The 57,671-nt window shown below is 53.3% G+C and carries 52 protein-coding genes and 3 pseudogenes (1 of these 55 running past the window's edge); 25 read left to right on the top strand and 30 right to left on the bottom strand.

The window, feature by feature from the left end:
* Positions 1-318 carry the 3' portion of a KpsF/GutQ family sugar-phosphate isomerase gene (locus tag OGY19_RS03185; protein ID WP_115601658.1) on the top strand. The gene continues 282 nt to the left of window position 1, outside the view, so only the last 318 of its 600 coding nucleotides appear in the window; the start codon falls outside the window, past its left edge; the stop codon is at positions 316-318.
* A 322-nt stretch (positions 319-640) separates the two neighbouring features.
* Complete coding sequence (gene csiE / locus OGY19_RS03180) at positions 641-1,918, top strand: stationary phase inducible protein CsiE (RefSeq protein ID WP_115601657.1); 1,278 nt, start codon at positions 641-643, stop codon at positions 1,916-1,918.
* On the opposite strand, the gene OGY19_RS03175 is transcribed toward csiE, so the two are convergent.
* Together OGY19_RS03175 and OGY19_RS03170 are read right to left on the bottom strand one after the other, a co-directional pair.
* Complete coding sequence (locus OGY19_RS03175) at positions 1,913-3,061, bottom strand: 3-phenylpropionate MFS transporter (RefSeq protein WP_048210912.1); 1,149 nt, start codon at positions 3,059-3,061, stop codon at positions 1,913-1,915. The genes csiE and OGY19_RS03175 overlap by 6 nt on opposite strands.
* A gap of 88 nt (positions 3,062-3,149) precedes the next feature.
* Positions 3,150-3,467, bottom strand: a pseudogene (locus OGY19_RS03170) (aldose epimerase family protein); the annotation flags it as partial.
* A gap of 447 nt (positions 3,468-3,914) precedes the next feature.
* On the opposite strand from OGY19_RS03170, the gene OGY19_RS03165 reads away from it, so the two are divergent.
* The 4 genes and pseudogenes from OGY19_RS03165 (at position 3,915) to OGY19_RS03150 (ending at position 8,888) form a co-directional block, all read left to right on the top strand.
* A complete protein-coding gene (locus OGY19_RS03165) occupies positions 3,915-4,487 on the top strand; it encodes a fimbrial protein (RefSeq protein WP_115601656.1) in 573 nt (190 codons plus the stop codon).
* 80 nt (positions 4,488-4,567) lie between these two features.
* Positions 4,568-5,260, top strand: coding sequence for a fimbrial biogenesis chaperone (locus OGY19_RS03160; protein ID WP_115601655.1), 693 nt, complete (start codon positions 4,568-4,570; stop codon positions 5,258-5,260).
* A gap of 53 nt (positions 5,261-5,313) precedes the next feature.
* Positions 5,314-7,809: pseudogene (locus OGY19_RS03155) on the top strand (fimbria/pilus outer membrane usher protein).
* Positions 7,810-7,820: 11 nt separating this feature from the next.
* The gene (locus tag OGY19_RS03150; protein WP_071887373.1) at positions 7,821-8,888 is read left to right on the top strand and encodes a fimbrial protein; all 1,068 of its coding nucleotides are present in this window, start codon (positions 7,821-7,823) and stop codon (positions 8,886-8,888) included.
* On the opposite strand, the gene hcaR is transcribed toward OGY19_RS03150, so the two are convergent.
* On the bottom strand, positions 8,875-9,768 hold the full coding sequence (gene hcaR, locus OGY19_RS03145) for a DNA-binding transcriptional regulator HcaR (protein WP_115601654.1): 894 nt from the start codon (positions 9,766-9,768) through the stop codon (positions 8,875-8,877). The genes OGY19_RS03150 and hcaR overlap by 14 nt on opposite strands.
* Before the next feature lie 135 nt (positions 9,769-9,903).
* Between hcaR and hcaE the strand changes: the two genes are divergently transcribed.
* From hcaE to hcaD, 5 genes are read left to right on the top strand one after another with little or no spacing between them, the layout of a single operon-like run.
* Positions 9,904-11,265: a 3-phenylpropionate/cinnamic acid dioxygenase subunit alpha gene (gene hcaE / locus OGY19_RS03140; protein ID WP_115601653.1), complete on the top strand. Its 1,362-nt coding sequence runs from the start codon at positions 9,904-9,906 to the stop codon at positions 11,263-11,265.
* On the top strand, positions 11,262-11,780 hold the full coding sequence (gene hcaF / locus OGY19_RS03135) for a 3-phenylpropionate/cinnamic acid dioxygenase subunit beta (protein WP_115601652.1): 519 nt from the start codon (positions 11,262-11,264) through the stop codon (positions 11,778-11,780). Before hcaE ends, hcaF begins: the two co-directional genes overlap by 4 nt.
* Complete coding sequence (hcaC, locus tag OGY19_RS03130) at positions 11,780-12,100, top strand: 3-phenylpropionate/cinnamic acid dioxygenase ferredoxin subunit (RefSeq protein WP_061068352.1); 321 nt, start codon at positions 11,780-11,782, stop codon at positions 12,098-12,100. Before hcaF ends, hcaC begins: the two co-directional genes overlap by 1 nt.
* Entirely contained in the window at positions 12,097-12,909 is an 813-nt protein-coding gene (gene hcaB / locus OGY19_RS03125) for a 3-phenylpropionate-dihydrodiol/cinnamic acid-dihydrodiol dehydrogenase (RefSeq protein WP_115601651.1), read from the top strand. The genes hcaC and hcaB overlap by 4 nt, the downstream gene beginning before the upstream one ends.
* Before the next feature lie 9 nt (positions 12,910-12,918).
* Positions 12,919-14,121, top strand: coding sequence for a phenylpropionate dioxygenase ferredoxin reductase subunit (hcaD, locus tag OGY19_RS03120; protein ID WP_115601650.1), 1,203 nt, complete (start codon positions 12,919-12,921; stop codon positions 14,119-14,121).
* Between the two features lie 81 nt (positions 14,122-14,202).
* On the opposite strand, the gene glyA is transcribed toward hcaD, so the two are convergent.
* Complete coding sequence (glyA, locus tag OGY19_RS03115) at positions 14,203-15,456, bottom strand: serine hydroxymethyltransferase (RefSeq protein ID WP_003037627.1); 1,254 nt, start codon at positions 15,454-15,456, stop codon at positions 14,203-14,205.
* A gap of 325 nt (positions 15,457-15,781) precedes the next feature.
* On the opposite strand from glyA, the gene hmpA reads away from it, so the two are divergent.
* Both hmpA and OGY19_RS24550 read left to right on the top strand, forming a co-directional pair.
* Positions 15,782-16,972, top strand: coding sequence for an NO-inducible flavohemoprotein (hmpA, locus tag OGY19_RS03110; protein ID WP_003037624.1), 1,191 nt, complete (start codon positions 15,782-15,784; stop codon positions 16,970-16,972).
* 4 nt (positions 16,973-16,976) lie between these two features.
* Positions 16,977-17,072 (top strand): annotated as a pseudogene (locus OGY19_RS24550) (hypothetical protein); the annotation flags it as partial.
* Here OGY19_RS24550 and glnB read toward each other — a convergent pair.
* The 5 genes from glnB to purL all read right to left on the bottom strand — a co-directional run bounded on the left by glnB (position 17,069) and on the right by purL (position 25,452).
* On the bottom strand, positions 17,069-17,407 hold the full coding sequence (gene glnB, locus OGY19_RS03105; protein WP_002914032.1) for a nitrogen regulatory protein P-II: 339 nt from the start codon (positions 17,405-17,407) through the stop codon (positions 17,069-17,071). The pseudogene OGY19_RS24550 and the gene glnB overlap by 4 nt on opposite strands.
* Before the next feature lie 60 nt (positions 17,408-17,467).
* Positions 17,468-18,802 carry a two-component system response regulator GlrR gene (gene glrR / locus OGY19_RS03100; protein WP_305764056.1) on the bottom strand — a complete coding sequence of 445 codons (1,335 nt, stop codon included), beginning with the start codon at positions 18,800-18,802 and terminating at the stop codon, positions 17,468-17,470.
* The gene (gene qseG / locus OGY19_RS03095; protein ID WP_061068356.1) at positions 18,802-19,521 is read right to left on the bottom strand and encodes a two-component system QseEF-associated lipoprotein QseG; all 720 of its coding nucleotides are present in this window, start codon (positions 19,519-19,521) and stop codon (positions 18,802-18,804) included. Before qseG ends, glrR begins: the two co-directional genes overlap by 1 nt.
* A 22-nt stretch (positions 19,522-19,543) precedes the next feature.
* Entirely contained in the window at positions 19,544-20,974 is a 1,431-nt protein-coding gene (qseE, locus tag OGY19_RS03090) for a two component system sensor histidine kinase QseE/GlrK (protein ID WP_115602391.1), read from the bottom strand.
* A 590-nt stretch (positions 20,975-21,564) separates the two neighbouring features.
* Complete coding sequence (purL, locus tag OGY19_RS03085) at positions 21,565-25,452, bottom strand: phosphoribosylformylglycinamidine synthase (RefSeq protein WP_115601649.1); 3,888 nt, start codon at positions 25,450-25,452, stop codon at positions 21,565-21,567.
* 257 nt (positions 25,453-25,709) lie between these two features.
* Between purL and mltF the strand changes: the two genes are divergently transcribed.
* Entirely contained in the window at positions 25,710-27,260 is a 1,551-nt protein-coding gene (mltF, locus tag OGY19_RS03080; RefSeq protein WP_115601648.1) for a membrane-bound lytic murein transglycosylase MltF, read from the top strand.
* Positions 27,261-27,272: 12 nt separating this feature from the next.
* Here the strand turns inward: mltF and tadA are convergent, their stop codons facing one another.
* Genes tadA through murQ form a run of 4 tightly spaced genes read right to left on the bottom strand, consistent with a single transcriptional unit; the run spans position 27,273 to position 30,733 of the window.
* Positions 27,273-27,809 carry a tRNA adenosine(34) deaminase TadA gene (tadA, locus tag OGY19_RS03075; protein WP_071845284.1) on the bottom strand — a complete coding sequence of 179 codons (537 nt, stop codon included), beginning with the start codon at positions 27,807-27,809 and terminating at the stop codon, positions 27,273-27,275.
* A 17-nt stretch (positions 27,810-27,826) separates the two neighbouring features.
* Positions 27,827-28,462 carry a phosphatidylglycerophosphatase C gene (gene yfhb, locus OGY19_RS03070; protein ID WP_115601647.1) on the bottom strand — a complete coding sequence of 212 codons (636 nt, stop codon included), beginning with the start codon at positions 28,460-28,462 and terminating at the stop codon, positions 27,827-27,829.
* 3 nt (positions 28,463-28,465) lie between these two features.
* Positions 28,466-29,830, bottom strand: a complete 1,365-nt coding sequence (locus OGY19_RS03065) for a PTS transporter subunit EIIC (protein WP_115601646.1) — start codon at positions 29,828-29,830, stop codon at positions 28,466-28,468.
* Between the two features lie 9 nt (positions 29,831-29,839).
* Positions 29,840-30,733 carry an N-acetylmuramic acid 6-phosphate etherase gene (gene murQ, locus OGY19_RS03060; protein ID WP_061068362.1) on the bottom strand — a complete coding sequence of 298 codons (894 nt, stop codon included), beginning with the start codon at positions 30,731-30,733 and terminating at the stop codon, positions 29,840-29,842.
* Positions 30,734-30,850: 117 nt separating this feature from the next.
* Here murQ and OGY19_RS03055 point away from each other — a divergent pair, with 117 nt between their 5' ends.
* Positions 30,851-31,699, top strand: a complete 849-nt coding sequence (locus OGY19_RS03055; protein WP_048210891.1) for a MurR/RpiR family transcriptional regulator — start codon at positions 30,851-30,853, stop codon at positions 31,697-31,699.
* A 55-nt stretch (positions 31,700-31,754) separates the two neighbouring features.
* Positions 31,755-32,015 (top strand): YfhL family 4Fe-4S dicluster ferredoxin, encoded by a 261-nt coding sequence (locus OGY19_RS03050; RefSeq protein ID WP_003037590.1) that lies wholly within the window; start codon positions 31,755-31,757, stop codon positions 32,013-32,015.
* A 29-nt stretch (positions 32,016-32,044) separates the two neighbouring features.
* Here OGY19_RS03050 and acpS read toward each other — a convergent pair whose 3' ends face one another.
* The 12 genes from acpS to rseD form a co-directional block, all read right to left on the bottom strand.
* Positions 32,045-32,425, bottom strand: coding sequence for a holo-ACP synthase (gene acpS, locus OGY19_RS03045; RefSeq protein ID WP_003037588.1), 381 nt, complete (start codon positions 32,423-32,425; stop codon positions 32,045-32,047).
* The gene (pdxJ, locus tag OGY19_RS03040; protein WP_003838383.1) at positions 32,425-33,156 is read right to left on the bottom strand and encodes a pyridoxine 5'-phosphate synthase; all 732 of its coding nucleotides are present in this window, start codon (positions 33,154-33,156) and stop codon (positions 32,425-32,427) included. The genes acpS and pdxJ overlap by 1 nt, the downstream gene beginning before the upstream one ends.
* 11 nt (positions 33,157-33,167) lie before the next feature.
* On the bottom strand, positions 33,168-33,896 hold the full coding sequence (gene recO, locus OGY19_RS03035; protein WP_061068364.1) for a DNA repair protein RecO: 729 nt from the start codon (positions 33,894-33,896) through the stop codon (positions 33,168-33,170).
* 27 nt (positions 33,897-33,923) lie between these two features.
* Positions 33,924-34,829 (bottom strand): GTPase Era, encoded by a 906-nt coding sequence (gene era, locus OGY19_RS03030; RefSeq protein ID WP_048210889.1) that lies wholly within the window; start codon positions 34,827-34,829, stop codon positions 33,924-33,926.
* On the bottom strand, positions 34,826-35,506 hold the full coding sequence (rnc, locus tag OGY19_RS03025) for a ribonuclease III (protein ID WP_003037579.1): 681 nt from the start codon (positions 35,504-35,506) through the stop codon (positions 34,826-34,828). Before rnc ends, era begins: the two co-directional genes overlap by 4 nt.
* Positions 35,507-35,744: 238 nt before the next feature.
* The gene (lepB, locus tag OGY19_RS03020; RefSeq protein WP_048210888.1) at positions 35,745-36,719 is read right to left on the bottom strand and encodes a signal peptidase I; all 975 of its coding nucleotides are present in this window, start codon (positions 36,717-36,719) and stop codon (positions 35,745-35,747) included.
* A 15-nt stretch (positions 36,720-36,734) separates the two neighbouring features.
* The gene (gene lepA / locus OGY19_RS03015; protein WP_115601645.1) at positions 36,735-38,534 is read right to left on the bottom strand and encodes a translation elongation factor 4; all 1,800 of its coding nucleotides are present in this window, start codon (positions 38,532-38,534) and stop codon (positions 36,735-36,737) included.
* A 270-nt stretch (positions 38,535-38,804) separates the two neighbouring features.
* Positions 38,805-39,269: a SoxR-reducing system protein RseC gene (rseC, locus tag OGY19_RS03010; RefSeq protein ID WP_286596224.1), complete on the bottom strand. Its 465-nt coding sequence runs from the start codon at positions 39,267-39,269 to the stop codon at positions 38,805-38,807.
* Positions 39,266-40,222: a sigma-E factor regulatory protein RseB gene (rseB, locus tag OGY19_RS03005; protein WP_048210886.1), complete on the bottom strand. Its 957-nt coding sequence runs from the start codon at positions 40,220-40,222 to the stop codon at positions 39,266-39,268. Before rseB ends, rseC begins: the two co-directional genes overlap by 4 nt.
* Positions 40,222-40,872: an anti-sigma-E factor RseA gene (gene rseA, locus OGY19_RS03000; RefSeq protein ID WP_005130332.1), complete on the bottom strand. Its 651-nt coding sequence runs from the start codon at positions 40,870-40,872 to the stop codon at positions 40,222-40,224. Before rseA ends, rseB begins: the two co-directional genes overlap by 1 nt.
* 31 nt (positions 40,873-40,903) lie before the next feature.
* On the bottom strand, positions 40,904-41,479 hold the full coding sequence (gene rpoE / locus OGY19_RS02995; RefSeq protein ID WP_003037573.1) for an RNA polymerase sigma factor RpoE: 576 nt from the start codon (positions 41,477-41,479) through the stop codon (positions 40,904-40,906).
* Positions 41,476-41,640 carry a rpoE leader peptide RseD gene (gene rseD / locus OGY19_RS02990; protein WP_124022090.1) on the bottom strand — a complete coding sequence of 55 codons (165 nt, stop codon included), beginning with the start codon at positions 41,638-41,640 and terminating at the stop codon, positions 41,476-41,478. Before rseD ends, rpoE begins: the two co-directional genes overlap by 4 nt.
* A 263-nt stretch (positions 41,641-41,903) precedes the next feature.
* Between rseD and nadB the strand changes: the two genes are divergently transcribed.
* The gene (gene nadB / locus OGY19_RS02985) at positions 41,904-43,526 is read left to right on the top strand and encodes an L-aspartate oxidase (protein ID WP_061068365.1); all 1,623 of its coding nucleotides are present in this window, start codon (positions 41,904-41,906) and stop codon (positions 43,524-43,526) included.
* On the opposite strand, the gene trmN is transcribed toward nadB, so the two are convergent.
* Positions 43,511-44,248 carry a tRNA(1)(Val) (adenine(37)-N(6))-methyltransferase TrmN gene (trmN, locus tag OGY19_RS02980; protein WP_048215761.1) on the bottom strand — a complete coding sequence of 246 codons (738 nt, stop codon included), beginning with the start codon at positions 44,246-44,248 and terminating at the stop codon, positions 43,511-43,513. The two genes, nadB and trmN, sit on opposite strands and share 16 nt — an antisense overlap.
* A gap of 130 nt (positions 44,249-44,378) precedes the next feature.
* On the opposite strand from trmN, the gene srmB reads away from it, so the two are divergent.
* Positions 44,379-45,707 (top strand): ATP-dependent RNA helicase SrmB, encoded by a 1,329-nt coding sequence (gene srmB / locus OGY19_RS02975; protein WP_061068367.1) that lies wholly within the window; start codon positions 44,379-44,381, stop codon positions 45,705-45,707.
* Positions 45,708-45,724: 17 nt separating this feature from the next.
* Here srmB and OGY19_RS02970 read toward each other — a convergent pair whose 3' ends face one another.
* Positions 45,725-46,621 (bottom strand): LysR family transcriptional regulator, encoded by an 897-nt coding sequence (locus tag OGY19_RS02970; RefSeq protein WP_115601644.1) that lies wholly within the window; start codon positions 46,619-46,621, stop codon positions 45,725-45,727.
* A 102-nt stretch (positions 46,622-46,723) separates the two neighbouring features.
* Between OGY19_RS02970 and eamB the strand changes: the two genes are divergently transcribed.
* On the top strand, positions 46,724-47,311 hold the full coding sequence (gene eamB, locus OGY19_RS02965) for a cysteine/O-acetylserine transporter (RefSeq protein ID WP_115601643.1): 588 nt from the start codon (positions 46,724-46,726) through the stop codon (positions 47,309-47,311).
* Between the two features lie 79 nt (positions 47,312-47,390).
* On the opposite strand, the gene grcA is transcribed toward eamB, so the two are convergent.
* Positions 47,391-47,774, bottom strand: coding sequence for an autonomous glycyl radical cofactor GrcA (gene grcA / locus OGY19_RS02960; RefSeq protein ID WP_003037563.1), 384 nt, complete (start codon positions 47,772-47,774; stop codon positions 47,391-47,393).
* A gap of 317 nt (positions 47,775-48,091) precedes the next feature.
* Here grcA and ung point away from each other — a divergent pair, with 317 nt between their 5' ends.
* On the top strand, positions 48,092-48,781 hold the full coding sequence (gene ung / locus OGY19_RS02955) for a uracil-DNA glycosylase (protein WP_003037561.1): 690 nt from the start codon (positions 48,092-48,094) through the stop codon (positions 48,779-48,781).
* Positions 48,782-48,814: 33 nt separating this feature from the next.
* Here ung and OGY19_RS02950 read toward each other — a convergent pair whose 3' ends face one another.
* Positions 48,815-49,894, bottom strand: a complete 1,080-nt coding sequence (locus tag OGY19_RS02950; RefSeq protein WP_048210880.1) for a tRNA/rRNA methyltransferase — start codon at positions 49,892-49,894, stop codon at positions 48,815-48,817.
* Positions 49,895-50,101: 207 nt separating this feature from the next.
* Here OGY19_RS02950 and trxC point away from each other — a divergent pair, with 207 nt between their 5' ends.
* The 5 genes from trxC (at position 50,102) to OGY19_RS02920 (ending at position 55,824) form a co-directional block, all read left to right on the top strand.
* Positions 50,102-50,521, top strand: coding sequence for a thioredoxin TrxC (gene trxC, locus OGY19_RS02945; RefSeq protein WP_003037559.1), 420 nt, complete (start codon positions 50,102-50,104; stop codon positions 50,519-50,521).
* A 69-nt stretch (positions 50,522-50,590) separates the two neighbouring features.
* Positions 50,591-51,289, top strand: a complete 699-nt coding sequence (gene tapT / locus OGY19_RS02940; protein ID WP_048210879.1) for a tRNA-uridine aminocarboxypropyltransferase — start codon at positions 50,591-50,593, stop codon at positions 51,287-51,289.
* A 36-nt stretch (positions 51,290-51,325) separates the two neighbouring features.
* Entirely contained in the window at positions 51,326-53,986 is a 2,661-nt protein-coding gene (locus OGY19_RS02935; protein WP_115601642.1) for a bifunctional acetate--CoA ligase family protein/GNAT family N-acetyltransferase, read from the top strand.
* 114 nt (positions 53,987-54,100) lie between these two features.
* On the top strand, positions 54,101-55,456 hold the full coding sequence (gene pssA, locus OGY19_RS02925) for a CDP-diacylglycerol--serine O-phosphatidyltransferase (protein WP_048210877.1): 1,356 nt from the start codon (positions 54,101-54,103) through the stop codon (positions 55,454-55,456).
* Between the two features lie 32 nt (positions 55,457-55,488).
* Positions 55,489-55,824, top strand: a complete 336-nt coding sequence (locus OGY19_RS02920) for a YfiM family lipoprotein (protein WP_233605542.1) — start codon at positions 55,489-55,491, stop codon at positions 55,822-55,824.
* Here the strand turns inward: OGY19_RS02920 and OGY19_RS02915 are convergent.
* The gene (locus OGY19_RS02915) at positions 55,821-57,119 is read right to left on the bottom strand and encodes an MFS transporter (RefSeq protein WP_115601641.1); all 1,299 of its coding nucleotides are present in this window, start codon (positions 57,117-57,119) and stop codon (positions 55,821-55,823) included. The genes OGY19_RS02920 and OGY19_RS02915 overlap by 4 nt on opposite strands.
* Positions 57,120-57,671 lie beyond the last annotated feature (552 nt).

Below are 57,671 nucleotides of genomic sequence, written 5' to 3'. Positions count from 1 at the left end.
ATGCTGTCACGCGGGGGTAATTCGGACGAGCTCACCCGGCTGCTGCCCGGACTGGCTGCGAGAAATGTGCCCATCCTGAGCATGACTGAAAACGCGGATTCAGCCATCGCTAAAGCGTCGAGGCTGGTGATTTCCACCGGCGTTCAGCGAGAGGCCGACCCGCTGAACATGTTGGCTACCACCTCGATTTTACTGGTGCTGGCTATCTTTGACGCCGCCTGCGCCTGTCTGATGAGCGAGAGCGGCTACTCAAAAGAAACGCTGCTGGCGGTACATCCGGGCGGCGATGTGGGATTAACGCTGAGTCGTGAGCAGTAACGCCAGACAACTGTTACGGAGGTAATGAACCTGTTGCCTCCGTCGTATTGCTACGTTCACTTTAGGTTTTTCACTTCTCTGCGATAGCATGTTCATACCTCCCTCCGCCAGCATTCCCCCCTCTGGCATTTTTTATATCTCAACAAAAGATAAAACAGTGAAAAAGCGGATTAACGCGCTGCGTTCCACTCCCGCTATCTGATCCGCACGTGAAAAATTCTGTGACGCTCTCCAGCATTCCTGGTGGAAAGCATTCCATTCTCCAAATCTATGAGCAAACTTTAGCTATTCTTATCAAACATACTTACGGGAGACCCTACAGATGATGTCAACGCTTGCTCCGCCATCTGTACTTTCCGCTCCCCAGCGCCGTTGCCAGGTACTGCTGACGCTTTTCCTGCCGGGGCAAATTGCCACGACTCAAACCTTTACCAGCCTCAATGGCGTTGATGATGCCACGGTTCAGGAAGATATTATTGGCGCAGGGCTCGAAATCCAGCGCTATCACCGGCTCACGATAGCCACCGCGCAGAATGGTGCCTATGCGATCGAAGGGACTCCGCTCAATCAGCGCCTGTGTCTGTTGCAGTGGCTACGCCGTGGTTTGCGAATTTGCCCGACTTTTATCGCCCAGCATTTCACGCCCGCATTAAAAATGGAGCTGAAACAACAAGGTATTGCACGTACGCTGTATGACGACACCAATCTGCATGCGCTCATCAATCTGTGCTCTCGGCGCTTACAGAAGCCGTTTGAGTGTCGTGACATCCAGTTCCTGCGCCTGTATTTACAATATTGCCTGCTACAGCACCACGCGGGGATCACCCCGGAATTTAACCCACTCCAGCAACGGTGGGCGCAATCCTGCGCTGAGTATCCGCTCGCCGAGGAAATTGGCCGCCACTGGCAGCGCCACGTCATGCAACGTGCGCCGCTGGGCGAATCGCTGTTTATGGCGTTGTTATTCTCAATGATTCGCATCCCCGATCCTATCCGCGATAATCACCAGCAGGATCGCCGCTTGCGCCTTGCTATTGCGCGGCTGGTGCTGCGTTTTCGCGAGTATGGCAACGTGCGCTTCAGCGACGAGCAAGGGCTGCACGACCAGCTTTATATTCACCTTGCCCAGGCGCTTAACCGTAGCTTGTTTGCCATTGGCATTGATAACACGCTACCGGAGGAGTTCAGCCGACTTTACCCCCGGCTGGTACGTACCACCCGTGAGGCAATACACGGCTTCGAAGCGGAATACGATGTCCAGTTTTCAGAAGAAGAGATCGGCCTGGTTGCGGTTATTTTCGGTGCCTGGCTGATGCAGGAAAAGGATTTGCACGAGAAGCAGATTATCCTGCTGACCGGTAGTAACGAACAACTTGAAGCGCATATAGAGCAACAACTGCGCGAACTGACGCTGCTGCCGCTCAACGTAAAGCATATGCCGATGCAGGATTTTCAAAAAGGAGGTGCGCCGCGCGGGGTAACGCTGATTATTACGCCATACACCACGCCGCTACCGCTGTTTTCTCCCCCGCTGATTCATGCGGATCTGGCGCTTACGCCGCATCAACAGCAGCAGATCCGCAAAATCCTCGAATCATAACATCGCAGGCTGCGCTGCCACCTTCGGGCGCAGAAAGATTGCCGGGAGCGCCACCAGCGCCATCACCCAGAATACGCCGCTGCCCAGATTCTGGTACAGGTATCCTGCGAATACGGTCATGATGGCAATGCTGCCGCCCATCGCCACCGCCGAGTACACCGCCTGGAGACGAATCACTTCGCTGCCCTGTCGCGCAGCAATGTAGCGCATCGCCGCCAGGTGGCAGACGGTAAACGTGCCGCAATGCAGGATTTGCACTACAATCAGCCACGGCAGCTCTGTGCTCCAGCCCATCAGCCCCCAACGCGCAACGCCGCAAACGGCGGAAAGCAGCAGAAGATCGCGAGCGCTAAAGCGGCGGAACAGCTTGTGGCTGAGCGCAAAAATAATCACTTCCGCCACCACGCCTAATGACCATAAATAGCCCACCGCCGAAGCGGAATAACCGGCAGACTGCCAGTAAATGGCGCTGAAACCGTAATAAGCGGCATGTGCGCCCTGCAGCAGACTCACGCAGGCCAGAAAACGCCAGCTTTGGGTTATTAGCGCGCGCCAGGCGGGCCATCCCGCGCTCTCCTGCTGACGGTTCTCCCCCGCTGGCTGTACGCTTGGGCGGATCATCATCCCCAGCAGCATTGATGCAACGCCAAGCGACAGCAGGACCAGGATAATCCGATAGTCAAACAGGCTCACCAGCTTGCCGGTCAACGCAGAGCCGATCACAAAGGCCACGGATCCCCACAGCCGTACCCGACCGTAATCCATGGTTATCTGTTTTTGCCAGGTGTTGGCCAGTGCGTCGGTCAGCGGCACCAGCGGCGAGAAAAACAGGTTAAAGCCGACCATCACCACCATCAGCCACGCCACGTTGGTCCCCGCCCAGAAGGCCAGTGCAAACACCAACGTCAACAAGGCCAGAATACGTAACGCTGAGATCAGCCGAGAGGGATCGCTCACACGCGGTGCGATCAGCAAGCTACCGAGAAAACGGGCAATCAGCCCCGCGCCCAGCAGTAAACCGATGGTTTCCGGCGTCAGCCCCAGCCCTTCGAGCCAAACGCTCCAGAAAGGCAGAAAAATACCGTAGCTAAAGAAGTAGGTGAAATAACCGAGCGCCAGCCAGCGCGTGGAATGCAAAGCCATGAATCCCTCCCGTTTGGTGGCGATAGTCTGGCGACAAACGCAGGCTGGCGCAAGTGAGCATTAACACGCAGATAACATGATTTTTGCCCTATTCGACGCAAATTTGCATCGCAAAATGGCAGCGTTCACCCTGCGCTAAAACCTGTAACCCCGGCTGCCCCTGCATGTGGTGGGCATTCACCGGATGCGTCTGCGGATCCAGACACAGAAACGGCTCACCCGACATTCTGAACAGCATCAACCATGGAGTTTGCGCTAAAATCGTGACTCTCATCACATCTCGCTGAATAACAGCCCGTCCGCTCCAGCCGGAATAGCCGACGTTCAGCCAGCTATCCTCACCGTATTGCGCGCGCATGAAATCCGCCGCTGGTGGAATGACACGTTGCCATTCCAGCGGCAGATGCTGCAATCGTGTCAGAAACGCCCCCCCACTAAATCGCCACCCGTCTCTGTAAGCGATCATCTGCTGGTTCACGTCGCGCTGCCAGACCACTCTTTGCAGCATCGCCCACCAACCAGCCGTGGAGTGCAAACCTTGGTTCCTCCCGTTGTCGAGGGCACTCGAAGAATTGCACCTATACGAGCTAATACGTTTCTGAAATAGATAGTATATATATAGAAAAGCAAAAATAATTCACAAACAAAACACATCTGCACAATCAATAATAAATTAGCAGAACAAGTAATAATATATTAATTATCCATAAACAAATTCTGAAAATCACCTTAAGCAATACCAGAACTGGAATACATTCAATATCATTCAAGGTAACTAAAGTTATTAAAATAGTTAAACAATTTTAATTGTCATCATTCATTAATATAACGCATGGAAGAAAGAGGTACTTTAATGAAAAAAGTAGTGAAATCAATCGCCGTCGGTTTACTTGCGCTTTCTGCGGGAAGCGCATGGGCGACGGACGGCACCATTGAATTTACAGGCGAGATTTTAACCAGCACCTGTGAATTTGCCAACGGTGATACGATCAACGTCGAATTAGGCCACTACGCCGCCAAACAATTTAAAAGCGTTGGCGATCGTTCTCCGGCTATTCCAGTCGATATTCCACTGAAAAACTGCCCAACAACGCCGTGGAAACACCTTGATGGCAATACGGACAACTCATTCCAGATGTGGTTAGAAACGCGTAGCGGCGGTACCGTTGCGGGCAACGAAAACCTGATTGCCGTCAACAGTCTCGATGTTCCTGCAACGGGTGTAGGTATTCGAATCGACAGAGCCATCGACGGGAAACAAATGTCGCTGAATAAGCTTACCGATCCGAAAATCAGCTTTACACCTGAAGCCGACGGCACAACTACGGTAGGACTGCAGGCCTACTACGTTTCCACCGTCGATTCTTCTGCCATCACCCCAGGGGAAGCAAACGCCACTGTTGATGTCACCATCGACTATCGCTGATTGCCATCTACCATCTCTTTCCCTTCTTTCCATAGACGGGGAAAGAAGTGGTTTCTGACGCCAGGTTAAGGATAACCGAGATGAAAAAAATCACAGCATTAGCGCTGACATTACTGCTGAGCGGCTGGTCCTGCCAAAATTTCGCTGGCGGAATTGTACTGGAAAGAACCCGCGTCATTTATGACGCAGGGAAGAAAGAAGCCGCGCTACCCGTGACTAATCGCAGTGAAAGTCTGCCCTATTTACTGCAATCCTGGGTCGACAATGAACAAGGGACAGCCCGTGGTCCCTTTATTATGACGCCACCGCTATTTCGCCTGAATGCAGGCAATAATTCATCATTGAGAATAATAAAGACGTCTGATGATATAGCTAAAGATAAAGAATCCCTGTTTTTTATTAACGTACGCGCCATTCCGGCAACACAACAATCCGATAGCGTCGAAAATAATATGCTGACGCTGGTATTTAAAACCCGAATTAAGCTCTTCTACCGTCCGAGCAGCCTGGTAGGGAAGCCCTATGACGCCTATAAATTACTCGAATATAAATATAGCAATAATAAGTTAGACATCTATAACCCATCTGCTTATTACGTGGTCTTCGCGGGATTGACGCTGGATAAAACCGATCTGACCAACAACATAGAGCGGATCGCACCTGGCGAGCATAAACAGTTGGCAGTACCGGGTCTGACAGGAAAGACGGTGCAGTGGGCTGCAATAAACGACTACGGCGGAACTAGCCAGACGGAAACCAGGACGCTGCAATAAATCGCGACTTACAGCCAACTTACGACGTTAGCTCTCAGGGAATGAAAAGCGATATGGTGCAATCAACGCCACATTTTTCAGATATTAAACCACTCGCCTTGTGGCTGCATTGCGCAATCGTCAGCGGATGTCTGGCATCTGTCCATGCCAGAGCCGATGTCTTCTACTTTGACCCAACGCTTCTGGAAACAGAAAAAAGTGGTCAGTCGTCGGTCGATCTTTCCGTTTTCTCTCAGGAGAATTCACAGCTCCCAGAAGAATATATCGTTGATATTTATGTTAATAAAAAGAAAATCGTACAGCGAAAAATCCCATTTATTGCAGATAAAAATCACCAGTTAATTCCCCAGCTAACCCTTGAACAACTGCGCGAGTTGGGCGTGAAAATTGAAAATTATCCACAGCTCGAAAAGCTGGATGACCTTACGACGATCGGCAACCTGGCGCAGGCCATTCCTGGCACCGTCTCGGAGTTTGATATCAACCACGGCAGACTGAACCTAAGCGTGCCCCAGATAGCGCTGTACCGCGATGCTCGCGGCTACGTTGCACCTTCTCGCTGGGACGATGGCATACCGGTTCTGTTCACCCACTACACGTTTAGCGGTTCGCAAAATCAGTATGACGGTGATAGCAATCAGCACCAGTATCTGAATATGCAAAACGGTGTCAACCTTGGTCCCTGGAGGCTACGTAACTACTCGACCTAGACACACAACGACAGTGATGCGCATTGGGATAGCATTAATAGCTGGCTACAACGAGATATTAAAAGCCTGAAATCACAGCTGATAGTAGGAGAAAGCGCAACTGAAGGCACCGTGTTCTCAAGCTATCAGTTCACGGGAGCACGTCTCTTTTCCGACGAAACCATGTTACCAAACAGCCAACGTGGCTTTGCGCCAACGATTCGTGGCATCGCACACTCAAGCGCTATCGTCACAATACAGCAAAACGGCTACACCCTTTATCAAAGCAACGTGCCGGCTGGGGCCTTTGAAATCAACGACCTCTATCCTTCCTCCTTTAGTGGCGATCTCGATGTCACGATTGAAGAAGCTGACGGTACGGTAAGGCACTTCGTCCAACCCTTCTCTGCGCTGCCGCAAATGCAAAGACCCGGATACCTTAAATACAGCGTCACTGCCGGGCGTTTTCGCGCCCCAACGTCGCAGGACAGCAATGAACCCGAGTTTCTTGAAAGTACCGCCAGCTATGGCCTGAGCAACGCCATTACGCTGTATGGTGGTCTGAATGCCTCGCAGGATTACCAGGCTTTAGCGCTGGGTCTTGGCTCAACGCTTGGCGTACTCGGGGCGGTGTCGACAGATGTGAGCCGTGCAGATACCCAGTTGAATACGGATGGTCGTTATCATGGCTATAGCTGGCGTACACAGTACATTAAAGATATCCCCGAAAGCGGCACCAGCGTGTCGCTAAGCTATTATCGCTATACCAGCAGTGGCTATTTCAACTTTTCCGACGCCAATCAGAAGGATATCCGTGCCGACGATCGCCTGCGCAGCGAGGCTCAATTTACGTTCAACCAGTCACTGCTAACAGGCATCAGCTTTTATGCTTCAGGCTCACAGCAAGAATACTGGGACCGCGGGCAGCAGGATAAAAACCTGTCTATTGGCCTGAACGGTAACCTATGGGGAGTCAGCTATAACCTGAGCGGCCAGTTCACCGACTCTCAGGACCACGAAAACGATCGCACGCTATCGCTCAGCCTGAGTATACCGCTAGACCGCTGGCTATCCCATACACAGGCCACGTGGAGGACCACCGATCAGCGCGATCGTCCTACTGAGCACGAAGTGGGCATTAACGGCTCTCTGCTGGACGATGGCCGCCTGAGCTATAACCTGAAACAACGACAAAGCGAAGGAGGCGGCAACAAAAGCAGCAGCCTTTACGGCAGCTATCGTTCTGCTTTTGGCACCGCCAACGCTGGCTATGATTACAGCGCCGATAGCCAGCAATTGAGCTATGGTCTTTCCGGAGGTATTGTTGTCCACCGCCACGGCGTGACCCTTTCACAGCCTTTGGGCAATGCCTTTGCGCTGGTAGATGCCAACGGCGCTGCCGGTATCCGGGTGAAAAACTACCCCGGCATTGCCACCGACCATTTCGGCTATGCCGTGATTCCCTTCCTGACCGCTTACCAGGAAAATGCGATATCGATCGATACTACGCAGATGCCGGATAACGTTGACGTAACCGAAACAGTGCGCACCGTTGTGCCTAATCGAGGCGCCGCCGTCGCCGCCCAGTTCCTTGCTCGTACGGGTTACCGCGTACTGCTAAAACTCACCGATGGTCAGGGTAACGCACTCCCTTTTGGCGCCATCGCCAGCAGCCAGACCCAGCAAAGTATTGTTGATGACGGCGGTGTGTTGTATATCAGCGGTGTGAACAATCAGCCGCAAATCTGGTCTGTGCGTTGGGGCAACCAACCCGATCAGCAGTGTCAGTTCACCTTTAGCCTGCCGGAAAGTGTCAGCCGTGGCACTTCAATACAAAATGGCAACGCACAATGTCGATAAGGAAGATGTGGATGAGAAATGGAATTTCTACCGCTGCAAGCGTCGTGCTGCTCGCGCTTTTTTCCCCCGCAGGCTATGCGATCACTGGCGCCTGCTCGGCGAAAGGCAGTTTTAGCGCCAATGTGTCCAGCGACTGGACGCAAGATCAGAATGTCACTGGCCGCACCCTGGAACTGCCGACACCGCTCACGGGCAACGCCTACCAGATAGAGTGTACCTGCGAGGCAAATACCAAGGTGGGCCTGTTTTATACGGTAACCAGCGGCCTCTCACAAACTGGCAAAGTAGGTGGTTATTACCGCCTGAACAACAATCTGGATATTCAAACTGAAGTCGACGATATTCCTGGCGTTACCGGTGTCACCCCACTGAATACGCAAGCCATCAGAGAGAGTGGTGCCTACCAAAGCGGTGGTAGCAACGGCAGCGTCTGCGCGGCCGATCCGGCGGATACCCGAGCCGCGCCTGTGACAATTGGTGCCAATACCCGTTTGACGTTTTACGTCACCAAACCCTTCCTGGGCGAGCTCGTGATCCCGGACACACTCGTCGCTTCAGTACGTGCCGGATGGAGCACCAACACCACCCCACCATCCTTGAGTACGCTACAAGATATTGCCGAACTGCGCATTCAAGGGAGCATTACCGTGCCGCAAAATTGTAAAATCAACCAGGGAGACATCATTCGAGTCGATCTCGGCTTTATCAACGTCAGCCGTTTTACGACAAAGGACAGGATGCCAGACGGCTACACGCCGGTTAAATTTGAAATTCGTTACGATTGCGGCGACACATCAGAAATGGGTAATGATATGGAAATGCAGATTGATAGCAACGATGTCGTTAACCAGTACACGTTGGTCGCCCGTCGCCGTGAAACGGACAACGTCCCGGATGTCGGTATACAAATGTCACGTGATGGCTCCCAGATGATCCCCTTTACTAATGGGTTGCTCAGCCTCGATTCTTCAGGTCAGGGTGCCATCAGCCTGGAAGCGTGGCCGATAAACATGGTGGGCGGCACGCTGTCACCGGGAAAATATAGCGGCACAGCAACCATTACCGTTATTGTAAAGTAGCGCACTCGGCTGGCCGCTGCGCCAGCTCGATAAAATCGCGCAGGGCGGGTTTCAGGTCACCTTTTTTCCACGCCATCAGCAGCGAAATGGTTGGGATATCGCCGATAATTGGCCGGAAAACCACCTGTCCGGTATTAAAATTATTCATATAACCGGGTATCAAAGTGACCCCCAGCCCCATACCGACCAGGTTCATCGTCACCAGAATATTGGTCGCCACCTGCACAATATTGGGCTGGCTTTTCTGCTGCTGAAACCAGTTTTTGACAATCTTCGCTAATACGCCGGAATAAGCGGGATCGGTGCTGACAAAATTGACACCGTTCAGTTGCTGTGCCGATATCGCCTGTTCACTGGCTAACGGATGGTTAACCGGTAGCACTACCACCAGCGGCTCATGAATGAGCTCCAGATACTCCAGTTCCGGGCTGTAAACCGGATGGCGCATTAAACCAACATCCAGCTCCCCACTCAGGATCTTCTCTTCCTGCTCGGTGGTTATCAGACTCACCAGTTCAATGTGTGTATCCGGTTGTTTTAAACGAAACAAAGGCAGCACCTTAGGCAGCAGATTCACCTCTGCTGAAGGAACAAAACCAATCGTAAAATGATTATCTTCCTGCACCGTTTTACGGGCGCGAATTTTCGCGTTCTCTGCCTGTTCGAGGATAGCCAGCGCATCCTGTAAAAAGCACTCTCCTGCCGCCGTCAGCGCAACTTTTCGCTTATCGCGCACCAGTAACGGAACGCCCACGCAGGTTTCCAGATCGCGGATCTGACTGCTTAACGACGGCTGGGAGGTATGCAACTTTTCTGCCGCTCGGGTGAAATTCAGCGCCTGCGCCACCGCGACAAAATAGCGTAAGTGCCTCAGTTCCATGCCCTGCTCCTTGTTATCGAAAAAATGTCTCAACTGGTAGAAATTTACTATTTCACAGATTGATAACTAACCAGCAACATCCTTAGGGCACATAAAAAGAAGGTCAATACATCTTAGCTTTCAGGATTAAAAAATATGACCACACCCTCAAATTTAGACATCTACCAACTGATCGACACGCAAAACGGTCGCGTAACCCCACGAATTTATACCGACCCTGAAATTTACCAACTGGAGCTGGAACGCATCTTCGGACGCTGCTGGCTGTTTCTCGCCCACGAAAGCCAAATCCCCAAACCCGGTGATTTTTTTAACACCTACATGGGCGAGGATGCGGTGGTGGTGGTTCGCCAGAAAGACGGCAGCATTAAAGCGTTTCTCAACCAGTGCCGCCACCGCGCGATGCGCGTCAGCTACGCCGACTGCGGCAATACCCGCGCCTTCACCTGCCCGTATCACGGCTGGTCGTACGGCATTAACGGCGAGCTGATCGACGTCCCGCTGGAGCCGCGCGCTTATCCGCAAGGTTTATGCAAATCGCACTGGGGGCTGAACGAAGTGCCTGGCGTAGAGAGCTACAAGGGACTGATTTTCGGTAACTGGGATACCTCCGCGCCTGCGCTTGGCGATTATCTCGGCGACATCGCCTGGTATCTCGACGGTGTACTCGACCGCCGTGAAGGTGGCACCGAAATCGTCGGAGGCGTCCAGAAGTGGACCATCGACTGCAACTGGAAATTCCCCGCCGAACAGTTTGCCAGCGACCAGTATCACGCGCTGTTCAGCCATGCCTCTGCGGTGCAGGTGCTGGGGGCGAAAGACGACGGCAGCGATAAGCGCCTCGGCGACGGTCAGACCGCCCGCCCGGTGTGGGAAACCGCCAAAGATGCACTACAGTTCGGCCAGGACGGCCACGGCAGCGGCTTCTTCTTTACCGAGAAACCGGACGCCAACGTGTGGGTCGACGGTGAAGTCTCCAGCTACTACCGCGACACCTACGCGGAAGCCGAAGAGCGCCTGGGTAAGGTTCGCGCCCTGCGACTGGCCGGTCACAACAACATTTTCCCTACGCTTTCCTGGCTGAACGGTACAGCCACGCTGCGCGTCTGGCACCCGCGCGGGCCGGACAAAGTGGAAGTGTGGGCGTTCTGTATTACCGATAAAGCTGCCTCAGACGAGGTGAAAGCCGCGTTTGAAAACAGCGCCACGCGGGCTTTTGGCCCCGCCGGGTTCCTGGAGCAGGACGACTCGGAAAACTGGTGTGAAATTCAAAAACTGCTGAAAGGTCATCGCGCACGCAACACGAAATTGTGTCTGGAAATGGGGCTTGGCCAGGAGAAACGTCGTGAAGACGGCATTCCGGGGATCACCAACTACATCTTTTCGGAAACCGCCGCGCGTGGTATGTACCAACGCTGGGCCGATTTGCTCAGCAGCGAAAGCTGGCAGGACGTGCACGAGAAAACCGCCGCGTACCAGCAGGAGGTGATGAAATGAGCACTTTAGTTTCTCTCGAACTGCATCATCGCATCAGCCAGTTTCTGTATGAAGAAGCGCGTCTGCTGGACGACTGGCAGTTTCGCGACTGGCTGGCGCAGCTGGATGACGACATTCGCTACACCATGCGTACCACGGTCAATGCTCAGACGCGCGACCGTCGCAAAGGCGTGCAGCCGCCGACGACGTGGATTTTCAACGACAACAAAGACCAGCTCGAACGCCGCATCGCACGGCTGGAAACCGGCATGGCCTGGGCGGAGGAACCCCCTTCCCGCACCCGTCATCTGATTAGCAACCTACAAATCAGCGAGACTGACCAACCGGACGTGTTCGCCGTGCGCCTCAACTATCTGCTGTATCGCGCGCAAAAAGAGCGGGACGAGACGTTTTACGTCGGCATGCGCGTGGATAAAGTCCGTCGTTTGCCGGGCAACGAGTGGCGCTTACTGGCGCGCGAGATCGTGCTGGATCAGGCGGTTATTACCTCCCATAACCTGAGTGTACTGTTCTGATGAGTCGTATTTATGCCTGCCCCGTAGGGGATTTGCCGGAGGGTGAAGCCCTCCGGCTCGACACCTCGCCCGTCATCGCGCTGTTCAATGTTGGCGGCGAGTTTTATGCCATTAACGATCGCTGTAGCCACGGCAACGCCTCGATGTCGGAAGGTTATCTGGAAGACGATGCCACCGTGGAATGCCCGCTGCATGCGGCCAGTTTTTGTCTGAAAACCGGCAAAGCGCTGTGCTTACCTGCCACCGATCCGCTAACCACCTACGCAGTATATGTGGACGGTAGCGATGTATTTGTTGATATTCCAGAGGACGCCCGATGAGCGATTTACGCGATAACGTGGTTTTTATTACCGGCGGCGGTTCCGGCCTCGGCCTGGCGCTGGTCGAGCGCTTTATTGAAGAAGGCGCGAAGGTCGCTACGCTCGAACTGTCGCCAGCCAAAGTCGCCAGCCTGCGCCAGCGTTTTGGCGAACATGTATTGGCGGTAGAGGGCAACGTCACCTGCTACGCCGACTATCAGCGTGCGGTCGATCAGATCCTCACCGTGTTTGGCAAGCTGGACTGTTTTATTGGCAATGCGGGCATCTGGGATCACAACGCAACGCTGGTGAACACCTCTGCTGAAGCGCTGGAGAGCGGCTTTCACGAGTTATTTAACGTCAATGTACTGGGTTATCTGCTGGGGGCGAAAGCCTGTGCCCCGGCGCTGATCGCCAGCGAAGGCAGCATCATCTTTACCCTGTCAAACGCTGCCTGGTATCCCGGCGGCGGCGGGCCGCTGTACACCGCCAGTAAGCACGCTGCTACCGGGCTGATTCGCCAGTTGGCCTACGAGCTGGCGCCTAAAGTGCGGGTGAACGGCGTCGGTCCGTGCGGTATGGCCACCGATCTGCGCGGCCCACAGGCGCTGGGGCAAAGCGATACCTCAATTATGCAGTCACTGACGCCGGAAAAAATCGCCGCTATTTTGCCGCTACAGTTCTTCCCCGACCCAGCCGACTTTACCGGGCCATACGTGATGCTGGCGTCGCGTCGCAACAACCGCACCTTAAGCGGCGTGATGATCAATGCCGATGCCGGGCTGGGTATTCGCGGTATTCGCCACGTCGCCGCTGGTCTGGATCTCTGAGGAGGCGTTATGCACAACAAAATTATTGCTATCGTCGGCGGTGGACAGGCCGCAGCGATGGCGGCGGTAGCACTGCGCCAGCAAGGGTTTGACGGCGAGATACATCTGTTCTCCAATGAGCCGTATCTGCCGTACGAACGCCCGCCATTGTCCAAAGCTATGCTGCTGGACGACGCCCCGCAGCTACAGCCGGTGCTAAACACGGCCTGGTGGCAGGGAAAAAATGTTCATCTGCATCTGAACGTGACTATCCAGACGCTCGGCCGCCAAACGCATCAGTTGGTGCTGGCTGACGGCCAGGTTTATCCGTGGGATCAGCTACTGATTGCCACCGGTGCCGCGGCCCGTCCTCTTCCGCTGCTGGATAAACTGGGCGATCGCTGCTTTACCCTGCGCCACGTTGACGACGCGACTCGTCTGCGAGACGCTTTACTCCCCGGTAAATCGATTGTGATAGTCGGGGCGGGCACCATTGGTCTGGAACTGGCGGCCAGCGCGACCCAGCGCGGCTGCCGGGTAACCGTAGTGGAGCAGGCGCCAACGGTGATGGGCCGCAATGCGCCTGCTCCGGTTCGCGACTACCTGCTTGCCCGCCACCAGCAGGCGGGTGTGCAGGTACGGCTCAACAGCACCATCGAGCACGTCGAAAGCGGAGAGTTACTTACCCTGACGCTGCAAAACGGCGAGACGCTGCTGGCCGATGCGATGGTTTACGGCATCGGTATCGTGGCGAACGATATGCTGGCCCGCGAAGCGGGGCTGGAGACGGCGAACGGCATTATCGTTGATAGCGCCTGCACCACCGCCGACCCGGACATTTTCGCCGCCGGTGACGTTGCGCTCACTCGCCAACCGGACGGTTCACTGCGCCGGGTAGAAAGCTGGGAAAATGCTAACTTCCAGGCGCAGATTGCTGCCGCGGCGATGCTCGGTTTGCCGCTGCCCACTGCCACGCCAGGTTGGTTCTGGACCGATCAGTACAGCGATAACTTACAGTTTGTCGGTGAGATGCAGGGAGAAAGCTGGCTGTGTCGTGGAAACCCGGAGGACGGCAAGGCTATCTGGTTCCAGCTGCGCGATGGAGCGATAATTGGCGCAGCCGCGCTCAACAATGGGCGCGAAGTGCGTGTACTACGTAAGCTGATTCAGTCAGGGCGAGCCATGAGCGAGGAAGCGTTGTGTGATGAAGGCGTGGCACTAAAATCGTTATGATCGTTGTCTGATAAGGCAAAGCCGCCATCGGACATAAAAAAGGCCGCATTCGCGGCCTTTTTCACAGCTAACAATTGACGCTTACGCGTAAACCGGGAAGCGTGCGCAGATATCCAGAACTTTACCTTTGACGCGCTCGATTACGGCTTCGTCATTGATGTTGTCCAGCACATCACACATCCAGCCAGCCAGCTCTTTCGCTTCCGCTTCTTTGAAGCCGCGGCGAGTGATTGCCGGAGAACCGATACGGATACCGGAAGTCACAAACGGGCTCTTCGGATCGTTCGGCACGCTGTTTTTGTTGACGGTGATGTTGGCGCGGCCCAGCGCAGCGTCAGCTTCTTTACCGGTCAGGTTTTTATCAACCAGATCCAGCAGGAACAGGTGGTTTTCAGTACCGCCAGAAACCACTTTGTAGCCACGGTTCAGGAACACTTCCACCATCGCTTTGGCGTTTTTAGCAACCTGCTGCTGGTAAACCTTGAACTCAGGCTCCATAGCTTCTTTCAGCGCTACAGCTTTCGCCGCGATCACGTGCATCAGCGGGCCGCCCTGCGCGCTTGGGAACACCGCAGAGTTCAGTTTTTTGTACAGCTCTTCGTCACCGCCTTTCGCCAGGATCAGGCCGCCGCGCGGACCCGCCAGAGTTTTGTGGGTGGTGGTGGTCACAACGTGTGCGTGTGGAACCGGGTTCGGGTAAACGCCTGCGGCAATCAGTCCCGCAACGTGCGCCATATCGACGAACAGGTATGCACCGATGCTGTCAGCGATTTCACGCATTTTTGCCCAGTCAACAACGCCGGAGTAAGCAGAGAAGCCACCGATGATCATCTTCGGTTTGTGCTCTTTGGCCTGCTTCGCCATGTCTTCGTAGTCAATTTTGCCGGACTCATCAATACCGTAAGGGATGATGTTGTACAGTTTGCCGGAGAAGTTAACCGGGGAGCCGTGAGTCAGGTGGCCGCCTTGTGCCAGGTTCATACCCAGAACGGTATCGCCCGGTTGCAGCAGAGCGGTGTAAACAGCGAAGTTAGCCTGAGAACCAGAGTGCGGCTGTACGTTAGCGTAGTCAGCGCCAAACAGTTCTTTGGCACGATCAATAGCCAGTTGCTCAACGATATCAACGTACTCGCAACCGCCGTAGTAGCGTTTGCCCGGATAACCTTCAGCATATTTGTTGGTCAGCTGAGAACCCTGCGCCTGCATAACACGCGGGCTGGTGTAGTTTTCGGAGGCGATCAGTTCGATGTGCTCTTCCTGACGTACTTTTTCCTGCTCCATAGCCTGCCACAGTTCGGCATCATAATCGGCAATGTTCATTTCACGCTTTAACATCCGCATCTCCTGACTCAGCTAACAATAGAATTTCGGCCTAAAAAGGCAGTCCCTAGGACTTCGGCCAACAGTATAACCGAATCATTCTTCGATAACAGGTCTTGACAAAGGATTTTACGCAAACGATTACCTTCACGGCACGCAAGGCTTTGGAGAACAAAGGTCTGCTGAATTTCAACGGATTTCTTTTCAGGTTTGTGATGCAGATTTTTCACGATGTAACCTTTACAACGCAAAGTTACAAAGAACCATTTACAATGCAGGGGTATTTTTTATAAGATGCATTTGACATACATCATTAAAGTCTCAGATAAAGGAAGACCGTATGCTTGACGCACAAACCATCGCTACAGTGAAAGCCACCATTCCCCTGCTGGTTGAAACAGGTCCGAAGCTGACCGCCCATTTCTACGATCGCATGTTTACGCATAACCCAGAGCTGAAAGAAATTTTCAACATGAGTAACCAGCGTAATGGCGATCAGCGCGAGGCGCTGTTTAACGCGATTGCCGCGTATGCCAGCAATATCGAAAACCTGGCGGCGCTGTTGCCAGCGGTTGAGAAAATCGCGCAAAAGCATACCAGCTTCCAGATTAAACCAGAGCAGTACAACATCGTGGGTGGTCATTTGCTGGCAACGCTGGACGAAATGTTCAGCCCAGGCCAGGAAGTCCTGGATGCGTGGGGTAAAGCGTATGGCGTACTGGCGAACGTTTTCATCAACCGTGAAGCACAAATCTATAGCGAAAATGCCAATAAAAATGGCGGCTGGGAAGGTACCCGTCCTTTCCGCATCGTGGCAAAAACCCCACGCAGTGCACTGATCACCAGCTTTGAGTTTGAACCTGTCGACGGTGGCGCAGTAGCTGAATATCATCCGGGGCAATACCTGGGCGTCTGGCTGAAGCCGGAAGGTTTCCCGCATCAGGAAATTCGTCAGTACTCACTGACCCGTAAACCTGATGGCAAAGGCTATCGGATTGCCGTTAAGCGTGAAGACGGTGGTCAGGTTTCCACCTGGCTGCACAACCATGCAAATGTTGGCGACGTTGTTCACTTAGCCGCACCTGCGGGCGATTTCTTTATGGACGTCGCGACCGATACCCCTGTGTCTCTGATTTCCGCAGGCGTAGGTCAGACCCCAATGCTGGCGATGCTGGACACGTTGGCGAAAGCGAAGCATACGGCGCAGGTTAACTGGTTCCATGCGGCTGAAAACGGTGATGTCCATGCCTTCGCTGATGAAGTAAATGAACTCGGCAAAACGCTGCCACGCTTTAGTGCGCACACCTGGTATCGTGAGCCAACCGAAGCCGATCGCGCGAAAGGTGCGTTTGATAGTGTAGGTCTGATGGATTTGAACAAACTGGAAAGCGCAATCAGCGATCCGGCGATGCAGTTTTATCTGTGCGGTCCGGTTGGCTTTATGCAGTTTGCCGCAAAGCAGCTGGTCGGCCTGGGCGTGAAAAACGAGAACATTCATTACGAATGCTTTGGCCCGCATAAAGTTCTGTAATTACGTTATGCCTGATGGCGCTGCGCTTATCAGGCCTACGAGATATTGTAGGCCGGATAAGGTGTTTACACCGCCATCCGGCAAGCAAGGCGCGGCTTAGATTGCCGCGTCGTCTTCTTCACCGGTACGAATACGAATAACGCGCGCGACATCAAAGACAAAAATCTTACCGTCGCCGATTTTGCCGGTCTGGGCAGTACGAATAATGGTGTCGACGCAGGTATCGACGATGTCGTCGGTAACCACAATTTCAATTTTTACCTTCGGCAGAAAATCCACCATATATTCCGCGCCACGGTACAGCTCGGTATGGCCTTTCTGACGGCCAAAGCCTTTCACTTCCGTTACCGTCATCCCGGTGATACCGACTTCCGCCAGCGCTTCGCGGACGTCGTCCAGCTTGAAGGGTTTAATAATCGCATCAATCTTTTTCATGCTATTCCTTGAAAAGGTCGCCTGTCTTTTGATCGAATAAAGCTAACATAATCCGCAGATTTATTCTTTGAAATCGTTTGCATCCAGCTCGTGTCGAGAAAGCAACTTATAGAATTCGGTGCGGTTTCGCCCCGCCATTCTTGCTGCGTGAGTCACATTGCCCTTGGTGATTTGCAGCAGCTTACGCAGATAGTTGAGCTCAAACTGGTTACGCGCCTCAACAAATGTCGGCAGCGCGGTGTTTTCCCCTTCCAGCGCCTGCTCCACCAGCGCGTCGCTGATCACTGGCGAAGAGGTCAACGCCACGCACTGCTCAATTACGTTGACCAACTGACGCACGTTGCCCGGCCAGCTGGCGGTCATTAACCGCTTCATGGCATCGGTTGAAAAGGCGCGTACGAACGGCTTGTGCCGTTCAGCAGACTGGCGCAGCAGATGGTTCGCCAGCAGCGGAATATCTTCCGTACGCTCGGCCAGCGCCGGGATCTTCAGACTCACCACGTTGAGGCGATAGTACAAATCCTCGCGAAATTCGCCCCGAGCCATCGCTTTGGGTAAATCGCGGTGGGTCGCAGAAACGATCCGCACATCAATGTCGATATCGCGGTTACTGCCCAACGGTCTGACTTTTCGTTCCTGCAATACGCGCAGCAGTTTCACCTGTAACGGTGCTGGCATATCGCCAATCTCATCGAGAAACAGCGTCCCGCCTTCCGCAGCCTGAAACAGCCCTTCACGATTACTCACCGCGCCGGTAAAAGCGCCGCGCGCATGGCCAAACAGTTCAGACTCCAGCAGTTGTTCCGGCAACGCGCCACAGTTAATGGCAATAAAGGGCTTGTGGCTGCGCGGGCTGGCGTTGTGAATCGCCTGGGCAAACACCTCTTTCCCGGTGCCGCTCTGACCATTGATCAATACGCTGACATCCGATTGCGCGACCATCCGCGCCTGTTCTAACAAACGCAACATTAACGGGCTACGGGTAACAATTGATTCACGCCAGCTGTCATCGGTAGCAGGCGCGGACTGTTCCAGCGCACCGTCAATCGCTTTGTAGAGCGCATCTTTATCGACCGGCTTGGTGAGAAAGCTGAAAACCCCCTGCTGCGTTGCCGCGACAGCATCAGGAATGGAGCCGTGCGCTGTCAGGATAATAACCGGCATCCCCGGCTGCACTTTCTGGATTTCAGTGAACAGCTGCATGCCGTCCATTTCATCCATGCGCAGGTCGCTAATGACCAGATCCACTTTTTCACGATTCAGTACCCGTAATCCTTCCTGCCCACTTTCTGCGGTTACGACGCTGTAACCTTCGCTGGTCAGTCGCATACCGAGCAATTTCAACAGCCCCGGATCGTCATCGACGAGCAGCAGATGCGCGGGCTTGCGGCTTATCATGGCATGGCCTCCCCATCATCGGGCGTCGTGAGTTTATCAGTACCGTGCAACGCATCGGGATTATAGCTGCCGGCAGGTTTACGGGTGGACAGTTGTCGTTCAATATCGGTCAGATTTTCCAGCTTACGGGTGGTGAGATCGAGCTGACTCTGCAAATGCTGTTGCTGCTGACGCAGCGTATCGAGATCGCTATCTGACGACTGCTGGAGCTTACTGTAACGCATGCGTTCTTCGGCAAGCTGTAACTGCAACATTTGGTTACGGAACCAGGCCTGATAAAGCGGTCGAACCTGAGTCGGAATTTGTGGACTTAACGCGTCGAGACGCGTAACGACCTCCCGCCGTTCAGGCGGGGTAATACGGGCGTTATCGAGCAGGATCCCACGCTTAAAAGCGCCCTGCCAGGTATCCGTAAGTTGGCTACTGGCTTCACTGCGCGCCTGCACTGGCATCATGCGATCGGCACAATCCATCGCCCGCAGCCAATACAACGGGTTGGTATCCGTGGACTGACCCGTTAGCGACCAGATATCCGTACATTCGGTGGCAAGGTAATCAGCGAGTTGATGCGGCGGGATTTTCTCCTGCGAAGGATCGCCGATAATGTGATTCACCGCATTTGGAACGCAGCCGACCAGCGCCAGGCATGGCAGACTTGCGAGTAAGACGCGGCGAATAAAATCTCGTTTAAGCATTCGGGCAACAACGTGTGGCATACTCACCAGACTTAGGTTCATTTTAGTGGTTTTTCGATGCAGATAGCGGCAGTTCTATGCGGAAACAAACGCTTTGCGCATGCTCATCAACCAGATACAGTTTTCCCCGCATACGGCGGATACAGTCTCTGGCGATGCTCAGCCCCAACCCGCTTCCTTTGACTGCCCCTTTTCGCTGATGGCTGCCCTGGAAAAAAGGCTCGAAGATCATCGCCTGTTCTGCTTCTGGAATCGGTGTGCCGGTATTTATGACATCAATATATACCGTTGAGCCATGCAAACTGCTGCGGATCCAAATGTTACCGGATTCAGCGCCATAGTGCACCGCATTGGAATAAAGATTGTCCAGCACGCTCATTAACAGCATGGGTTCGGCCAGACAAGCGTTCGCCGCCAGCGCAACATCAGTATGGATCATTTTGGCGCGAGCAGGCAGGCTATGTGCTGAAACCACGCTTTCCACCAGCGGCGCGATTTCTACAGTTTCAAGCTCAACCTCGTCATCCGCCAGCTTGCGGTTGTAATCAAGCAATTGCTCAATCAACTTTTGCAGATTACGGCTGCTGTCATCCAGAATCCCGACTACCTCTTTTTGCTCCGGCGTTAACGGGCCAACTACCTGATCGGCTAACAATTCGGTACCTTCGCGCATGCTCGCAAGCGGTGTTTTCAGCTCATGGGAAAGATGGCGTAAAAACTGATGCCGTTGCGACTCAAGCCAGGAGAGACGTTCACTCAACCAGATAATGCGCTGCCCCACGGACCGCAGCTCCCGGGGCCCGGTAAATAATACGCTATCACCCAGCGAGCGCCCTTCCCCCAGACGGTTAATCATCCGCTCGATGCCCTTCACCGGACCGATGATCATTCGGGTAAACAGCAGCACCATCGCCAGACTAACGAGAAACAGCACCAGCGCCTGCCAGCCAAAGAACTGACCTCGTTCAGCAATTTCTTGTTGTAACTGCTGACCACGCGAAAAGACCACGGTACGTGTGGCCTGCACCATGTCGGTATTCGCATTAGCGAAGGCTTCCAGGCGGGCTGCCGCCTGGCTGTCAGGACCACTGTTATTACACTGCAATTGGGCGAGATCGTTGAGATCCTGCCGCAACGCCTGGTAGAGCTTGTTGTCCGGCAACACGCCCGCATGCGCATCCAGCATGTCGCTATAACGTTTACGCTGGCTCTGGTAAACCTTTGCCAGCGTCGGGTCATCCAGCACACAATATTGTCGGTAGCTACGTTCCATCTCCAGCGCGGCGTTGGTCATTGCCTCACTGCGTCGGGCATCAATGAGCGTGGTTCTGTTAGTCAGCGCCGCCTGCGCGCTCAGGGCGTTCAGGCTCTGCCACGCTTGCCAGGCCAGTACGAGCAAAGGGAGCAGGATCAGCAAAAATGCCAGTGTCACCAGCTGACGTAATGATCGGGGGAAAACAGACCAGCGCTTCAAGGCGTTACTCTCAATGGACGGGAATAAGACGATGCTAACTGAGGGGAACGTCAGATACAACAAAGCCGGGATTAACCCGGCTTTGTTATGGAATAAGGCGGTGCCTAACTCGACGTTTCGCCCGAAGGTTGATATGAGCTTCGCTAATATCAGATGTTGGACGGCAGGCACCTTGTTGTGCATCATTCGAAGTTTATGTAGCACGTCCCGAAGGGGCTGACATAAGAAGGTGAATGAGCCACTGGTTAATATTATGCAGCATCTGTGCCAATATTCAAAACACTTTATTAACACAATGATAAATATAAGAAATATGAATAATTCTGTAAAAATAAGAGTTGAGTGTTTTTTGTTCATTCTGTCGCTAATCAGCAACACTCGCTGTACTTAAAAACAAAATCATTATAAATCAAATCATTAAGTGTCTCTTTTTGGCGACAAGCCAACCCTGCCAATGTCGGGATTTCCCGACACTTTAATTTTGTGGCATAAGCGCTAAGTTTATTGCCGGATGGCGGCGTAAACGCCTTATCCGGCCTGTGATATAAAAAAAGCCCCTCACGAAGAGGGGCTTGATGATTGCAGGCCAATTAACCGAGCTGTTTACGCGCGTTGCGGAAGATACGCATCCACGGGCTGTCCTCGCCCCAGTTTTCCGGGTGCCATGAGTTGCTCACGGTACGGAAAACGCGTTCCGGGTGCGGCATCATAATGGTGACGCGACCATTTTCAGTGGTCACAGCAGTAATGCCGTTCGGCGAACCGTTCGGATTAGCCGGGTAAGCCTCGGTCACCTTACCGAAGTTATCAACGTAGCGCAGTGCCACCAGCCCTTTGCTCTCCAGTCCTGCCAGATGTACATCGTCACGCACTTCTACGCGACCTTCGCCGTGAGAAACCGCGATTGGCATCTGTGACCCAACCATACCGGCAAGCAGCAGAGACGGGCTTTGTGTCACTTCGACCAGGCTGAAACGCGCTTCAAAGCGATCGGAGTGGTTACGCACAAAGCGTGGCCACAGATCGCTTCCTGGGATCAGCTCGCGCAGGTTAGACATCATCTGACAACCGTTACACACGCCGAGTGCCAGCGTTTGTGGGCGGTGGAAGAAGGTTTCGAACTCATCACGCACGCGGTTGTTGAACAAAATTGACTTCGCCCAACCTTCCCCAGCGCCGAGTACATCGCCGTAAGAGAAGCCGCCGCAGGCTACCAGCGCCTGGAAGTTACCCAGGCCGATGCGTCCGCCCAGCAGGTCGCTCATGTGTACATCGATAGCGTCAAAGCCCGCACGGTGGAAAGCTGCGGCCATCTCAACGTGGGAGTTCACACCCTGCTCGCGCAGCACGGCCACTTTCGGACGCGCACCGGTGGCGATATACGGCGCGGCAACATCTTCATTGATATCAAACGACAGTTTAACGTTGAGGCCAGGATCGGCATCGTTGGTTTTAGCGTTATGTTCCTGATCGGCGCACTCTGGATTGTCGCGCAGACGCTGCATCTGCCAGGTGGTTTCTGCCCACCACATACGCAGGGTAGTACGGCTTTCGCTGAACACCGACTGCCCATCGGCTTCGACCACGAAGCGGTCGCCCTGCACGGCTTTACCCAGATAGTGCACGCAATCGGCCAGGCCATGTTGAGCCAGCAACGCCTCAACCGCTTCACGGTCAGCGGCGCGAACCTGAATGACAGCCCCCAACTCTTCATTAAACAGCGCCGCCAGATGATCATCGCCCAGAGTGCCGATGTCTGCTTCAACGCCGCAGTGACCGGTGAAGGCCATTTCTGCCAGCGTAACCAGCAGGCCGCCGTCGGAGCGGTCGTGGTAGGCCAGCAGCTTACGCTGTGCCACCAGCGCCTGAATGGCGTCGTAGAAGCCTTTCAGCTGCTCTACGTTACGCACATCGGCAGGTTTATCGCCCAGTTGACGGTAAACCTGCGCCAGCGCCGTCGCACCCAGCGCATTGTGGCCAAGGCCAAGATCAATCAGCAGCAGCGCATTGTCTTCAGTAGACAGTTGCGGGGTAATCGTGTGGCGCACATCTTCCACGCGGGCAAAGGCGGTGATCACCAGCGACAGCGGCGAGGTCATTTCACGCTGTTCGTTGCCTTCCTGCCAGCGGGTTTTCATCGACATAGAGTCTTTGCCCACCGGAATGGTCAGGCCAAGCGCCGGACATAATTCTTCTCCAACGGCTTTTACCGCTTCGTACAGTCCGGCGTCTTCGCCAGGATGACCCGCAGCCGCCATCCAGTTGGCCGACAGTTTAATGCGTTTGATATCGCCGATCTGCGTTGCCGCAATGTTGGTCAGTGCCTCACCGACCGCCAGACGCGCAGAGGCTGAGAAGTCGAGTAATGCGACTGGCGCGCGCTCGCCGAGAGACATCGCTTCGCCGTAGTAGCTATCAAGGCTTGCAGTAGTGACCGCGCAGTTGGCGACCGGGATCTGCCATGGACCAACCATCTGATCGCGCGCCACCATACCGGTAACAGTACGGTCGCCGATAGTCACGAGGAACGTTTTCTCCGCGACAGTCGGCAGATGCAGCACACGGTTAACCGCATCTGCAATCGAGATTTCGCCACGATTCAGGGCATCGCCTTTGGCTTTCAGCGTCTGCACATCGCGGGTCATTTTCGGCGTTTTGCCCAACAACACATCGAGCGGCATGTCGATCGGCTGATTGTCGAAGTGGCTATCGCTCAGAGTCAGATGCTGTTCTTCGGTGGCTTCACCGATCACCGCATACGGCGCGCGCTCACGCTTACACAGTTCGTCAAACAGCGGCAATTGATCGGCGGCAACCGCCAGCACATAGCGCTCCTGGGATTCGTTACACCAGATTTCCAGCGGGCTCATACCCGGCTCGTCGCTGAGGATGTCACGCAGCTGGAACTTACCGCCGCGGCCGCCATCGCTGACCAGCTCCGGCATGGCGTTAGACAGGCCGCCCGCACCAACGTCATGGATAAACAGAATCGGGTTGGCATCGCCCATCTGCCAGCAACGGTCGATAACTTCCTGGCAGCGACGTTCCATTTCCGGGTTGTCGCGCTGTACAGAAGCGAAATCAAGATCGGCATCAGACTGACCGGAAGCCATGGATGATGCAGCCCCACCGCCAAGACCGATGTTCATCGCCGGACCGCCGAGGACGATAAGCTTGGCGCCAACGACGATCTCGCCTTTCTGTACGTGATCGGCACGGATATTGCCGATCCCACCTGCCAGCATGATCGGTTTATGGTAACCGCGCAGCTCTTCGCCGTTATGGCTGTTAACCTTTTCTTCATAGGTACGGAAGTAGCCCGTCAGCGCAGGACGACCAAATTCGTTGTTAAACGCAGCACCACCCAGCGGGCCTTCGGTCATGATATCCAGTGCGGTGACAATACGATCCGGCTTACCAAAATCTTCTTCCCACGGCTGTTCAAAGCCAGGAATACGCAGGTTGGAGACGGAGAAGCCTACCAGCCCGGCTTTCGGTTTTGCACCACGACCGGTTGCACCCTCATCGCGAATTTCACCGCCAGAGCCGGTTGCCGCGCCTGGCCACGGAGAGATAGCCGTCGGGTGGTTATGAGTTTCTACCTTCATCAGGATGTGGGCTGGTTCCTGATGGAAATCGTAGCGGCCGGTTTTATGGTCGGCAAAATAGCGGCCCACTTCAGAACCTTCCATTACCGCGGCGTTGTCTTTATAGGCAGACAGCACGTGGTCCGGCGTGGTTTCGAAGGTATTCTTGATCATCTTGAACAGCGACTTAGGCTGTTGTTTACCATCGATAACCCAGTCGGCGTTAAAAATCTTGTGGCGGCAGTGCTCGGAGTTAGCCTGCGCGAACATGTACAGTTCAATGTCGTTCGGGTTGCGTCCCAGTTTGGTGAACGCATCCTGCAGATAGTCGATTTCGTCTTCCGCCAGCGCCAGGCCCAGACGCAGGTTAGCGTCGATCAGCGCCTGGCGTCCCTCACCAAGCAGATCAACGCTGGAAACCGGCGCAGGCTGGTGATGAACAAACAGTTTTTCAGCATCGCTCAGCGCAGAGAAAACCGTTTCCATCATGCGGTCGTGCAAAATATCGGCAACCGTCAGCCACTGCTCAGCGGTCAACGTGGAGGCCTCAACATACCAGGCAATGCCACGTTCCAGGCGGCTAATCTGTTGCAGGCCGCAGTTATGGGCAATATCAGTCGCTTTAGAAGACCACGGGGAAATGGTACCCGGGCGAGGCGTGACCAGCAGCAGTTTGCCTTCAGGGGCGTGGCTGTGAAGAGCAGGACCATATTTCAGCAGACGTGCAAGTTGCGCGCGCTCATCCTCATTCAATGGTGCATTCAGATCGGCAAAATGGACGTACTCGGCGTAAATATTGTGGACCTGGAGGTTGGCAGCCTGAAAACGTGCCAGCAGTTTGTTAATACGGAATGCAGACAGTGCAGGTGAACCACGCAGAATTTCCATCATAAGTCTCTCGTCTTCTAAGCTTTCGGTGTGCCCAAGTGGGGGAAACGGGCGTCATTATAAAGAATCTGGCGCGCCGACGAAACCGTTTGCGTCGAAATAAAATCACGGCCTCTTCTTATCATCAAATGCGGTCTGGTTTCTGAATAAGTTGCCAACTGGCGCAAGTTTAAGCAAAATGCCGCTCATTAATGACGACTTCACTTCTTAATCAATACCACAGCACGCAGAGACAACGTACGGTTCAGAGAATTAACTAATTGAAAAAATTAAAGATTAATTATCTGTTCATCGGTATTTTGACGCTGTTGTTGGCAGCGGCCCTCTGGCCATCTATCCCCTGGTTCGGTAAAGCCGACAATCGTATCGCCGCCATTCAGTCGCGGGGAGAGCTGCGCGTCAGTACCATCGACTCACCGCTCACTTACGCCGCGCTTAATGGGAAAAAGTTTGGCCTGGATTACGAACTGACCAAAGCCTTCGCCAACTACCTGGGTGTGAAGCTGAAAATCACCGTACGCCAGAACATCAGCCAGCTTTTTGACGACCTGGATAACGGCAATGCCGACCTGTTAGCCGCTGGTCTGGTGTATAACAGCGAGCGCGTTAAAAATTATCAGCCGGGTCCGACCTACTATTCCGTATCGCAACAACTGGTGTATCGGGTTGGGCAATACCGCCCGCGTACGCTTGCCACCGTGAACGAAAACCAACTGACTATCGCCCCGGGGCATGTGGTGGTTAACGACCTCCAGCAGCTAAAAGAAAAAAAATACCCGGACCTGAGCTGGAAAGTTGATGAGAAAAAGGGCACCACTGAACTGCTTGATGATGTCATCGCCGGTAAGCTGGATTACACCATTGCCGATTCCGTTGCCATCAGCTTATATCAGCGCGTTCATCCTGAGCTGGCCGTGGCTCTGGACGTCTCTGACGAACAGCCGGTGACCTGGTTCAGTCGTCTGGACGATGACAATACGCTGTCTGCTGCCCTGCTGGATTTCTTCAATACCATGAATGAAGACGGCTCGCTTGCGCGACTGGAAGAAAAGTACCTTGGGCATGGCGATGATTTTGACTATGTTGATACCCGCACCTTTTTGCGCGCCGTAGACAGCGTGTTGCCGGACCTCAAGCCGCTTTTTGAGAAGTATGCGCAGGAGATAGACTGGCGACTGCTCGCCGCAATATCCTATCAGGAGTCACACTGGGACGCGCAGGCGACTTCCCCGACCGGTGTACGCGGGCTGATGATGCTGACCAAAAATACCGCCCAGAGTCTCGGGCTAACTGACCGTACCGATGCCGAGCAGAGCATCAGCGGCGGCGCGCGGTATTTGCAGGACATGATGAGCAAAGTGCCGGATACCGTCCCCGAAGGGGAACGTATCTGGTTTGCGCTTGCCGCCTACAACATGGGTTATGCGCACATGCTTGATGCGCGGGCGCTAACGGTGAAAACCAAAGGCAACCCGAACAGTTGGTCCGACGTAAAACAGCGGCTACCGCTGCTCAGCCAAAAGCCGTATTACAACAAGCTGACCTATGGCTATGCGCGTGGCCACGAAGCTTACGCCTATGTGGAAAATATCCGTAAGTACCAGATTAGCCTGGTGGGGTATCTGCAGGAGAAAGAAAAACAGGCGCAGGAAACGCAGCAACTGGCTCAGGATTACCCGGCGGTGTCGCCGGCTGAGCTGTTGGGTAAAGATAAATTTCCGCTTTCAGCCTTTCTGACTCAGACGTCGTCAAACTACCTGTCGCACTCCCCTTCCCTGCTATTTTCGGCACAGAAGAAAGAGGACCAGTAGTCTGATTGGTATTTACTGATTAGCGGATTTTTTCAGGGCCTTGATTTCCTGCCGACGCATGCGAAAGAAATCACTGAGCAACGTGGCACATTCATCCCGCAGTACCCCCTCTGTCACTTCAACCCGATGATTCATCCCGGGGTGATGCAGCACATCCATTAATGACCCGGCAGCGCCCGTTTTCGCATCGCGTGCACCAAAAACGACCCGACCGATACGGCTGTGCACCATCGCGCCTGCGCACATCACGCACGGCTCCAGAGTGACGTACAGCGTGGCATCTAACAGACGGTAGTTTTGCAGCACCAGGCCGCCCTGACGCAGCGCCATAATCTCAGCGTGGGCAGTCGGATCATGATGACCTATCGGGCGGTTCCAGCCTTCGCCAATCACTCGGTTGTTATGTACCAATACCGCACCCACCGGGACTTCACGCTCATCCCAGGCGCGCTTAGCCAACGTTAAAGCATGACGCATCCAGTATTCGTGGCTAAATTCAACATCTGACAAAGGGGTAACTCCAGTAATCAAAGCGGGCGCATTATACACAGACGCTATCGTTTACTCTATTCGAGTTGTTGCAGCTCTCCGCGCGGCGTGACGCGCCAGCGATGCTGGCAAAAAGAGAGTAACGGATTATCCTGCTTACTGTCGCTGTAGCCGCTGTAAAGCTGTAGCGGTGCGCCAATCTGCCGCTCCAGTTGAGTGACTTTCTCATGACCCAGGCAGCGCAGAGTCAGCACCCAGCCGCCGTATCCCCGCGCCATTTTGCTGGCGATCAGATTGACTCGCGGTAGCCACGGAGTATCAAAGTAAACCTGCTCGACCAACGACTGTGGAGAGCCGGTGATAAGCCAGATGTCAGCATCAGAGCTTAACAGGTAGGTTGTCAGGCGCTGCTGAACGAGCGGAAACGCCGTCACGTTACTGCGAAACCAGCGCACAAAGTCGGCCTGATGCGCTTTCAGACGCGCTTCGCTGCGGCCAAAAGTGCATCCCCATAACAGCAGGCTCATTGGCCAACGGGCGGCCCGCCCTTGTATCAGCAACGCCAGCGCAATCACCGGTAACAGAGGCAGCACCAGCAACGCGTTCAGCGGCTGGCGACGCAGCAGATAACGTATAAAACTCCCGAACATATCCTGCTGGTGTAACGTGCCATCCAAATCAAAAAAAACAACGCGACGCTGGTGACTGGTCAAACCTTATTCCTCTGGATCAGTGAATCCCAATAGCCAGGTAAACAGGAACCCGGCGATAACTGCTACCAGATAGCCTAACAGATAGAACATCACTTTTCCGGCAACAATCGTCAGTGCCAGCGGTAATCCGGAGATGCCAAATGTAATGACCGTCGCCACCTTCCAGTAGCTGATCAGCGCCCCACCGACTGCACCACCGAGACAGGCACCGATAAACGGCTTGCCTAATGGCAACGTCACCCCAAAAATCAGCGGTTCACCAATGCCCAGCAATCCAACCGGCAGCGCGCTTTTAATCACTTTTTTCAGCCGTGCGTTACGGGTTTTCATCAGTACCGCAATAGCCGCACCGATTTGCCCCACTCCTGCCATCGCCAGAATAGGAAAGAGCGCGTTATAACCATGCGCCTGTACCAGTTCAACGTGGATCGGCACCAACCCCTGATGAAGTCCGGTGAGCACCAACGGCAGGAAAGTCCCAGCCAGCACGGCTCCCACCAGGAAACCGCCGCGATCGATAGCCCAGGATGCGCCGTGAGCAATCGATTCAGAAATCCAGCCGCCAAGCGGTTGCAGCGCCACAATGGCGATTGTCCCGGTAATAAGGGTGGTCAGCAGTGGATTGAGGATCAGTTCGAGAGACTCCGGCAGCACTTCGCGGAATTTGCGTTCGATCCAGCACATCAACGCCACCACCAGCAGCACTGCGATCACTCCACCGCGTCCCGGCTGCAATGCCTCGCCAAACAAGGTAATTTGCGCCAGTTGCGGGCTGGAGAGAATACCGGCCATCACCCCGCCCATCGCCAGCGAACCGCCAAATACTTTGGCGGTATTCACTCCGACCAGAATATTCATGATGGCAAACACGGCGCTGCCAAATATTCCCATCAGCCCAAGCATATTTGGATAGTGGGTCGCAAAATCCCCAACGATATCCGGTCGCTTAAGGATGTTAATGATGCCGGTAATCAAACCGGAGGCGATAAACGCCGGAATAAGCGGGATAAAAACGTTAGCCAGCTTGCGTAGCGCGTCACTCATCGGCGCTTTGTACTTCGCTTTGGCCTCTGATTTTGTTCGCTCAATATCCCCCACATTGGAACGTTCGCCGCCATCGGCAATCAGGGAACGCATGGCATCGACCACTTTCGCGGCTTTGCCGGGGCCGACAATGATCTGGTGCTGCGCCCCTTGCTTCACGTAGCCGCTAACGCCCGGCAGTTGCTTGAGTCGGGAAATATCGAGCTGAGCGTCATCCTGTACTTCCACTCTGACGCGGGTCATACAGTTTTCCAGGCGCAGAATATTTTTCTCTCCGCCCACGCCCAGCAGGATATCGCTGGCCAGCACCGCCGTCTTATCCATATACACCTCTTAGTGTTCTAACGCCGCGCGTAAAAAACCCTGGTGAGCGGCAAGCTTTTCGCGGGCTGCAGCGGCATCGAGCCCCGTGAGAGCCATCAGAATGGCGGGCTTAACATCAAAATCGGTCTGTTTCAGCAGAGCTTGCGCCTGGTCATACGCAATACCGGTAGCTTCCACGACCATGCGACAAGCCCGGTCTACCAGCTTAACGTTGGTCGCTTTCATATCCACCATCAGGTTCTGATACACCTTGCCAAACTTCACCATTGCGCCGGTAGAAATCATATTGAGTACCAGTTTTTGCGCAGTACCGGACTTCAGTCGCGTTGACCCTGTCAGAGCCTCCGGGCCAACAACCGGTGATATGGCGATGTCCGCTTCACGCGCGATGGGGGAATCCGGATTACAGGAAATCGCCACCGTGGTGCAGCCAACGGAACGGGCATATTGCAAGCCGCCAATCACATACGGTGTACGCCCGGATGCAGCCAGACCCACCACCACATCCTGAGCCGTAAGGTTGAGCGAACGAAGATCATCTTCACCCAGCTGCGGGTTATCTTCTGCACCTTCAACGGCCTTCAGCAATGCGCCCGGCCCACCAGCAATCAGGCCAACAACCCGTCCATGCGGTACACCAAAAGTCGGTGGGCACTCAGACGCATCCAGTACGCCAAGACGCCCACTGGTCCCCGCCCCCATGTAGATAATCCGTCCACCCGCTTTTAACGCGTCAGCCGCTGCATCGACCGCAAGCGCAACTTCAGTCAGCGTTGCTTTTACAGCAACGGCTACCAGCGTATCCTGTTGATTAAAACGATGAACCAACTCAAGTGTGGATAACGCATCAAGATCCATGGTCTGAGGATTGCGGCTTTCTGACACTAACGCACCGAGATTCATTTTTTGTTCCTTAGGAATTTTTAATTCATAGTAATCCGTTATAATGGAATATAATATTCACCCAGGCGAGTGAAATTTTGTTTTGTAATCGCCATCACGTTTTCGCCAGGAGACAGCATGAACTGTTTGATTCGCATTCGTCAGCGTTACCCGGACCTCGCGCAAAGCGATAAAAAGCTTGCGGATTACCTCCTCGCACAGCCGGATACTGCGCGTCATCTCAGTTCACAGCAACTCGCCTTTGAAGCGGGCGTCAGCCAGTCCAGCGTGGTGAAGTTCGCGCAAAAGATGGGTTTCAAAGGATTTCCTGCACTCAAACTGGCGATCAGTGAAGCACTGGCCAGTAATCCCAATCCCCACTCTATCCCAGTGCATAATCAGATTCGCGGCGACGACCCTATGCGTCTGGTGGGTGAAAAACTGATTCAGGAGAACGTGGCGGCCATGCACGCCACACTGGATATCAACAGCGAAGAAAAGCTGATGGAAAGCGTCGCCTTGTTACGCTCCGCCCGACGCATTGTCCTGACCGGAATTGGCGCATCGGGGTTGGTAGCACAGAATTTTGCCTGGAAACTGTTGAAAATAGGTTTTAACGCGGTAGTGGAGCGCGATATGCACGCCCTGCTGGCAACGGTACAGGCGCTTTCGCCGGGCGATCTCCTGTTGGCCATTTCGTATACCGGAGAGCGCCGCGAGCTCAACCTGGCTGCGGATGAAACGTTGCGCACCGGCGCGAAAATCCTTGCCATCACCGGATTTACACCCAATGCCCTGCAACAGCGAGCAAGCCATTGCCTGTATACGATTGCCGAAGAACAAGCGACACGCAGCGCGGCAATTTCATCGACGCACGCGCAGATGATGCTCACGGATTTACTGTTTATGGCGCTGGTTCAGCAAGATTTAGAACATGCTCCGGAACGCATTCGCCACAGCGAAGCACTGGTAAAAAAACTGGTCTGAGCAAAGAATGCGCGTATAATGCCCGCCCGATTTGTGATGTTTTGAGAGTTTCCTGATGGCCCTGTTAATCACTAAAAAGTGTATCAATTGCGATATGTGCGAACCCGAATGCCCGAATGAGGCAATTTCGATGGGTGACAGCATTTACGAGATTAACAGCGACAAATGTACGGAATGCGTAGGCCATTACGACACGCCAACCTGCCAGAAGGTGTGCCCGATCCCCAATACTATTTTGAAAGATCCGGCACATGTCGAAACGGAAGAGCAATTGTGGGATAAGTTTGTGCTGATGCACCACGCCGATAAACTTTAACCGCGTCGCCATCCGGCAACGTGCAGAATCTAACTCTCGATAATCACCGTGGCGCAGGCGTAGTGACGCTCATCGGCCAGCGTCACATGCATATGCGCGACACCCAGTTTTTCCGCCAGTTTTAACGCCTCCCCCCATAACCGCAGACGCGGCTTACCGAGTTCATCGTTGAAGACTTCAAACTGATTAAACGCCAGCCCATTGCGAATACCCGTCCCAAAGGCTTTTGCTGCCGCCTCTTTGACCGCAAAGCGCTTTGCCAGAAAACGCACCGGCTGCTGATGCGTCTCCCAGATTGCCCATTCGTTGTCACTGAGCACGCGTCTTGCCAGACGGTCACCGGAACGGGAGATCACCGCTTCAATGCGGGCAATCTCCACGATATCCGTGCCTAATCCCAGAATAGCCATTAGCCACGCGCTTCCAGCATCAGGCGTTTCATTTCCACCACGGCGTCTTTCAGACCGCTCATCACCGCGCGTCCGATAATGGCATGGCCAATATTCAGCTCGTGCATTTCCGGGATCCGCGCAATGGCTTTAACGTTGTGATACGTCAGGCCATGACCGGCATTCACCTTCAGGCCGAGGCTGGCAGCAAAAGTCGCCGCTTTAGCAATACGCGCCAGTTCACTGGCCTGTTCCGCATCGGTTTTCGCATCAGCGTAACAGCCGGTGTGAATTTCAATAAATGGCGCGCCAACTTCCGCAGCAGCCTTAATCTGTTCTTCATCGGCATCGATAAACAACGAGACCAGAATTCCGGCATCAGCCAGTCGCTTGCAGGCATCGCGCATCTTGTCACGCTGGCCGGCGACGTCCAGACCACCTTCAGTAGTCACTTCCTGACGTTTTTCCGGCACCAGACAGCAAAAATGCGGCTTCGTCTCGACGGCGATTGCCAGCATCTCTTCGGTGACTGCCATTTCCAGATTCATGCGCGTATCCAGCGTCTGGCGCAAAATACGCACGTCACGGTCGGTGATATGGCGGCGGTCTTCACGCAGGTGTACGGTAATACCGTCCGCGCCCGCCTGCTCAACGATAAACGCCGCCTGAACCGGATCCGGGTATGCGGTGCCGCGTGCATTACGTAACGTGGCAATGTGGTCAATATTGACGCCTAACAGTAATTCAGCCATGACAATCCTCGTTAATCATTATTTGTTTTTACCGCGCGTTTTGGCATAAATTGCCGGAACAGTTCCCGGCTTTTTAACGGCTTACCACCAAGATACGGCTTTAACGCCATGCGGGTAAAGCGTTTCGCGGCGCGTAACGTATCGACATCGGGAAATTCACGTGACTCAAGCGCTTTGAGATGGCGTCCGGTAAAAGTGGAATTATCGATCACTACGCTGGCGATAAACCCTTTTTCTTCCCGGTAACGATAGGTCATGGTGTCGTCTACCGGCTCGCCGCTGCCCGCACAATGGGTAAAATCGACGCCGTACCCCAGATGTCCAAGTAAGGCCAGCTCAAAGCGACGCAGCGCAGGCTCTGGCGAACCCGTCGCACCAGCCAGCGCCTGGATACAATTCAGATAATCGAAAAAGAGTTCAGAAAAACGGGTCTCGTACTCGAGTACGCGGGAGATAAGTTCGTTGATATACAAGCCGCTGTACAGCGTGATACCGCTAAGAGGGAGTGCCAGAGAAACGGCTTCAGCGCTACGCAGGGTTTTAACCTCACCGCGGCCGCCAAAGCGAAGCAACAACGGGGTAAAAGGCTGGAGCGCGCCTTTGAGATTAGAACGTTTAGAACGTGCGCCTTTAGCCACCAGGCGCACGCGACCCGACTCTTCCGTGAAGACGTCCAGCACGAGACTGGTTTCGCTCCAGGGGCGACTATGCAAGACAAAGGCTCGTTGCCATCCTTCCATATACTCGCCGTGTTTCAGAAGATGGGTTTAGACGTCGTCGCCGTAACCGAGGCTACGCAGCGCGCGTTCGTCATCGGCCCAGCCGGATTTCACTTTCACCCACAGTTCGAGGTGAACCGGCGCTTCGAACATCTCCTGCATGTCTTTACGCGCTTCGATGCCGATGGTTTTAATTTTGGCTCCTTTGTTGCCAATAACCATCTTTTTCTGCCCTTCACGTTCCACGAGGATCAGACCGTTAATATCGTAACCACCGCGCTCATTGGAGATAAACCGCTCAATTTCCACGGTAACGGAGTACGGCAATTCAGCACCCAGAAAACGCATCAGCTTTTCACGGATGATTTCAGAGGCCATAAAGCGCTGAGAACGGTCGGTGATGTAATCTTCCGGGAAGTGATGAATAGCTTCCGGCAAATGCTTACGCACGATGCCCGCAACGGTATCGACATTCAAGCCGGTTTCGGCAGAAATCGGGACGATATCAAGGAAGTTCATCTGGCTTGCCAGGAACTGCAGGTGCGGCAGCAGATCGGCTTTTTCCTGAACGTTGTCTACTTTGTTCACAGCCAGAATAACCGGGGCTTTACCATCACGCAGCTTGTTGAGCACCATTTCGTCGTCCGGCGTCCAGCGGGTGCCTTCCACAACGAAAATAACCAGTTCAACATCACCGATCGAGCTGCTCGCCGCTTTGTTCATCAGGCGGTTGATGGCACGTTTTTCTTCCATATGCAGGCCCGGGGTATCAACATAAATCGCCTGATACGCGCCTTCGGTATGGATGCCAACAATACGGTGACGTGTTGTCTGAGCCTTACGTGAGGTAATGGAAATCTTCTGCCCAAGCAGATTATTCAACAGGGTGGATTTGCCGACGTTCGGGCGACCGACGATGGCAATAAATCCGCAATAGGTTTTGTCGATGCTCATTCCAGCTCCAGTTTTTTTAACGCCTGTTCGGCGGCAGCCTGCTCAGCCTTACGACGGCTCGAACCTGTGCCAACCACCGGTTCACTCAGGCCGCTAACCTGGCAGTGGATAGTAAATTCTTGATCATGCGCTTCACCACGAACCTGCACCACCAGATAAGACGGCAGCGGCAGGTGGCGACCCTGCAAATACTCCTGCAGGCGCGTTTTCGGATCTTTTTGTTTATCGCCTGGGCTAATTTCGTCCAGACGCGTTTGATACCAGTTCAGGATCAGCTGTTCAACGGTTTGAATATCGCTGTCGAGGAAGACGCCGCCGATCAACGCTTCGACGGTATCGGCCAGAATTGATTCGCGACGAAAACCGCCGCTTTTCAGCTCGCCCGGTCCCAGGCGTAAACATTCACCGAGGTCAAATTCACGGGCTAATTCAGCCAGCGTATTTCCACGCACCAGCGTGGCGCGCATGCGGCTCATGTCACCTTCGTCCACTCGAGGGAAACGGTGATACAGCGCATTCGCAATAACAAAGCTCAAAATAGAGTCGCCTAAAAATTCTAAACGCTCGTTATGTTTGCTGCTGGCACTACGGTGAGTTAATGCCTGCTGCAACAGCTCCTGATGATTAAAAGTGTAGCCCAGCTTCCGTTGAAGCCGATTAATTACGATGGGATTCATGCGATACCAATAAATGAATGCGTCAACAATTCAGCACACGAAACAGACCTGATATACACCCGTCATTAGAGAGACCAATGCTGTTTCGTGTGCCGTGGCAACCTGACGGTGCCAACCTAAAACTTCGGGGGAATATTCTATACACAACGACAAGGGATGTCGTTAGTCTGAGGGAATTAATCCGAGAAATAATTCACGCTGTCGTTATTAAGACGACAGCGTGAACCATTATCAGCAATTAGTGGATGCCGCCAATGCGGCTCAAACGAACACCGGTTGGCCACTCACCTTCTTGTTTGTCGAAACTCATCCAGATTGCGGTCGCTTTACCTACCAGATTCGCTTCCGGTACAAATCCCCAGTAACGGCTGTCCGCGCTGTTGTCACGGTTATCGCCCATCATGAAGTAATGCCCCGGTGGAACGATCCAGGTGGCTAACTGCTGACCCGGCTGACGGTAATACATCCCCACCTGATCCTGCGCGATTGGCACCATCAGAATGCGGTGAGTTACCTCACCCAGCGTTTCTTTACGCTCGGTCAGGCGAATACCGTTGTCTTTCGTTTCGTTCAGCGGAACTTCAAAGAAACCGCTGGTCGCTTCCCCGCCGTTGCGGCGAGCAAACGTCTGCACAAAATCACTTGGCTGAACATCAGAGTACGTTACCGGCAGCGCGTTTTCACAAGCCTGACCAGAACTGCATCCTGGCTGAATCGTCACCTCTTTCGCCACCGGATCGTACGTCACTTTGTCTCCCGGTAAACCGACAGCGCGTTTGATGTAGTCCAGACGCGGATCTTCCGGGTATTTAAATACCACGATATCACCGCGTTTCGGGTGGCCAGTTTCGATCAACGTTTTCTGATAAATCGGATCTTTAATTCCGTAGGCAAATTTCTCTACCAGAATAAAATCACCAATCAACAGTGTTGGCATCATCGAACCCGACGGGATCTGGAACGGTTCATAAATAAATGAACGCACCACCAGCACAATAGCCAGTACCGGGAAAACGGACGCACCGGTTTCCAGCCAACCCGGCTTAGGGGCAACTTTTTTCAGCGTTGCTTTATCCAGTGAATCGCCTGCAGCGGCCTGTGCCGCAGCCTGGCGCTCCCGGCGTTTTGGCGCGAAGACAAACTTATCTACGCACCATAAAATGCCCGTCACCAGTGTGGCAATCACCAGAATCAGGGCAAACATGTTCGCCATGCCAACTCCTTAAGATTATTTGCTGTCTTTACCGACATGCAGAATAGCGAGGAAGGCTTCCTGCGGCAGTTCGACGTTACCGATCTGCTTCATTCGCTTTTTACCCTCTTTCTGTTTTTGCAGCAGCTTTTTCTTACGGCTGATATCGCCACCGTAGCACTTAGCCAGAACGTTTTTACGCAGTTGCTTAACCGTTGAACGCGCAATGATGTGCGTACCAATGGCTGCCTGAATTGCGATATCGAACTGCTGGCGAGGGATCAGATCTTTCATCTTCTCGACCAGTTCACGGCCACGGCTCTGGGAGTTATCGCGGTGGGTAATCAGCGCCAGTGCATCGACGCGTTCGTTGTTGATGAGAACATCAACACGTACCATGTCGGAGGCCTGGAAACGTTTGAAGTTATAATCCAGCGACGCATAGCCGCGAGAAGTCGACTTCAGACGGTCGAAGAAGTCGAGGACCACTTCCGCCATTGGAATTTCATAGGTCAACGCAACCTGGTTACCGTGGTAAACCATGTTGGTCTGTACACCACGCTTCTCGATACACAGCGTAATAACGTTGCCGAGGTATGCCTGCGGCAGCAGCATATGACATTCAGCAATCGGCTCGCGCAGTTCGTAAATGTTATTCAGCGGCGGCAGTTTGGACGGGCTGTCGACGTAGATAGTCTCTTTCGCCGTGGTTTCCACTTCGTACACTACGGTCGGCGCAGTGGTGATCAGATCCAGATCGTATTCACGTTCCAGACGCTCCTGAATGATCTCCATGTGCAGCAGCCCCAGGAAGCCACAGCGGAAGCCGAAGCCCAGCGCGGTAGAACTTTCCGGTTCGTAGAACAGGGAAGCATCGTTGAGGCTCAGCTTACCAAGCGCATCACGGAAGTTTTCGTAGTCGTCGGAGCTGACCGGGAACAGACCCGCATATACCTGCGGCTTCACTTTTTTAAAGCCAGGCAGGGGTTTATCTGCCGGGTTACGAGCCAGCGTCAGGGTATCGCCTACCGGCGCGCCGAGGATGTCTTTAATGGCGCAAACTAACCAACCTACCTCGCCACACTTCAGTTCTGTACGGTCAACCTGTTTCGGCGTAAAGATACCCAGGCGATCTGCGTTGTAGACCTGACCGGTACTCATCACTTTGATTTTGTCGCCTTTACGCATGGTACCGTTTTTAATACGCACCAGCGAGACCACACCGAGATAGTTGTCGAACCAGGAGTCGATGATAAGCGCCTGTAACGGGCCTTCCGGGTCGCCTTCTGGCGGCGGAATATCACGCACCAGACGTTCAAGAACGTCGATCACGCCAACACCGGTTTTCGCCGAGCAACGGACAGCGTCAGCCGCATCAATACCGACGATATCTTCAATCTCTTCCGCCACACGCTCTGGATCGGCGGCTGGCAGGTCAATTTTGTTCAGTACTGGCACTACTTCCAGATCCATTTCCATGGCGGTATAGCAGTTAGCCAGTGTTTGCGCTTCAACACCCTGCCCGGCATCAACGACCAGCAGTGCGCCTTCACAGGCGGCAAGCGAGCGTGAAACTTCATAAGAGAAGTCAACGTGGCCCGGGGTGTCGATAAAGTTAAGCTGGTAGGTTTCACCATCAGATGCTTTGAAATCGAGCGTCACGCTCTGCGCTTTGATAGTAATACCGCGCTCACGCTCAAGATCCATCGAGTCGAGAACCTGCGCTTCCATTTCACGGTCAGACAGGCCACCGCAGATCTGGATAATACGGTCAGACAGCGTCGATTTACCGTGGTCGATGTGAGCTATGATTGAAAAGTTACGTATGTTCTTCATATAGTGTAATTATTGTGCCTTACGCCTGCCTGGGCAGGCTCTGAGAAGTCGCTGTTCTGAGCTTAACGTCTGTTTTAGTGAAACGCCGCATTCTACACTACATCGCTGAGGCGAGGAAATGTTCATAGAGCAAGGATAGCGGGAACTGGAAACAACTTTGCAAAGTCAGTGAAACTTTTGCCGGATGGCGGCATAAACGCCTTATCCGGCCTACCTTTGCATCTGAGGACGCTGTAGGCCTGATAAGCGCAGCGCCATCAGGCAAAGATATCACTGCGGGGTTTCAACACGAATCAGATCGGGCGGGAGAGCTACGTTGAGAATAACCGGTTGCCAGGCTTCGCGCTCAGCAAGCTTACGGGAATATCCTCGCGCAATCAGGAATCCCCCCACACCGCCCAGTATCGCCCCGCTGAGTGCGGCGATATCGCTGCCAAACAGCACCTGAAACAGCGCAGCAAAAATAAAGAGTCCCGCCAGCGGAGACATATAAACCAGCATCGCCGAGCCTAACAGGCTCCCTTCGGCAATACCCAGTTCAACTTTCTGCCCAGGCGTCAGCGGTTTATCGCTGGGTACCACGATAGTATGCGTTGTTTGCGGCCCCAGTTTGTTCAGCACACGACTGCCACATCCAGCCCGCGACGCGCAGCTGCTACACGATGCTTTAACATCGCAGCTGACCGTCGCCAGACCATTTTGCCAGGAGACGACTGTTGCCCATTCTTTAATCATTGCGCGGCCCTGAACTTAATATTATCCGCGATACGCTTTGCCGTTTGCGGCGGGAGCTCGCCCACAATGGTGATTTCGGCATTATCCCGCACGGTAGTACTGACCGTTCGACGTCCGGTACGCAGCAGTTGATCGGCGCTGTTTTGCGACGCGCGGTTCACGTTCACAGAAAAACTGAACAGGCCATCAGAATACAGGCGCGATTCAATCGGCATGTTATCCATTGTCGGCAGCGGGCGTCGACTGCTGGAAACCTCGCTGAAGCCTTGCGGTAACCACGATGGACTCCAGTTGAAGTTCGTTTTCTCCCCCGCAGGAACTGACAGTAACGGCGGAAGGTTTGCTTTCGCCAGCGTCTGCATGCTGTCGCTAACCCCGTTATTGACGGTAAAGGCGATAACGCGGAATTGTTCAAGCGTTTCGCCATCCCGATCGAGGAGATCGACACGCATTGGCAGCTTGGTTTCGGTGTCCATCCAGACGATGTAGCTGTAACGCGTACCGTCACGCGCTACCACGCGGATAACTTCACAGAGTCGGTCGGCAATACGCGTGCGTCCTACCGCGATAAAATCATAGTAGGGTGCAAGACGTTTAAAATCGGTGTAAATCAGGGATGGCAGAGAATCAACAATATAGTCGCCATTCAGCGTGAACGGTTCGAGTCCTGGCTCAAAGTAACTGATTTCGTTGCCACGTTGCACCACTTCCCGACGCGGTCCATCCATTTGCAACAACTGTGCAAGAGGGCGGTTGTCCTGGCGGGCATGGCGATAACGTAGGGATTCAACGCCCTGCTTATTGATGCTGACAAATGACAGCTCATAGGTGAGCGACTGGCTGGCCAGATTCATCTGCTGCAACAACGCCCCGGACGCAGGATTGGCCGAGGCGTTTACAGAGAAGAACAGGCTACCAGCCACAAGTGACATGGCAAACCAAAGTTGCTTCATTACTGCGATTGCGTTCCTAAAGTTTGAATTCCTGGCACCTGGACAGCGGCTTGCTGTGTTTGCGCCTGCTCAAACTGAAGCTGTTCGGAGTGCAGTCGACGTTGCAGTTCGTAATCCTGCAACATGGCATTAATACGACGACGCTGCTCCTGTACCTGCTGTTGCTGACCGCCGCTGGCAGTCGCGTCAGAAGGTACACCCAGGCTCACCGGACTGGCTTTACCCATCATCGGTAATGTATTAAATACCGGCGTTTCGGGCTGCTGGGACGTTTCAGATTGTCCATTATAGTGCTGGACGCCAACAATAACTGCAAGTGATACACACGCGGCCACACCCATTTGGGTAAGCTGCGCGGCCCACGGACGCATTTTCTTCCAGAATGGCATTTTCTGCCACTGATGCGGTGCTGGCTGGGCCTCAGGGATCAATGGCACCGCCTGACGTACTGGCTCATCTGCGATAGCAGCCATTACGCGGTCGGAAATATCGAAATGGAGAACGTCGGCGGTATCACCTCGCATGGAATCGCGAATCAGGTGATAACTCTCCCAGGTTTTTTGCATTTCCGGGTCATGAGCCAACTCTTTGAGCAACTCAGTGTCCAGCGTTTCGCCATCCATTAAAGCGGAAAGTTTTTCTTTCTGCATGCCTAATACCTTTTCCAGTATCCCGCTATCGTCAACGCCTGATAAGCGGTTGAACTTTATTATCAATAGCTTCCCTCGCTCGGAAGATACGTGAACGCACCGTACCCACCGGACAATCCATGATAGCGGCTATCTCTTCATAGCTCAGGCCATCCAGCTCCCGCAAGGTTATTGCCATGCGTAAATCTTCCGGGAGGGACTCAATAGTTCGGAAAACTATCTGTCTCAGTTCTTCTGACAACATTAAGTTCTCAGGGTTCGAAATTTCTTTCAGCGCACCGCCACTTTCGTAATTTTCTGCTTCTATCGCATCTATATCACTGGAAGGAGGACGACGCCCCTGAGCGACCAGGTAATTCTTCGCTGTATTGACTGCAATACGATACAGCCAGGTATAAAAAGCACTATCTCCCCGGAACGAGTCCAGCGCACGATAGGCCTTGATAAATGCTTCTTGTACAACATCGGGAACATCGCCCGACGGTACATAGCGGGAAACCAGACTCGCCACTTTATGCTGGTAGCGAACCACCAGTAAGTTAAAGGCTTTCTGATCTCCCTTCTGGACCCGTTCAACCAGGACCTGGTCCGTTAACTGCTCGCTCATCCGAGGTAAAGTCTCCCCAAACCAAATTTCCACGCGCTTTCGAAACGCCACTCCATAAGCTTCACTATGAGCAAGCAAAAGCTTAGAGTGCTCAAGTTTCGTAAAGTTCCGTTACGCATTTGTTTTTGTTTGTCATGTTGTAGACAGGTCTTATCTCTCATTATAAGTCTACATAACCCGATCAACGCACTATCTGTACAGAAATGCCCATTTCACCGCTTGCAGAGTAACCCAACGGGCACTTTATTTCATCACATAATCTGATGCTAACGGCCTGCTTCACAAAATATTTTTGCCTATTTCACCCTCATCATGTTTTTCTTTCATGTTTAGTCATTGCAACACGTTTGAAAATAAAACGTGCAGTATCGCGCAGTATGGTGCTATGGTGAACGAACAATGTTTAGTAAATTAAACAAAAATCATGAATACGACTCCCGAATTATCCTGTGACGTGCTGATCATTGGCAGCGGGGCTGCCGGACTCTCACTGGCGCTACGCCTGGCTGAAAAACATCAGGTCATTGTCCTGAGCAAAGGGCCAGTTAGTGAAGGCTCGACATTTTATGCTCAGGGTGGCATCGCCGCTGTTTTCGATGAAACCGACAGCATTGACTCCCACGTTGAAGACACGCTGATTGCCGGGGCCGGTCTTTGCGATCGTCATGCCGTTGAGTTTGTAGCCAGTAACGCCCGCTCGTGTGTCCAGTGGCTAATTGATCAAGGCGTCTTATTTGATACTCAGGTTCAACCCAATGGCGAAGAGAGCTATCATCTGACCCGAGAAGGCGGCCATAGCCATCGACGAATCCTGCATGCGGCAGATGCCACTGGTAAAGAGGTCGAAACCACATTGGTCAGCCAGGCGCAAAGTCATCCGAATATTCGGGTACTGGAGCGCAGTAACGCCGTGGACCTGATCATCTCAGATAAAGTTGGTCTACCGGGGACGCGTCGGGTTGTCGGAGCCTGGATCTGGAATCGTAATAAAGAAGCCGTTGAGACCTGCCATGCGAAGTCGGTAGTGTTGGCCACTGGCGGCGCTTCTAAAGTGTATCAATACACCACCAATCCGGATATTTCTTCGGGCGACGGTATTGCGATGGCCTGGCGCGCAGGATGCCGCGTCGCCAATCTGGAATTTAACCAATTTCACCCAACCGCGCTGTATCATCCACAGGCGCGCAATTTTCTGCTGACTGAAGCGCTTCGCGGCGAAGGCGCACACCTGAAACGCCCGGATGGCTCACGCTTTATGCCCGACTTTGACAAGCGCGGCGAGCTGGCCCCACGTGATATTGTCGCCCGTGCCATCGACCACGAAATGAAGCGCCTCGGCGCTGACTGTATGTTCCTCGACATCAGCCATAAGCCCGAAGAGTTTGTTCGCCAGCATTTCCCGATGATTTACGAAAAATTGCTGGGACTGGGCATCGATCTGACCAAAGAGCCGGTCCCCATCGTTCCTGCCGCGCACTATACCTGCGGCGGTGTGATGGTTGATGACTTTGGCCGCACTGATGTCGACGGTTTATACGCAATCGGCGAAGTGAGCTATACCGGCCTGCATGGCGCCAATCGCATGGCATCGAACTCGCTGCTGGAGTGTCTGGTGTATGGCTGGTCTGCGGCGGAAGATATTGACCGCAGAATGCCTTATGCCCGCGGCGTTAACTCGCTCCCGGGTTGGGATGAAAGCCGGGTAGAAAACCCGGATGAGTTGGTTGTCATTCAGCATAACTGGCATGAGCTGCGGCTGTTTATGTGGGATTACGTCGGCATCGTGCGCACCACTAAACGTCTGGAGCGCGCCCTGCGCCGTATCACCATGCTGCAACAGGAAATCGACGAGTATTACGCCCATTTCCGTGTGTCGAACAACCTACTGGAGCTGCGCAATCTGGTGCAGGTTGCCGAGCTGATTGTCCGCTGCGCGATGATGCGCAAAGAGAGTCGGGGCCTGCACTACACGCTGGATTATCCAGAACAGCTTCCAGAGGCGGGCCCGTCAATTCTCTCGCCGCTCAGTCATCACATAAACAGATAGAATGCCTGGGTCAGCGCCGTATAACCTTCAGAGTAACGTTGGTCTGGCCCACGGATAACCAACCTGTCGCTAAAGCACTCCCCGGCCTGCGGGGAGAATGCCAGCAATACCCGATGCGGTAGACGGGCCTCGGTTTCTGCTACATCTGTGCGCAATCGCAGATGCCAGCCCATGCTAAGCGCCTGCTGAGTAAATGCGTTACCAATCTGCTCCGGTAGCACTACACAAAAAAAGCCTTCTTCCGTAATGCTGTCCGCCGCCAGCGTAAGCAATGCCTGATGATCGAGCGTGGTGGTGTAGCGTGCCTGCTCGCGCTGCGGCGTAGCACATTCCACGCCCTGTTCATAATAGGGGGGATTGCTGATTATCAAATCAAAACGCACGGTCTGGCGCGGTATCCACTGTTGCGCATCTTCTGTATGAACACTCACGCGATGCATCCACGGAGATTGCGCGATGTTCTCCTGCGCCTGCTGCGCGGCGTCAACGTCGAGTTCCACAGCATCAATGATGACGTTTTCATCAGTGCGCTGGGCCAGCATCAGCGCCAACAGACCGCTCCCGGTACCAATATCCAGGATCCGCTTTACGCCCGCAACGGGGGCCCAGGCCCCCAATAAAATGCCGTCCGTTCCGACTTTCATTGCACAACGATCGTGTGCCACAAAAAACTGCTTAAAAGTAAATCCATTACGTCTAAGTACGGATGTAGACTGGGGCATGAAGAACAACCTTCCTGGAAAAAAAACGATAACATAGGATAAAAACAATACCTGAGAAGGTATATCCATACAAACAGATGAAGATTGCAGCCGTAACGTCTATAATCAGCGCCCCACTCAGAGGTAGAACATGACTGTAACGACTTTTTCCGAACTTGAACTCGATGAAAGCCTGCTGGAAGCCCTCCAGGAAAAAGGTTTCACTCGCCCGACCGCCATTCAGGCTGCCGCCATTCCGCCTGCGCTCGATGGCCGTGATGTACTTGGTTCTGCGCCGACAGGCACCGGTAAAACGGCGGCATATTTGCTGCCAGCGTTGCAGCACTTGCTCGACTTCCCGCGCAAGAAATCAGGTCCACCGCGCATTTTAATCCTGACACCGACGCGCGAACTGGCGATGCAGGTTGCCGAACACGCCCGTGAATTGGCCAAAAATACGCATCTGGATATTGCCACCATTACCGGCGGCGTGGCTTACATGAACCACATGGAAGTCTTTAGCGAAAACCAGGACATCGTGGTCGCCACCACTGGTCGTCTGCTGCAATACATTAAAGAAGAAAACTTCGACTGCCATGCGGTTGAGACGCTAATTCTCGATGAAGCAGATCGTATGCTGGACATGGGCTTTGCCCAGGACATCGAACATATCGCCGGTGAAACCCGCTGGCGTAAGCAAACGATGCTGTTCTCCGCCACCCTGGAAGGCGATGCGATCAAAGATTTTGCCGAGCGTCTGCTGGAAGATCCTGTCGAAGTCTCGGCGGATCCGTCCACCCGCGAACGCAAGAAGATCCATCAGTTTTACTACCGTGCCGATGATATCGAGCACAAAACTGCCCTGCTGATCCATCTGTTAAAACAGCCGGAAGCGACCCGCTCAATTGTCTTTGTACGCAAACGCGAACGTGTGCACGAGCTGGCTGGCTGGCTGCGCCAGGCAGGCATTAATAACTGCTATCTCGAAGGCGAGATGGTGCAGAACAAACGTAACGAAGCGATCAAACGCCTGACCGATGGTCGCGTGAACGTGCTGGTAGCCACCGACGTTGCCGCTCGCGGGATCGATATTCCTGACGTCAGCCATGTGTTTAACTTCGACATGCCGCGCAGTGGCGATGCCTATCTGCACCGCATTGGTCGTACCGGTCGTGCCGGGCGTAAAGGTACTGCAATCTCTTTGGTTGAAGCGCATGACCACCTGCTGCTCGGCAAAGCGAGCCGCTATATTGACGAGCCGCTGAAAGCACGCGTCATCGACGAACTGCGTCCAACCACGCGCGCGCCAAGTGAGAAATCCAACGGTAAGCCATCCAAGAAAGTGCTGGCGAAGCGCGCCGAGAAAAAAGCGAAAGAGAAAGAGAAGCCGCGGGTGAAAAAACGTCACCGCGACGCCAAAAATATCGGCAAACGTCGTAAGCCGAGCGGAGCTGCTACCCAGCAGTCCGACAAAGAGTAAACCGAATGCCGGGCCGTTTAGCCCGGCATTTTTTCATGCGCAGCAAAGCTCTCTGTAATACATTCCATAAAAACCCGTATCGCCGGGCTAACGACTTTTCCGGCATGATGTGCGCACAATGCGGTAATCCGTTCAGGCTTTTCACTGAACGGCAACTCGATTAATTCTCCTGAGTGTAATTCCTTCTCAACGGTAAACCGCGGTAAAAAACTGACACCAAGATTCGCAGAGACGCACTGCTTGATGCTTTCGATACTCCATAGCTCAATAGTATTTTCCAGCGTTATCTGCCGCTTACGCAGCAGACTTTCAAAACGCTGTCTAAAAATACATTGCGGTTCATTAATGATAAAACTGCAGGGAATATGCTGATTATGCTGAGTGAAATCAACATCCTGAAGAGCCGGAGAGGCGACCAGCGCCAGTGACTGTTCACCCAGTGACAGCATCTCAAGCGCCTCATCATTCCCAACCCGATAAAACACCCCCAGATCAACCTCATCGTCCAGCAGGGCATCACGAATGACATAACAATTGAGCGACTGTAGGGACAACCGAACATTGGGAGCGCGTTGTTTAAAACGCTGTAAAACCTGCGGCATTTTATAGGCCAGTAACGTTTCTCCGGTTGCGACGCGGAGATCGCCGCTCGGCTGTGCATCTTGTTGCACCGTCTGACGGATCGATGCCATCACACGCGTCAGGTCATGTATATGCGGCATCAGCCGTTTGCCCTCACTGGTGAGACACATCCGCCGGCCAATTTTTTCGAATAGCTGTACTGAGAGTTCTTGTTCAAGCTGTTGAATATGAAACGTTACGGTTGATTGCGTACAGCAAAGCTTTTGTGAAGCCCGAAGGAATGAGCCCTCTTCCACTACCGTTTTTAACGTAATAAACCGACGTAAATCCATTCGCACCAACCCATCGAAAATATCGAATTCAGAATGCAAAAACATTCATTTTTTTAAATATTTTGTCTCGGGTACTGTCTACCAAAACAGAGGAGATAACAAGTGACCCCCACCCTTTTAAGTGCATTCTGGACCTATACATTGATTACCGCGCTAACCCCCGGACCAAACAACATCCTTGCGCTCAGTGCCGCGACGTCACACGGTTTTCGTCAGAGTACGCGTGTACTGGCCGGAATGAGTCTGGGCTTTTTAATCGTCATGCTGCTGTGCGCCGGGATCTCGTTTTCGCTGGCCGTCATGGATCCTGCCATCATCCATTGGCTCAGTTGGGCTGGGGCAGCCTACATTTTATGGCTGGCGCTGAAAATCGCCACCGGCCCAGCCTCAAACGATAGCCTGCAGGCGGAACCGATTAGCTTTTGGGCGAGTTTTGGTTTGCAGTTTGTGAACGTCAAAATCATTTTGTACGGCATTACCGCGTTATCCACATTTGTATTGCCGTATACACAGGACGCGCACTGGTTGATTGGAGTGAGTATTCTGCTGGCGCTCATCGGCACCTTCGGGAATGCCTGTTGGGCGCTGGCGGGCCATCTTTTTCAGCGCATCTTTCGCCGTTACGGTCGGCAGTTGAATATCATTCTGGCATTACTGTTGGTGTATTGTGCGGTGAGGATTTTTTACTAACGGATACAAAAAAGCGGAAGACGCACTGGCGTCTTCCGCTTGTAGATTCTCTGCTAAGCGGGGTTATTCCCCGCGAGCCTTACAGGCTCTCAGTAAAGGTACGAGCAATAACGTCGCGCTGCTGTTCTGGGGTCAGAGAGTTGAAACGCACTGCATAACCAGAAACACGGATGGTCAGCTGCGGATATTTTTCCGGATGCTTAACTGCATCTTCCAGCGTTTCGCGACGCAGAACGTTCACGTTCAGGTGCTGACCACCTTCCACGCGGACTTCCGGCTGTACGTCTACCGGTACTTCACGGTATTCGATTTCGCCCAGTTTGCTGACAGCAACGACTTCATCAGCATTGAAACCTGCTTTCGCAACGATGCAGCGTGCTTCGCCTTTTTCGCTGTCCAGCAGCCAGAAAGAGTTCAGCAGGTCGTCGTTTGCAGCTTTAGTAATCTGGATACCTGTAATCATTTGATGCCTCCCCGGCAAAATTATTTGATCTCGGTTGGCCGTCATCCGGCCAATTGGTAAAACCATTGTTGCTTGAGTGTATATATACCCCTCACACACCCTTGAATCTTTGATTTAAATCAATAAAAACCACACATGAAAAGTGGTGATAGGTGGATTTTATTGTTTTACATCAACTTACGCCATGTACACAGCTAAACTTTTTACATAAATTTTCAACTATCTTTAAGAGGTAGCGCTTTGAGAAACGTACAGAATTTTGCGACGTCGACAGAAGCAGTTAAGCTAGGAGGATTGAAAATTCGCAGGAGAGCGAGATGGCCACCGAATTAACCTGGCACGATGTGCTGGCTGAAGAGAAACAGCAGCCTTACTTTGTTAACACGCTGCATACCGTTGCCGGCGAGCGTCAGTCGGGTATGACAATCTATCCACCGCAAAAAGATGTGTTTAACGCGTTTCGCTTTACTGAGCTTGGCGACGTTAAAGTTGTCATTCTGGGACAAGATCCCTACCACGGCCCAGGCCAGGCACACGGTCTCGCCTTCTCTGTACGCCCTGGCATCGCCACTCCGCCGTCACTACTGAACATGTATAAAGAGCTGGAAGCCACCATCCCGGGATTTACCCGTCCGACACATGGATACCTGGAAAGCTGGGCACGCCAGGGCGTATTGTTACTCAACACCGTTCTCACCGTTCGGGCGGGTCAGGCGCATTCGCATGCCAGTCTGGGATGGGAAACGTTTACTGATAAAGTCATCAGCCTGATTAACCAACATCGGGAAGGTGTGGTTTTCCTGCTCTGGGGTTCACATGCTCAGAAGAAAGGCGCGATTATTGATGCGCAGCGTCACCATGTGTTGAAAGCGCCACACCCATCACCGCTCTCTGCACATCGCGGTTTCTTTGGCTGCAATCACTTTGTACTGGCTAATGAATGGCTGGAACAACGAGGTGAAAAACCGATTGACTGGATGCCGGTATTACCCGCAGAAAGCGAGTAAAAAAATGCCAGCGATTCGCTGGCATTTTTATTATCAGGCTTTGTTCTGACGCCACCACTCCGCGAGTAGCACGCCGGTCGCAACAGAAACGTTAAGCGTTTCTACGTTGCCGGTACCGTCAATCGCCACGCACAAATCGTCGGCTGAGCATGCCGCTTCCGGCAGAGCTTCACGCTCACGCCCTAATACCAGCACCATTTTTTCCGGCAGCGTGGTCGTAAACAGCGGTTTACCTTTCACGCTTGAGGTCATCACTATCGTGTAACCCGCGTTACGGAAATCGTCCAGCACATCGACAATACTGTCACCGGTAATCGGCTGAACGTGCTCAGCCCCCCCTTCAGCGGTACGGATAGCCGCACCCGATTCCAGCAGCGCCGCATCCTGCACCACCACGCCTTTCACACCGAAGTGTGCGCAGCTACGCATCATACCGCCCAGGTTATGCGGGTTGGCGATATCTTCCAGCGCCAGTACGCAATCCTGCGCGCCCGCCTGACCAACCCACTGCTTAACGGTGGTACCGTTACGTTTTTTAATCAGGAAACAGACACCACCGTGGTGTTCAGTGCCGGAGGCCTTCGCCAGTTCGGCTTCGTCAACCACGTGGTAGGCTTTGCGGTTTGCCGCCATCCAGCGTAATGCTTCTTTAAAGCGCGGGGTGACGCTCTGAACAAACCAGGCGCGGACGATAGCGTCCGGACGACTCTGGAACAGAGCCTGACAGGCATTCTCACCGTAAACGCGAGTTTCTTCCGCGCGCTGGCGACGTAATACTTCCGGATCGATAAAGCTTTTGCCGCTGATACCGCCGTGATCGGCTTTTTCCGCTGCGTCATCACTCGGGGCGCGGGACACGGTACGCCATGGCGAATCTTCACGTTTACGATCGCGTTCAACATCGCGGTCACGACCACGTTCACGGCCTCGTTCGCTGTTCGGACCCTTTCTGTCATCACGGGCAGGGCGACGACCGCCTTCGGCTCGGGAAGTACCGGGGCGACCGCCGCCTTTACCAGTACGTGGATTTTGGGTGCGTTTATCCGAGTCATCGTCACTGCGGACGTACATCACTTTGACCTTGCCGTTTTTGTTCTTCAGTTCGTCGCTCATGTTTTTCTCCACCTGCTCTGCGCGAAGCGCGCAGATTACCCGATGTGCACGTCGTTAGCCATTATTTCATTTAAAAGCTAAGGACTATTGTACTCATTGAATAAAACGCATTGTTGTTTAGAACAGACTCCCCGATAATATGTAACATAATAGAAACATACTGGCGTTACTGCCGTGAAGTCCACTCCACTCATCCAGAGGTTAGTTATGAATACCGTTTGTACCAGCTGCCAGGCTATCAACCGCATCCCCGACGATCGTGTCCAGGAAGCGGCTAAATGCGGACGCTGTGGTCACGACCTGTTTGATGGGGAGGTGATCAATGCGACCGGTGAAACACTGGATAAACTGTTAAAAGACGATCTCCCGGTGGTGGTTGATTTTTGGGCCCCCTGGTGTGGTCCATGTCGTAACTTCGCCCCGATTTTTGAAGATGTCGCGGAAGAACGTAGCGGTAAAGTACGTTTTGTTAAAGTGAATACGGAAGCCGAACGTGAGCTCAGCGCCCGCTTCGGTATCCGCAGCATCCCGACCATCATGATCTTCAGAAAAGGTGAAATCGTCGACATGCTTAATGGCGCCGTACCTAAGGCTCCGTTTGATAGCTGGCTTAACGAATCATTATAAACTCTGCGGGGCACATCTTGTGCCCCGTTTTGTCCTCTGAGACAATAGCATTTTTCAACGTGCTTCCCGATGACCAATAACGCCGTTCTCCAGTTACGTGCCGAGCGTCTTGCGCGCGCCACGCGCCCTTTTCTTGCCCGAGGTAATCGCATCCGTCGCTGTCAGCGCTGCCTGCTGCCGCTGAAACTGTGCCTGTGTGAAACGCTGACGCCAACTCAGGCGAAAAGCCGTTTTTGCCTGGTGATGTTTGATACCGAACCGATGAAGCCCAGCAATACCGGGCGTTTAATTGCCGATATCCTGCCCGAAACAACGGCTTTTCAGTGGTCACGCACCGAGCCACCGCAGGCGCTGCTTGAACTGGTGAAAAATCCGGATTATCAGCCGATGGTCGTATTCCCGGCATCTTATGCCGACGAGGGGCGTGAGGTCATTTTCACACCACCAGCCGGTAAACCACCGCTATTCATTATGCTTGATGGCACCTGGCCAGAAGCACGCAAAATGTTCCGCAAAAGCCCGTACCTTGATAACCTGCCGGTGATCTCCGTCGATTTATCACGCCTCTCCGCTTACCATCTGCGCGAAGTCCATGCCGAGGGGCAATATTGCACTGCCGAAGTGGCAATTGCTTTACTGGATCTGGCAGGTGATACGCAGGCAGCCGAAGGATTAGGTGAGCACTTCACGCGCTTTAAAACACGCTACCTGGCAGGAAAAACTCAACATCAGGGAAGCGTCACAGCAGACTCAACAGAAAGCGTTTAAAATCATTCGGTCACTGGAGTCATTAAGGAAGCCGATATGAGTCAACGTGGTCTGGAAGCGCTACTGCGACCGAAATCCATTGCCGTGATTGGGGCGTCAATGAAGCCCAATCGAGCAGGATACCTGATGATGCGTAACCTGCTGGCAGGAGGGTTCAACGGCCCCGTTTTACCAGTGACCCCCGCCTGGAAAGCCGTGTTGGGCGTACTGGCCTGGCCCAATATCAGCAGCCTGCCTTTTAGCCCCGATCTCGCCGTGTTGTGCACCAATGCCAGCCGCAACCTGACGTTGCTCGAAGCACTTGGCGAGAAAGGCTGCAAAACCTGCATTATTCTCTCGGCTCCCACGGCGCAACACGCGGAGCTGCTGGCCTGTGCATCACGCTACAACATACGTCTGCTGGGGCCCAACAGTCTGGGACTTCTCGCGCCCTGGCAGGGGCTTAACGCCAGCTTTTCCCCCGTCCCCATCAAGCGCGGCAAGCTGGCATTTATTTCCCAGTCGGCTGCGATTTCCAACACCATTCTGGACTGGGCGCAGCAGCGCGACATGGGTTTTTCCTGGTTTATCGCGCTGGGTGACAGCCTGGATATCGACGTTGATGAGTTGCTGGATTACCTGGCCCGCGACAGCAAAACCAGCGCGATATTGCTCTACCTCGAACATTTAAGCGATGCAAGGCGTTTTGTCTCCGCCGCGCGTAGCGCCTCGCGCAATAAACCTATTCTGGTGATTAAAAGCGGTCGCAGCCCTGCAGCGCAGCGTTTACTGCATACCAGTGCCGGAATGGACCCGGCCTGGGATGCGGCGATTCAACGCGCTGGTTTATTGCGCGTTCAGGACACTCATGAGCTTTTCTCGGCAGTCGAAACCCTGAGCCACATGCGTCCGCTACGTGGCGACAGGCTGATGATCATCAGCAATGGGGCCGCTCCCGCGGCGCTGGCATTAGATGAACTGTGGTCGCGAAACGGTAAGCTGGCCGCGCTGAGTGAAGAAACCTGCCAGAAATTACGCGATGCCCTACCTGCTCACGTGGATATCGCCAACCCACTGGATCTGCGTGATGATGCCAGCAGCGAACATTACGTCAAGACACTGGATATTTTACTCGCCAGTCAGGATTTCGACGCACTGATGGTGATTCACTCACCCAGCGCAGCCGCCCCCGGAACCGAAAGCGCGCAAGCGTTGATCGAAGCGGTAAAGCGCCATCCGCGCGGCAAGTTCGTCTCGTTGCTGACCAACTGGTGCGGCGAGTTTTCATCCCAGGAAGCCCGCAGGCTGTTTAGTGAAGCCGGATTACCCACCTATCGTACGCCGGAAGGCACTATCACTGCATTTATGCATATGGTGGAGTACCGGCGTAACCAGAAGCAACTGCGAGAAACACCAGCCCTACCCGATAGCCTGACCACTAACACCGCCGAAGCGCATAGTCTGTTACAGCAGGCGATTGCTGAGGGAGCGACATCGCTGGATACCCATGAAGTGCAGCCGATTTTACACGCCTATGGCTTACACACACTGCCGACATGGATCGCCAGCGACAGTGCAGAAGCCGTACATATCGCAGAACAAATCGGTTACCCGGTAGCACTGAAGCTGCGTTCTCCTGATATCCCGCATAAATCGGAAGTTCAGGGGGTAATGCTCTATCTGCGTACGGCAACAGAGGTGCAGCAGGCAGCCAATGCGATTTTTGATCGGGTAAAAATGGCCTGGCCGCAGGCGCGCATTCACGGTTTATTAGTACAAAGTATGGCAAATCGCGCTGGCGCTCAGGAACTGCGCGTCGTCGTTGAACATGACCCTGTGTTTGGCCCGTTGATTATGCTGGGCGAAGGCGGGGTTGAGTGGCGTCCAGACGAGCAAGCCGTGGTGGCCTTGCCGCCATTGAACATGAATCTGGCGCGTTATCTGGTGATCCAGGGGATCAAAAACAAAAAGATCCGCGCTCGCAGCGCACTACGGCCCTTAGATATTGCAGGTTTAAGCCAACTGTTGGTCCAGGTCTCCAACCTGATCGTCGATTGTCCGGAAATTCAGCGCCTGGATATCCATCCTCTACTGGCCTCTGCTGGGGAATTTACTGCACTGGACGTCACACTGGATATTGCCCCTTTCACGGGCGATAACGAAAGCAGGCTGGCGGTACGCCCTTATCCCCATCAGCTTGAAGAATGGGTGGAGTTGAAAAATGGCGATCGCTGCCTGTTCCGTCCCATTTTGCCGGAGGACGAGCCTCATCTGCAGCAGTTCATATCTCAGGTAACGAAAGAAGATCTTTATTATCGCTATTTCAGTGAGATAAACGAATTTACCCACGAAGATTTAGCCAATATGACACAGATCGACTACGATCGGGAAATGGCCTTTGTGGCAGTACGCTGTAAAGATAATCAGCAAGAGATCCTCGGCGTAACGAGGGCAATCTCGGATCCTGATAACGTTGACGCCGAGTTTGCCGTGCTGGTTCGTTCTGACCTCAAAGGGCTGGGCTTAGGTCGTCGGTTGATGGAAAAGTTGATTGCATACACCCGAGATCACGGACTTAGACGTTTAAATGGTATTACGATGCCAAACAATCGGGGGATGGTCGCCCTGGCCCGAAAACTCGGGTTTGATGTCGATGTCCAGCTCGAAGAGGGAATTGTTGGGCTAACGCTGAATCTGGCCCAATATGAGGAATCGTGAGTAAGGTACTGGAAATGTTGACCACATTAATGGGTACTGGTGGTATCATTGCCCGCTTATGTCGTCTGCAAAGCACAGAGGACCCTTCAATGAACAGAGAAGAAATGCACTGTGATGTTGTCAAAATTTAAGCGTAATAAACATCAACAACACCTTGCCCAACTACCTAAGATTTCTCAGTCAGTTGATGATGTAGATTTCTTTTATGCTCCCGCAAATTTCAGGGAGACTCTGCTGGAGAAAATAGCCAGCGCGACGCGACGGATCTGCATTATTGCGCTGTACCTGGAACAGGATGACGGCGGTAAAGGCATACTCGACGCGCTCTATGCGGCAAAGCGGCAGCGTCCTGAACTGGATATCCGGGTGCTTGTCGACTGGCATCGAGCCCAGCGTGGACGCATTGGTGTTGCGGCATCCAATACCAACGCTGACTGGTATTGCCGCATGGCGCAAGAAAATCCTGGTATCGATATCCCTGTCTACGGCGTGCCAATTAACACCCGTGAAGCGCTTGGTGTTCTGCATTTTAAAGGCTTTATCATTGATGATAGCGTCCTGTATAGCGGGGCCAGTCTGAACGATGTTTACTTACACCAACATGATAAATACCGCTATGACCGCTATCAGCTGATTCGCAACGCGAAGATGGCCGATATAATGTACGATTGGGTTACGCAGAATCTGATGAATGGGCGCGGCGTTAATCGTCTCGATGATATCCATCGTCCTAAAAGCCCGGAAATTAAAAATGATATCCGCCTGTACCGTCAGGAATTGCGCGATGCATCCTTCCATTTTCAGGGTGATGCGGATAACGAACAGCTTTCGGTCACGCCGCTGGTTGGGCTCGGAAAATCCAGTCTGTTAAATAAGACTATTTTCCACCTCATGCCCTGCGCGGAGCACAAACTCACCATTTGTACGCCTTATTTCAACCTACCCGCCATACTGGTGCGCAATATCATTCAACTGCTGCGTGAAGGGAAAAAGGTCGAAATCATTGTCGGTGATAAAACCGCCAACGACTTCTTCATTCCGGAAGATGAGCCATTCAAGATCATCGGTGCGCTGCCTTATCTGTATGAAATAAATCTGCGCCGTTTCCTGAGCAGACTGCAGTATTACGTGAATACCGACCAGTTGGTCGTGCGCTTATGGAAAGATGATGACAACACCTATCATCTGAAAGGCATGTGGGTTGATGATAAATGGATGCTGCTTACCGGCAATAATCTTAACCCCCGCGCCTGGCGGCTGGATTTGGAAAACGCCATTCTTATCCATGATCCCCAGCAGGAACTGACTCCTCAGCGTGATAAAGAGCTGGAGCTTATCCGCACGCACACCACCGTCGTGAAACACTATCGCGACCTGCAGAGCATTGCCGACTATCCAGTCAAAGTACGTAAGCTCATCCGTCGATTACGCCGTATTCGAATCGACAGATTAATCAGCCGTATTCTGTAATCAAGACCCCGTCCAGCGACGGGGTTTTTCCTATGGAGGCAACGGTGCGTCTGTGTATTCTTGCCAGTATTTTGCTTCTTTCCGGTTGTAGCCACATGGCTAACGACAGCTGGAGTGGGCAAGACAAAGCTCAACACTTTATCGCCTCGGCCATGCTTGCCGCAGCGGGGAACGAGTATGCACAGCATCAGGGAAACAATCGCGATCGTAGCGCAGCTATCGGTTTGATGTTCTCAGTCAGCCTGGGTGCATCAAAAGAGCTGTGGGATAGCCGCCCCGCTGGGAGCGGCTGGAGCTGGAAAGACTTTGCCTGGGATGTGGCGGGCGCATCAACCGGCTATACCGTTTGGCAACTGGCACACCATTAGAGGCGTAAACCTTTTCCCTTACTGTGTAACATCAGCGAAACCAGGAATGCGACCACCGCCATCACGGTGACATACCAGAAGAATGATGTCTCCATGCCGACAGACTTCAGGGATAACGCAACATATTCGGCTGAACCACCAAACAAAGCATTAGCCACCGCATAAGATAACCCAACCCCCAGAGCACGCACCTGCGCCGGGAACATTTCGGCCTTCAGAATACCGCTAATTGACGTATAGAAACTCACGATCAACAAGGCACACATCACCAGAGCAAACGCCATGCAAGGAGACGTCACGCTTTGCAACGCGGTCAAAATGGGAACAGTAAAAATCGCGGCTAACGCGCCAAAACACAGCATTGAAGTCCGTCGGCCTATTTTATCTGACAACGCACCGAACAGCGGTTGCACCAGCATAAACACGCACAATGCAGCTGTCATAATGCCGCTGGCCACGTTGGCATGCATACCAGCCGTATTAACCAGATATTTCTGCATGTAGGTCGTAAACGTATAAAAACACAGCGAGCCAGCAGCGGTGAATCCCAGTACCATAAGAAAGGCTCTGCGGTTACGCCACAGCCCTTTCAGAGAACCCGCTTCTTTCAACGCACGGACATCCTGTTTTGATGTTTCATCCAGTTGACGACGCAACCACAATGCCACAATAGCTAACACAGCACCCAGCGCAAACGGAATACGCCAGCCCCACGCTCTTAGCGCCGAGTCTTCTAACGTTTGCTGTAATATGACCACAACCAGCAATGCCAGTAACTGCCCGCCGATTAACGTCACATACTGGAATGAGGCATAAAAACCTTTCTTACCTTCAACGGCTACTTCACTCATATAGGTAGCGCTGGTTCCGTATTCCCCACCAACAGATAACCCCTGGAATAATCTGGCCAGCAGTAATAGCGCGGGAGCCCAAGTGCCGATGGTTTCATATCCCGGAAGACAAGCGATCACCAACGATCCCATGCACATCATACAAACAGACAACAGCATAGACTTTTTACGCCCGTGTTTATCCGCAATACGACCAAAAAGCCATCCCCCGATTGGCCGCATCAGAAAGCCTGCAGCAAAAACGCCGGCGGTTTGTAAGAGTTGCGTAGTGGTGTTTCCAGATGGAAAAAAGATATGAGCAAAGTAGAGAGAGCAGAAAGAGTAAATATAGAAATCAAACCATTCAACCAGATTCCCTGACGATGCACCAACAATTGCCCATATACGACGACGGGTGTCGCCATCTGCCAGCGCCCCGTTCTCAGTTACACTGCTATCAGCCATTAGAATTGTACCCCTGCCAGGATCTTATGAATCTATCAATGATGTTTCATGTCTGTTTTAGTAAATTAAATGTTACATAATTGTTATAATTTATTATGAGAGATAGATCACGATTTTAATTAGCAGGAAAAGGATTAAGAAATGTTCGAAGGAAGAGAACCAGGTTGGCTGTCAGAATTGCCTGATGCGCTGCGCTTACCAGGCCTACAAAATACGTTCAGCCCGGCGCAGGCCGGATAAGGCGGTACGCCGCGTCCGGCAATGTGCACCCCGCACAGACGCAAAAAAGCCCATCCGTCAGGATGGGCTTCTTCACTTAATTGATGCCTGGCAGTTTATGGCGGGCGTCCTGCCCGCCACCCTCCGGGCCGTTGCTGCGCAACGTTCAAATCCGCTCCCGGCGGATTTGTCCTGCTCAGGAGAGCGCTCACCGACAGACCACAGATAAAACAAAAGGCCCGGTCTTTCGACCGGGCCTTTCGCTTTTATTTGATGCCTGGCAGTTCCCTACTCTCGCATGGGGAGACCCCACACTACCATCGGCGCTACGGC

It is taken from the genome of Citrobacter sp. Cy070, assembly GCF_030332245.1.
Lineage (GTDB): Bacteria > Pseudomonadota > Gammaproteobacteria > Enterobacterales > Enterobacteriaceae > Citrobacter > Citrobacter youngae.
Note: the sequence above shows the minus strand (reverse complement) of the source record. Positions and strands in the feature narration are given on the sequence as shown.

What these genes read in the sequence shown, in the direction of transcription:
- nadB (WP_061068365.1), top strand. Translation starts at nt 41,904, where the DNA reads ATGAATACGACTCCCGAATTATCCTGTGACGTGCTGATCATTGGCAGC.
- srmB (WP_061068367.1), top strand. Translation starts at nt 44,379, where the DNA reads ATGACTGTAACGACTTTTTCCGAACTTGAACTCGATGAAAGCCTGCTG.
- rseD (WP_124022090.1), bottom strand. Translation starts at nt 41,640, where the DNA reads ATGAGAGATAAGACCTGTCTACAACATGACAAACAAAAACAAATGCGT.
- ung (WP_003037561.1), top strand. Translation starts at nt 48,092, where the DNA reads ATGGCCACCGAATTAACCTGGCACGATGTGCTGGCTGAAGAGAAACAG.
- OGY19_RS02920 (WP_233605542.1), top strand. Translation starts at nt 55,489, where the DNA reads ATGGAGGCAACGGTGCGTCTGTGTATTCTTGCCAGTATTTTGCTTCTT.
- hcaE (WP_115601653.1), top strand. Translation starts at nt 9,904, where the DNA reads ATGACCACACCCTCAAATTTAGACATCTACCAACTGATCGACACGCAA.
- hcaB (WP_115601651.1), top strand. Translation starts at nt 12,097, where the DNA reads ATGAGCGATTTACGCGATAACGTGGTTTTTATTACCGGCGGCGGTTCC.
- pssA (WP_048210877.1), top strand. Translation starts at nt 54,101, where the DNA reads ATGTTGTCAAAATTTAAGCGTAATAAACATCAACAACACCTTGCCCAA.
- tapT (WP_048210879.1), top strand. Translation starts at nt 50,591, where the DNA reads ATGACCAATAACGCCGTTCTCCAGTTACGTGCCGAGCGTCTTGCGCGC.
- hcaD (WP_115601650.1), top strand. Translation starts at nt 12,919, where the DNA reads ATGCACAACAAAATTATTGCTATCGTCGGCGGTGGACAGGCCGCAGCG.
- rseA (WP_005130332.1), bottom strand. Translation starts at nt 40,872, where the DNA reads ATGCAGAAAGAAAAACTTTCCGCTTTAATGGATGGCGAAACGCTGGAC.
- lepB (WP_048210888.1), bottom strand. Translation starts at nt 36,719, where the DNA reads ATGGCGAACATGTTTGCCCTGATTCTGGTGATTGCCACACTGGTGACG.
- OGY19_RS02915 (WP_115601641.1), bottom strand. Translation starts at nt 57,119, where the DNA reads ATGGCTGATAGCAGTGTAACTGAGAACGGGGCGCTGGCAGATGGCGAC.
- acpS (WP_003037588.1), bottom strand. Translation starts at nt 32,425, where the DNA reads ATGGCTATTCTGGGATTAGGCACGGATATCGTGGAGATTGCCCGCATT.
- OGY19_RS03160 (WP_115601655.1), top strand. Translation starts at nt 4,568, where the DNA reads ATGAAAAAAATCACAGCATTAGCGCTGACATTACTGCTGAGCGGCTGG.
- OGY19_RS03050 (WP_003037590.1), top strand. Translation starts at nt 31,755, where the DNA reads ATGGCCCTGTTAATCACTAAAAAGTGTATCAATTGCGATATGTGCGAA.
- trmN (WP_048215761.1), bottom strand. Translation starts at nt 44,248, where the DNA reads ATGCCCCAGTCTACATCCGTACTTAGACGTAATGGATTTACTTTTAAG.
- qseG (WP_061068356.1), bottom strand. Translation starts at nt 19,521, where the DNA reads ATGCCACACGTTGTTGCCCGAATGCTTAAACGAGATTTTATTCGCCGC.
- OGY19_RS02950 (WP_048210880.1), bottom strand. Translation starts at nt 49,894, where the DNA reads ATGAGCGACGAACTGAAGAACAAAAACGGCAAGGTCAAAGTGATGTAC.
- purL (WP_115601649.1), bottom strand. Translation starts at nt 25,452, where the DNA reads ATGATGGAAATTCTGCGTGGTTCACCTGCACTGTCTGCATTCCGTATT.
- hcaR (WP_115601654.1), bottom strand. Translation starts at nt 9,768, where the DNA reads ATGGAACTGAGGCACTTACGCTATTTTGTCGCGGTGGCGCAGGCGCTG.
- glyA (WP_003037627.1), bottom strand. Translation starts at nt 15,456, where the DNA reads ATGTTAAAGCGTGAAATGAACATTGCCGATTATGATGCCGAACTGTGG.
- OGY19_RS03055 (WP_048210891.1), top strand. Translation starts at nt 30,851, where the DNA reads ATGAACTGTTTGATTCGCATTCGTCAGCGTTACCCGGACCTCGCGCAA.
- hcaC (WP_061068352.1), top strand. Translation starts at nt 11,780, where the DNA reads ATGAGTCGTATTTATGCCTGCCCCGTAGGGGATTTGCCGGAGGGTGAA.
- glnB (WP_002914032.1), bottom strand. Translation starts at nt 17,407, where the DNA reads ATGAAAAAGATTGATGCGATTATTAAACCCTTCAAGCTGGACGACGTC.
- rseB (WP_048210886.1), bottom strand. Translation starts at nt 40,222, where the DNA reads ATGAAGCAACTTTGGTTTGCCATGTCACTTGTGGCTGGTAGCCTGTTC.
- rpoE (WP_003037573.1), bottom strand. Translation starts at nt 41,479, where the DNA reads ATGAGCGAGCAGTTAACGGACCAGGTCCTGGTTGAACGGGTCCAGAAG.
- hcaF (WP_115601652.1), top strand. Translation starts at nt 11,262, where the DNA reads ATGAGCACTTTAGTTTCTCTCGAACTGCATCATCGCATCAGCCAGTTT.
- pdxJ (WP_003838383.1), bottom strand. Translation starts at nt 33,156, where the DNA reads ATGGCTGAATTACTGTTAGGCGTCAATATTGACCACATTGCCACGTTA.
- hmpA (WP_003037624.1), top strand. Translation starts at nt 15,782, where the DNA reads ATGCTTGACGCACAAACCATCGCTACAGTGAAAGCCACCATTCCCCTG.
- csiE (WP_115601657.1), top strand. Translation starts at nt 641, where the DNA reads ATGATGTCAACGCTTGCTCCGCCATCTGTACTTTCCGCTCCCCAGCGC.
- rnc (WP_003037579.1), bottom strand. Translation starts at nt 35,506, where the DNA reads ATGAATCCCATCGTAATTAATCGGCTTCAACGGAAGCTGGGCTACACT.
- OGY19_RS03150 (WP_071887373.1), top strand. Translation starts at nt 7,821, where the DNA reads ATGAGAAATGGAATTTCTACCGCTGCAAGCGTCGTGCTGCTCGCGCTT.
- OGY19_RS02970 (WP_115601644.1), bottom strand. Translation starts at nt 46,621, where the DNA reads ATGGATTTACGTCGGTTTATTACGTTAAAAACGGTAGTGGAAGAGGGC.
- OGY19_RS03165 (WP_115601656.1), top strand. Translation starts at nt 3,915, where the DNA reads ATGAAAAAAGTAGTGAAATCAATCGCCGTCGGTTTACTTGCGCTTTCT.
- lepA (WP_115601645.1), bottom strand. Translation starts at nt 38,534, where the DNA reads ATGAAGAACATACGTAACTTTTCAATCATAGCTCACATCGACCACGGT.
- murQ (WP_061068362.1), bottom strand. Translation starts at nt 30,733, where the DNA reads ATGAATCTCGGTGCGTTAGTGTCAGAAAGCCGCAATCCTCAGACCATG.
- rseC (WP_286596224.1), bottom strand. Translation starts at nt 39,269, where the DNA reads ATGATTAAAGAATGGGCAACAGTCGTCTCCTGGCAAAATGGTCTGGCG.
- era (WP_048210889.1), bottom strand. Translation starts at nt 34,829, where the DNA reads ATGAGCATCGACAAAACCTATTGCGGATTTATTGCCATCGTCGGTCGC.
- recO (WP_061068364.1), bottom strand. Translation starts at nt 33,896, where the DNA reads ATGGAAGGATGGCAACGAGCCTTTGTCTTGCATAGTCGCCCCTGGAGC.
- grcA (WP_003037563.1), bottom strand. Translation starts at nt 47,774, where the DNA reads ATGATTACAGGTATCCAGATTACTAAAGCTGCAAACGACGACCTGCTG.
- OGY19_RS02935 (WP_115601642.1), top strand. Translation starts at nt 51,326, where the DNA reads ATGAGTCAACGTGGTCTGGAAGCGCTACTGCGACCGAAATCCATTGCC.
- OGY19_RS03065 (WP_115601646.1), bottom strand. Translation starts at nt 29,830, where the DNA reads ATGGATAAGACGGCGGTGCTGGCCAGCGATATCCTGCTGGGCGTGGGC.
- trxC (WP_003037559.1), top strand. Translation starts at nt 50,102, where the DNA reads ATGAATACCGTTTGTACCAGCTGCCAGGCTATCAACCGCATCCCCGAC.
- OGY19_RS03175 (WP_048210912.1), bottom strand. Translation starts at nt 3,061, where the DNA reads ATGGCTTTGCATTCCACGCGCTGGCTGGCGCTCGGTTATTTCACCTAC.